The following is a 55,914-nucleotide window of genomic DNA, read 5'->3' as shown; positions in this document are numbered from 1 at the left end:
CGCTCGCGGCTATCGGGTTCAGCGCCGCCGGCGTGTTGCTGACAGCGCTGACGCTGAACTCACAGGTCAACGAATCACTCCTGCCGGTGTTGCTCGTCCCGCTCGTCGTCCCGGTTATCCTCGCGGGTATCGAACTCACCGGCCTCGCCGGCGGGCCGTTCTGGCTGTCGGAGTGGTTCCGTATCCTCCTCGTGTACGACGGGACCGTCATCGTCACTGGGTGGGTGAGCTTCGAGTTCGTTATCGAGGCCTGACCGAGCGCTGCCACGCGACGGCTCACACTGTTGGCTGTACGGGCGTGGAAACGCTCGGCACACTGAGATGCCGATTGCTGCCGTGACGGTACAGCCGACAGTATCAGTCACGCGGGCCAGCGTTGCGGCCACCGGCAGCGCCCGACGCCGGGTCGAACATGAACACCAGCCCCATCCCGAGCAACATTACGGCGACGCCGAGCCATATCTGGTTGGCCAGCGGGTAGCGACTGATTTCGATGGAGAGCCCACCCGCGGTTCGGGTCCCGACGACGTACGTGTCACCGGTGATGCCGCGTTCGATGAGCGGGTCGTTCGTCTGCATATCGCGGCCGCGGTACGACTGTTCGCTGACAGTGCCATCGGCGACCAGCGTGTCGTCACGGTACAGTTGGACGTCGAACCGATGGTCGACGACTCGCGGCGAGTACACCTCCGTCGGTGGGTCCGACGCCGATCCGAAGTTGTCACCGTTGGTGTAGACGAGCGCGTCGATGTTCTCCGAGCGGGGATCAGAGAGGGTCCCGCGGGCGACGACTACCGAGCCCTCTTCGAACTGTACCGTCCCGCTGTCGGCACCGACCCACACGCGGGACCCGTTGAGCTGTGCGATGGTCGTGTCCTCGAAGCGCTGGATCGCGGTTACCTCCCCTTTCACGAGGACCGTCGACGCCGACGTATCGACAGACCCGGCCTCTGCCGGCGTCATTGCCGCCTCGGCCATCGTCGGTGTGTTCTCCGGCGAATAGTCCGTCACTTCGACCGTGTACGGCGACCCCTCGACGTCGCGAACGATTCGCTCGCCGGGGTCGTCCAGTTCGGTCGCGCCGACGAGACCGACCGAGGCCGTCGTCGAGAAGACGTAGACAAACGAGACAGAGACGATGAGCAGCGCCGCGCCGACGTGGATGAGCACGATACCGGTCTCGTTCAGCTTCGCGTGCCGCCCGGTCAGCCGGCGGACTCGTTTCACGTAACGGATGATCCACGCGCCCGCGAAGTAGACGGCGGGGGGAAGCACCGTAACCACGCTGAGGCTCCCGATAGCGCGGTAGTACGCCGGGTCGAACGGCTCGGTCGAGGCCAGTTGCCACTCCGGCCGTGCCAGCACGACGCCGGCGACGAGGGACGCGACCAGAACTGCGGCGGCCGTCCCGACTGTCGTTCGGGTGCTGAAGCGCTCTTGCTGTGCGTACATCCCTCCCGCCAGGAGCATTCCGACGACGACCGGGAAGCTCCAGAGGTTGTAGTACCGCGCGTCGACGCTGACCTCGACGCCCGACGCGAGGCTGCGAACCACGGGGAAGGTGAGCCCCCAGAGTGAGACGAAGGCCAGCAGGATGAACCCCAGCACAGCGGCGTGATAGATCGTCGCCCGATCGAGCAGTCCCGCCTCTTCGGCGTCACTTTGCTCGGTCCGGAACCAGTGGACGAACGCAGGCCCAACCGCGAGCGTCGTTGTCGTTCCAAGCAGGAACAGGACGCCGCTCCCGATGCCACCGCCGGCGAACGAGTGAACACTCCGAAAGACGCCGCTCCGGACGACGGTCGTCGCGTAGATGGCGAGCGGAAGCAACACCGCCGTAGCGGCGGGCGCAAGCACTGCGTACCGGCCGGAGCGCCGGTACTGGTTGAGCGTATGCAACACGGCGGTCAGTCCGAGCCACGGGATGAGGACTGACGTTTCGACTGGGTCCCACGACCAGAAGCCGCCCCAGCCCAGTACCCGATACGCCCAGATCCCGCCAAGCGTAATCGCGGCGGTCAGCAGGAACCACGACCCCCGGAGCCAGCGCGTCATGCTGCCCAGCCAGTTGTCGAACACGCTCTCGGTTCCCCGGAGTTTGGCGACGAAGTGGGTTACCCCGACAGTGAAGGGGACCACCATGAGCGCGTACGCCGAGAACGTTATCGGCGGGTGGATGGCCATGAACGGGTCGACAAGCAGCGGGTTCAGCCCGCTCCCGTCCTGTGGAATCCCGTTCGCTGCGACAGACGGGTACGCTGTAGACAGGGGCGTAAACGGGCTGTCGTTGACGAGCATCCAGGCGAACACGGTGACAACACCCATCCCGAGGGACTGCGAGAGGCGCGCGCCGCGCGTGCTGTACCGGTCCAACAGCAGTGTCGTCGTGACGACAACAGCCGTGAGCATTGCCCACAGCAGTATCGACCCCGCGTTGGACGCGTACACGCCCGTAACCTTGTACAGCGTCGGGAGGTAGTTCGCGGTGTTGTCCCAGACGTACGCGTTGGTGTAATCCTCACTGAGGAACTGCGAAGTCAGATACAGTAGTGCGATGACAAACGACCCCGTCGCAACGCCTGCGGCACCCTGACTGACGCGGCGGAACGACTGGTCGCCGGTCGCGTACTCGTACCCGAGCAACACCGTTGCGAGCACGCTCCCGAACAGGCCGATCGCCAGCAGCCAGGTTCCGACCGCGAGACCGAACACGACCGTCGTCATGTCGCCTCCTCGGACCCCTTCTCAAGCGTCGCGAGCAGTTCGTCCCGCCCGATGTATCCCTCGACGCTCTCGACGGTTTCGCCCTCCGGCGTCATGATGCGGTGCTGTGGCGGATACGTCGCCTGATGCTGGCGGGCGAGCGTCGCCCCATCGCCCGGGTCATCGACGTTTACCGCGAGTAGGACGTATTCGTCCATCGCGGCACGGACGGTTTCGTTCCGATAGTGGTTCTTGTCGTACCGCTCGCAGTACGTACACCACGTGGCCCAGTAGTAGACCAGAACCGGTTTATCCTGTGACTGGGCCGCATCGAACGCAGTGCCGGGATCTGTCTCCCACTCTATGCCTCCTTGATACGTGTGCGCGTCGTCCCGGATCACCGGTGCGGCGTTCATCGAATAGTGGCCCACCCCGAGGACCACCAGAAAGAACGCGATGGTGATCGTTTTACGAGCGTTCATTTGGTGACTGTAATAAAAGAAGTGATGCCAGAAAGGCTATCGGTTCCTGTTACCGCTTGCGCTGTGCGTACGCCACAGCGAGGAGCGCGATGAGTAACGCGGCGGCCATCATGAACGCGGCGGCACTGGTCGGGGACCCCCCATCACTACCACCGCCGCTAACCCCCGCCTGCTGGGGTTCGGCAGTCTGCTGTGATGCGGCCGTTTCTGCGGGGGTTCCGACCGATTCAGTGTCGTCACCGCTGTCCGGTGCGGACGCGTCACCCGCGTCTGCGGGGAGCATCGGTTCGCCGCCGCTCCGGGATGGGATACGCGGCATCTGCTGGTCCGGATACTCACCGGTGAGACTGGTCATGAACGCGGTGACGTTCTCTGCTTGCTGGTCGGAGATGTTCTGGCCGACCTGACAGGACGCCATTACCTTCGTCGCGTTCTCCAGCGTCCGGACCTGCCCGTTGTGGAAGTACGGCGCTGTGTGCTCGACGTTCCGGAGCGTCGGCACTTTGAACATGTGTTCGTCACTGCTGTCGCCGGTCACGTCAGCGCGTCCGGCGTCGGCATACAGGTTGTACTGGTCGATGTACTGGTCACACTGCGGGTTCGTGCCCTGGTAGACGCCCAGTTGCTGGTAGTATCCGTTCCCGTCCTCCTGCTGCCACTGTGGACCGTTGAACGCGGGACCGGAGTGACAGCCCTGACAGCCCAGTTCCTTGAACGTCTCCATGCCGTTGAGCTGTCGTTCGGTCAGGGCGTCCTCGTCACCTCTGACGTACCGGTCGTACGAGCTGTTCGGGGTGATGAGCGTCCGCTCGTAGGCGGCGATAGCGTCGACGGTGTTGTTGAGCGTGACCGGGTCCTCACCGCCGTAGACCTCCTCGTACATCTCGACGTAGCCCTCGTTGTTGCGGATCTTCTCCATCGCTGCCTCGGAGGTCGGCATTCCCATCTCGACGCCCGCGGTGATGGGACCTTTCGCCTGCTCTTCGAGCGAGTCGGCGCGGCCGTCCCAGAACTGCGTGCTCATGAACACGGCGTTCCACACCGTCGGCGAATTCCGCGGTCCCGTCTGGCCGTGGACACCACGACCGACAGTTCGGCTCCCGTCACCACCTTCCATCACGTTGTGGCAGGTGTTACAGGAGATAGAGCCGGTGTCCGAGAGGCGAGGGTCGAAGAACAGTTTCTTTCCGAGTTCGATCTTCGCCTCCGTGTCACCGGGCTCCCGAACGTCCTCGTAAGACGGCAGCGGCTGACTGGTCGGTGGTTCGACGGGCAGATCGGACGTCTCGTTGCTACTCTGATTACTCGTCTGTGCGGTCTGTTGCGCTGTCTCGTCAAGCGTGTCGCTCACTGCTGCAGTTGACGGGCCCCCATCCACAGCACCAACGGTGCTTACAATCGGTCCGCCGACCAACAGCAACGACATGCCAACAACGAAGACGGCGCGAGCCAACGGCTGTCGCGACATATTCGCACATGTTCCTGACCCCTATTAAAATGGAGCGGTAAATATGCAGGGAAGGTCGCGCTAGAGCGGTCGACCGCAGTCTCTTGATTACCGGCCTGCAATCCGTTGAGAATCCGCACAACAGTTTTTTGTATGGCCTCAAGAACTGAGCGTATGAACGTATTGTCACGGCTCGAAACCCGCGGGATTCCGTCTCTCCGCGCGCTGTTTCGGTCGAGTATTATCAAGTACTTGACGCTCCTGGCCGGGGTAGCATCGCTGGGGAGCGTCTTCGGCATGGCGTCAGATTCGATGTACGGCGTAAGCAATCAGATCAATCTGATCGCGTACTGGCACATCGGGCTGGCGACGGCCGCGGCGGTCGCACTCACAGTGACATTCCTCGGCTGTGCTCTCTACCTGGCGACCGAGACACCGTTCTGGGAGTTCCTCGCCCACTCGTCGGGCGAAGTCGGGTTCCTGATGGTCACGCTGACGCTGGTGACTGGGAGCGTCTGGGGGAAAGTCATCTGGAACAGCTGGTGGGAGTGGACCGACATCCGCCTCGTGACGTTCCTCGTCATCTGGTTCATCTACGCGGGCTATCTGCTTATTTACTCCGCGGGCGGGGACTCGGCCTCGCTCAAACGCATCACGTCGGTGTACGGTATCGTCGGGTTCGTGACTGTGCCGCTGTCGTATCTGTCCACACGGCTCTGGACGCCCACGTTCCATCGACCGACGACCGGGAACCCGGACACGGACGCGACGATTACGGTCCCGGCGCTGCTCCTGTCTATCGCGGCACTCCTGCTTATTTATCTTTATTTCGTCGGGTCCCGGGTGCAGCTGCGGGAACTCAAGCGTCGCGTCAACTACGCTCGCCGCGACCGAACGCTCGATGACCACGCGATGGGACCGGGCCAGGGAGGTGAGTGAACATGGAACCCCTCCTTCTGGTCGGCTACAGCGCGGTCTTTCTGGCGCTCATCATGTACGTCGGTTACCTCCGTAACCAGGTGACGGCACTCGAAGAACAGGTCTCAGAACTTGTCGATCAGTAACGCCATTTCTGCCCTAATCGGCTAAACAGGCTATTTTACAACTGGACGTTCAGGTCGAGCCGACTCCAGCCAGTCGCGCCGTCCGGGAGCGGGTCTGAGCGCACGCGCGTCTGTTCGGTCCCGGTCCCGTCGATTGCTTTCGCTACGATAGTGTAGTTGGAGCGGTCGGGCTGCCACTCGTACTTCCATTGGCGCCAGGTGTCCGGGTCCGGTAGTCGGTCCGATAGCGTCGCCGTGTCCCACGTTTCGCCGCCATCAAGCGAGACAAGCACCGCCCGTATCCCATCTGTCCCGGCGTAAGCGTGCCCGCCGAGCTGGACCCGCCCGTCGGAGAGTCGGTTGCTCGTTTTGATTTTGACGACCGTATTGACCGTTCCCATGCCGTTCCAGCCCCGTTCTTCCCAGTAGCCGCTCTCCGACTGGTCGACGATCTCGATTTCCTCGATCCACTTCACGTTGAGCTTGCCCCACCGGTTGGGAATCAGCGCCCGGACCGGAAACCCGTGCTGACGGGGGAGCTGTCGCTCGTTCATCCCGTAGGCCAGCATCGCATCCGAAAGCATCGACACCGGCATCGAGTAGTAGTAGTCGTCGGTCGCGCGGAAGACGGCGTGGCTCCCATTGACGCCAGCTTCAGACAGGACATCCATCAGCGAACAGCCCGTCCAGAGGGCGGTCCCGATCTGGTCGCCGTCGACCGGATCCCCCAGACAGCGCAGCGTTTTGAACCGGTACATCGTCTCCCGCTGTCGCAGCTCCTCGTAAGTGAACTCCCGTTCCGTCTCGACGTTGCCGGTGACAGAGAGCGCCCAGCTATCAGCCTCGACAGCCGGCGGCCGGGGATTGATATCGACGGTGAAAAACGAGTCCGTCGTGTCGATTAGTCCGGTCATACCCTCGATATCGAACGAGCGGTCCGCCGCTGTGCCGAGGCGCTGGTCGACCGGATCGGACCCCTCCTCGCTCGCGGACGACGATGTGGACAGGTCGTCTGTCTGGGACCCGCTGCCCTGTACGAATCCGACGGCGTGGGCGACGACGTTGTAGGCGCCGAGCCCGGCGAGGGTCTTGACGAACGCACGTCTGTCCGCGGGAGTCGCTAGCTGCTCGGCGTCGTCGGTCGAGCGCGCGATTGCCAGTCCGGTACCGATAGTCCCGGCGGCGGCAGGCAACACCGCGGCCAGCGGCGACCAGACGGTCGCGGCGACGAACATCCAGACAGCAAGCAGCGATAGCACCATTCCGCCGACGTTCGGTGCCGCCTCAACGAGTTGCTCACCCGCCCGGAAGCCGGCGTAGCTGACCGCACCGGTGACGCCGGCCAGCGCGATGCCGAACACGAGGAGGGCAAGCGAAAACGACAGGTCGCCAAAGTTCCAGATGATCGAGGCGACGAGTGAACTCGGGAGGATATCCAGCGCGGTTCGGCTGGCCGCGATGAGAACGAACTCCCGAGTTGTCCCGTACACTGCGAAGGAGGTCCCCACAACCGAGACCCCGCTGGCGAAGACAGTGATTGCACGGCGAGACCGGCCCTGAAAAATCCCTGACGTCTCACTCATGAATCGAACCGTGATTATACCGGCCGTGCCCCGACCGCTTGTTCACTGTTTGTCCCATCGTCGCTCGATACGTTTCCGTGCGCAGTCACGTTCTCGTGGCCCGTGACGTTCGCGTGGGTCCCGTTCATCGACTCGTATTTCGTGGAGTCATAGTCAGTTGAGTTGTTGTGGTCCGATGGATGTTCTCCTTCGTGTGCGCGAATAGACAGGGACTCCGCCTCGACCACGCTTCCGTTGTAGTACCCCTTCGCGACGACTGTCCGGCCGACAGACATCGTCTCCGGCATCGGACCGTCATAGACCACGGGAACCGACGCGTTCGCGTCCGTGACGTTGAACGACAGGCGCTCGTTCGTCTGTTCGATGTCGATCGCGATTCCTTCGAGGTTTACCCTGTCTCCGGCGTATTCGTCTGTATCCGCTATTTTCGTTGGCGTCGTAAACTCGGCAGCACCACCCATGGTGGTGACAGCCATCGCCCCGAACAGTACCGGGATTAACACACCGCCGACGAGGAGTCGTGTCTTCGTTTGCATAGATATTCGTACGATAGTGTGGCATCACAGCCGGACTGGTCGGTCACAGCCCAGTTCGTGTATTCGTGTGGGCACGTGATGGCTACAGGAGTTTGTAACTACCGAACGCGTACGCACCCTTGTTCGGAAATGGGAACACGGGTCATTTCAGTAATCCAGCCCGTTATCAGCTTCTGGGAACACGCATCGTTGTTATTTCCCCGAACATATTCATCTCCACGTGACCGAGATGGTCGCGTGACGCGCCGTGCAGAACGTAACTCGACACCCATGACTGAGACAGAGGACCTTGACAGACGTCGGTTTATCGCGAGTATCGGCACAGTAGTCGCAGGCGCATCTCTCGCGGGGTGTACTGCGCCTGGTACGACCGCAAGTGGGGGTGAGCAGTCACCAAGCGCCGAAACTGAGGCCGACGCCGGCGAAGAAACGGCTGCCGCCACCGAGACAGCGACGGAAGCGGAGACAACCGCCGCCTCGTCCGGCAGCGCAGACGTTCCCTCGTCGGTGTCGTCATACCTCAGCGACACGAGTAACTTCGACGGCAGCGTGACCGACGCGACCGATCAAGACACCGTCACGGTGGATGTCGGCGCATCGGGGAACAACGGGAACTTCGCGTACGCCCCGGCCGCAGTCGAGGTATCAACCGGGACGACAGTACAGTGGGAGTGGACCGGGGAGGGCGCCGCACACAACGTCGTGGCGGAAGACGAGACGTTCAATTCCGGATCGTCGGTGAGCGGAACGGGCGTCAAGTTCGAATACACCTTCGAGGAAACCGGGGCGTACAACTACTACTGCACGCCTCACAAGGCACTCGGAATGAAAGGCAGCGTAATCGTACGGTAGTATCACATCGGTCGTCAGACTGAAGCAGAAACCGCTCTCGAACGCCTTCTCGCGCACAGAGCCTAAATACAGAGCACTATGGCTCCTGTCCTGAGAGCATAGTAGCCAGCAGCGGAGCGTCCTGCGACCGCTGAGAGCGGCTATACTGAACAGATAGTTAATTCAATATAGCAATATCAGATTTATTGTCGGGACGAACCACTGTCCTTCGGAAGGAACGCAGTCCCTCGAATCCAGCCGAAATATACTGAGAAAAGACGAGTCGCCTCAAGTCGGCACACCGAAGCGCCGTGTTACGCTTCGTAGCCGGCGTAGTCCATCAGCTGTTTGAAGATGTCAGTGTCCATCGCCTCCTTGTAGACGACACCAGTGATCATCCCACCGGGGTAAGAGGTCCCGTTCATCGCGTGGCTGACCTTGTGACAGTGTGCAAGGTAGATGCCGGGGTCGGCGTCGGCTTCGAACTCAATCGTGTGTCGTCCGGCGGGCGGGATACTGGTGATGTCCTGGTCGTGGCGGGCGGCTTCCGGAATCTTCCCGCCGTCCTTGTGGGTAACCTGGAAGCGGTGGTTGTGGATGTGCATCGGGTGGTCCATGTACCCGTTGTTGCACAGGTGGAGCCGCACCGTATCGCCCTGCTCGACGATGATCGGCGAGCCGTCTTCGGGGTGTAGCGTCCGCGGCGCGGACTTCCCGTTGACAGTGAACGTGTCGGGTCGGCGGTTGCGGACATCGTAACTGGCGTCCATGCCTGCCATCTGGCGGTTGAGCCGTGAGTCCCACTCCTTCAGCGTCATGAAGTACTCCTTGTCGGCCGGCTCGTACCCCTTCGGGTCGACGCGGAAGATGCCGTACATCCCCATGTCGATGTGGCGATGGGTCTGGTAGTGACAGTGATAGAGATGCGTGCCCGTCACGTTCGCGGGGATAGTGTAGGTGTGCTTCTCGCCGGGGTCGATGCGGATGCCCGTCGTCGTCGGGACGCCGTCGTCCTCCCACTGCTTCTGGACGGCGTGGAAGTGGACCGTGTGCGGGCGCATGCCGTCCGTGTTGTCGAAGGTGACCTCCATGTCCTCGCCTTCAGTCGTCCGGAGAATCGGCCCTGGGACGCTCGGCTCGCCGTCGTCGGCCTTGAACGCCCACACCTGCGGCAGCTCGACGGGGCCGCCCATCGACTCGCCGGGATGGGCCTCGTGTTTGGCCGGGACAGAGGAGAGCGTCACTTCGCCACCCTGTTCGTCGACATTGACGATCTCCGGCGGCGACGTGGTCGGGAGGTCGCTGTCGGATTGTGCTGGGGTAGCACTGGCGTCGACTGACTCTTCGGTTGGAACCTCACCCGGAGCGGTACAGCCCGCAAGCGCGACCGTGCCGCCGAGGCCGGATGCTTTCACGAAGTCGCGACGAGAGATGCCCGATCCGGGTGCGCCGATCTGGTCTTCCATAAGCAATTGAGCGTAATATCCCACAGTATAAACCCTCGCAGGGAGTTCCCAGACCGACAGAAGCGTTCTCAGTCGCTGGGAACGGACGAACGGTTACAGATAAGTGCCCCATATATTGCGTGCTGTGTGGCGCAAACGTCGGCTGTATCGGGCGGTAAGCGCTCCCAAGTCGGTTACATTAAACGTCTTGGGCGGGCAGTGTCGGGCAAGGATGGTCCGGGACCCCTTCGCTGACGAGGAGACGCCGGAGTTACAGGCGGTCCTCGACGCACTCGACGACGAGGACTGTCGTGCCATTGTCAGCGTACTGGAGGAACCGTTGACGGCAAGTGAGATATCCGACCGGAGCGGCGTACCGCTATCGACAACCTATCGAAAGCTCGAACTACTGACGGAGTCCTCATTGCTGTACGAGGGCGTCGAGGTCAGATCGGACGGCCAACACGCGAGCCGCTACGCTATCGACTTCGAGGAGGTCGTCATCAGTCTCGACGAGGAACTGTCGCTCACCGTCGATATCTCACACCGCGCTCGGACGCCGGACCAACGGCTCGAAAACCTCTGGTCCGAGGTGCGAAAGGAGACATAACCATGGTACACATCCCAAGTTCACAGGTCGGCATCGTCGTCTCGAAGACACTGATCCTCATTCTTGGCGGACTGATAACGTACTACTCGTATCAGGCGTACAGCCGAACGAAAAGCCCCCAGCACAAGTGGCTCACATACGGGTTCGGGGTCGTGACCCTCGGTGCAGTTACCGGCGGCGTCATCGACATCATTGTCGGCCGGTATCTCGGGCAGCAACTGCTGCCCGTGAGCGTCTTCACGTCGAGTTCACTGACGGCCATCGGTCTGGGCATCATCCTGTACTCGCTGTACGTTCGCTAGGACGGCTTCGAGCGGCCTCGGGATAGTGTCTGCAACTTGTTTGCGCTCGGTATCGAGTGGGTCGACGACAGTTCCGTATCGTACCGAAGGACTGGTATTCTCACCGGGTGGAAACGCGACTGACGGTATATTTACGAGCACGTGTCAAATAGAGGCATGCTTGGAGCGAACGCCGTGTTGTTAATCGGGATGAAGACGGTCACGCTGTTTTGCGGTGTGATACTGACGACGCTGACCTACCGCGCGTATTGCCGTACTAAGGCCCCGGCGATGCGAGCGCTCTGTCTCGGTATCGGGTTCGTCACGCTGGGCGCAATACTCGGGGGCAGCCTGCATCAACTCATCGGCATGCCGGTCGCACAGAGCGTCACCGTCGAAGAGCTGTTCACCGCTACCGGGTTCTTCGTGCTGACTTACTCGCTGTACACGGACCAGCCGGCGACGACCGGGTGAGTTACGAGTCCTCAGCGGGCGTGGGCTCGCGTCCGGTCAGCAGTGTCGGCAGCGATTGCGGGCTGTGTTCGACGAGCACAGCGAAGAGGTTGCCCGCGAACAGGGCGGTCCCGAAGAACGCGAGCGCCCCGGCGATCAGCGCCGTGCCGTCCGGCGTCTCAAGCCACTGCGTGCTCACGAGGAGACCGTACGCGAGCGTCAGCGCCACGCCGTCCACGGCGGCGATGCGGTGGTCGTACAGGTCATCAACCATCGGCACGTCCTCGAAACCGAGCCGGTCGCTGTACCGGTGGACCCAGACGATGAACGGGACGACATGGTACAGTGTCCCGAAGACGACAAAGCCGACGCCGCCGACGAGCAACACGGTCGGCGGCTGACCGAGCAGCCCGGTGTACGCGAGCGGGTCGTTCCACCACGCGACCATCGTCAGGCCTGCCCAGAGAAACAGCGACAGCGCCGCGACGCTGTAGCGAGTCAGCATCGGCGACCACTCGACACGCGCACCGACAAGCTGTCGCGCCAGAAGCACCGCCACCACGCCGAGACCAGCAGCGACCAGAACTGCACCGATCCGGGCCAGCGCAAGCGAGTCGACCAAGCGACCGCCGGCGAGCGCGAGAACACCGAACGGATAGACGGCCGTCTCTGCCCGCTGGACCGCTGTGTCGATGCTGCCGGTGTCAGCCTGCGTGAACATCGGGGCGAGCTGGGCCAGCGCGCCCGCGACAGTCGTCAGGACCGCACCGAACACGGCGAGTGTTCCGTGGGCAAGCAAGAGCCCCTGTCGGCCGACTCCCAGAAACGGGAGGACACCGACAGCGCGGTCCATTGCCAGCACGAGTCCAGCGGCCGTCACGAGGGCGAAAAACACCAGTGCCCAGCCGAAATGGATTGCTGTCACGTCGGGCTCCGCAGCGAGCAACGTCCGACCGATGTTGTAACAGAGAGTCCAGACACCGACCAGCGCGAACGCGCCTGCGGCTGGCAACAGGGCAGGAGTCGCTGTCAGAAAGCCAGCTGCCAGGCCCGCAAATCCGACCGCAGCGAGTGGTAGCTGCATCGCAGCGAGGCGGCGCGAATGGAGTTCGACCCCACACCAGACCGGGACGAACTGTGTCAGCGCGCCCATGATGGTGAGACAGACCCACCCCGCAAGCAGGAGGTGGACCTGTGCGAGGTGGCCAGCCCGCCCCTCGACCACGCCGACGGTGACACCGACGACCAGAAACGCCAGTGCGACGACGAAATGACGCAGCGGGACTGTCATCGGCGGTGCGGCGTCTGCGTCCACGTCGGCAGGTATTCCGCTCATTATCGTCTAGTACGAGCCTGCCCCTGCTGGCAATGTGGCCGAATATGTTCGGGGAAAGGGTCGGCCTGCTCACAAGCCAATCCAAACATATGGCGTCGAACCACCAGCCCACAGAGCAAGTCGCGGCCCTGATTTCGGAAACCGATGCGCCCGATGACGCGCCGACGGAACGCCTCGACGTACAGTCGCTTGGGCCGCCAAAGCCGCTCAAGCAGACACTTGAGTTGCTTGCGGATCTGGATGATGACACCGTTCTCGTCCAGTTCAACGACCGCGCCCCACAGCATCTCTATCCGAAGCTCGAAGACAGAGGATACGACTTCGAAAGTGTTGAGACTGAGGACGCGACAGTGACGGTCATCTGGCGCAGATGAGTCGGAACACGGAGTCACCTGTCGACGTCGACGAAGCGATCGCTCGTATCAACAGCCGTGGTGCGAAGGTTCGGCGGGAGCAACTCGAACAGACGCTGTCGCAACTCCAGGATAACGGGGAACTGACAGCTGACCAACGGCTGGCGGTCGAAAAGCTGAGCGAACGGCTCGTCGAGCGACTGCTCGCTGTCCCCCGGGCGAGTCTGCAAGACTCGGCGCAGGGTGCCGACGACGAGCGGATCGAAACGGCGATCTCCCTGTTTGAGTGAACCTACTCTGAAGACGCCGCGAGGACGAGCAGCGCCTCGCTGTCCGCCGTGGCAGCGGGAGAGATGTCTTGATCACCGTCAAACCGAACGACGTCGCCGGACGAGAGCGACAGCGTCTCTTCGCCAAGCGTCAGGTCTACAGCACCTGAACGAAGGAAAAACACGATGTCCCGGCCGGGATGCTCATGAGGCGGAATCGACTCTCCCGCATCGAGCGTCAGCTGAACGGTCTTTGGCTCTCCCTTGAATAGCCTCGCCCGGCCATCCCCATCGCTGTCGAGCGTCGCTCGCTCCGTTCCGGCGGGTGAGGTCTCGCTCATTGTTTCGGAAGGTCCGCGACGTACTTTTCTGGACCGTCCCGCTCGCACTGGTAGTTCGCCGCGTCGAACGCCTCGACCTCGGCTTGCATCTCGTAGAACAGCGGCTTCGGCTCGTGGTCGTTGATGATCCGAAGCGTCTCCCCGGAGGACAGCGCCTCGAAGGAGTCATGTATCTTCGAGTGTCGTTCCGGTGGCGGTGTCTCGCGCAGGTCGAGTGTGGTTGCTGGCATCACCTCGACGTTTGCCGGGAGTCAGGGAGGGGGTTCCCCCGAACGTGTTCGGGGACAGGTCCTGATGTCTTCCGTCCGTTTGTTCCAGTATGAGCCTTCTCTCCGGCCTCCGTGGCGGTTCAGATGTTGGGTTCGATAGCTACGGGACCTTCGTTCCCGAACACAACCCGGACCCCGGCCCGTTCGTGTCTGCGGCGTCAGTACTGACCGGCCCCGACCACGCCGCTTTTCACCGACTCACCATGGCCCTGTTCGACGAGCGTGGCGTGTACGACATGACCTTCGGGTACAACCTCGCACGGCTAAACCTCGACCATCGACACCCGGACGCGGGCTTCCGCTACGGCCGTGAAACCGACGACAGCAGTGTGCTCAGAGCGGAGTTCACGCCGACGACCGAGTTCTGCCCCCAGAGCGACACGCTGACTGTCGGCGCGTTCCGCGCCTGGAACGGGCTGTCGGACCGCCACGAGTACGACCTCGTCCGCGTCCGCGTGAGCCCGGACCACCACCAGAGTACGAGTATCAACGACAAACTCCAGCAACTGGAAACACGGTACCGACAAACCGGCGAACTCCGGACTGCGGATGACGACGAAGCGTCCGAGGAGAGTGTGCCGTTTTAATTGCCGACCGTCCTCAGCGTGGCGTTCGCCGTGAACTTGTGGAGCCACAACCACTGGCATAAGCGCTCGGCTCAGACACATCGGCACAGGACTGCGGTGAGAAGCTGCCTGTCTCGACGGCTGAAAACATGGAAACCATTATATGGTCTGCTAGGCGACATATCTTAAACCGAGTTGACTGGGTGGGATATCGGTGGCTTGGTGGGACCGTGGAGGTGTCTTTCCACGGCAGCGAGCAACAACGTCTCAAAAAACGATGATAACGGCTTCCTTCCAGCGTGGCGTCGCGGCCGGCCGGAGGCGGACCTGCGATGAGTAGCGGCATCGTCCGGGATGCGGACGGGACCTACAACAAGCGGCTTCTGGGACTAACTCTTCTCGTTTTATTCGCCGTCATCGGTGCCGGTGTCGGAACCCTTGGCCTCACGGACGCCAGCGACTCGACACCCGACCAGCCCGCCGCCGAGACGACGCCTACCCCGACAGAGTCACCCCCAACGGAGACACCGGACAGAACCGAGTCCACGCCGACCGAAAGCGGCGGCAGTGGCTCACCGCCGCCGAGTGCGCTCCTGACTGAAACCCCGACACCGACTACCGACGAGGCGGACGGGACCACCACCAACGATACGAAGGCTGCATAGCCCAGTATCCACCGGGATGTCTTGCTTGATGGCGTCTCTACTTCGACGGCCGCGGCCGTGGAAGCTTTTTACGAAAACAGAAGAGTGAGATTGAACCCGGTCACGACGAGCCCGAGCACTGTCAGGAGCACCGGCGGGCCGTAGTAGAGCAGGGGGTCTTCTTCCAGCACGCCGCCCCAGATGCTCAGGCCGAGACAGCAGTAGATTACGAGGAGTTTGAGCCCGAGAAAGCCACCGCCGCCGAACGACTGAATCGCCAACCGAATCGCGGGATTTGCCTCGGTGAATGTCGGGACGAAATAGACGATGGCGATGGTAGTAACCACGTCGCCGACGCCGTAGGTCGCAAGCGCCATTGCCCACACGCTGGAAAACGACCGGACAGAGAAGGAACTCCCCTCCAGCGTCAGCCAGCCATCATCGGCGCTACCCATACTGCATCGAGATATGGCGAGCGCTCATATATACTCAGAGGGCCAGTTATCTGATTTGAAAAGGAAGTAACTCTCGTTTGATACGTCTGGTGTGCTGTGCATAACACTCCTGTGTAGCTGTCTGGCGGGCGAAATCCCCTCTCCTGAGAAAGACATACCCAGTGGCTAGTAACCGCCTGTATTCAGTTTTGAGACACCGGGAGCGAGTGCCGAATCGGTACACAGGCGCTCACCTCGGCAGTCGCCGTTCCCGTGCTGCCGGTGCTGGCGTATGTCCGCGTACGACCGGCGCGAGTGCATGGAAAGGGACTTATCTTGTGGGCGGCCACGACGAGGTAATGAGCCTGTCCGACGCGGACCACGAACTCGTGGTCGAGGAGATCGGTCGGGAGCCGACCCGGGCGGAGGCCGCTCTCTTCGAGAACCTCTGGAGCGAACACTGTGCGTATCGCTCCTCACGGCCCCTGTTGTCGGCGTTCGACTCTGAGGGCGATCAGGTTGTCATCGGCCCCGGCGACGACGCGGCCGTCGTTTCCCTGCCGACCCACGGCGACGGTGAGGAGATGTACATCACGATGGGCGTCGAGTCCCATAACCACCCATCCTACGTCGACCCGTTCGACGGGGCGGCGACGGGTGTCGGCGGCATCGTCCGCGACACGCTCTCGATGGGCGCGTATCCCATCGCGCTCGCGGACTCACTGTACTTCGGTGACTTCGACCGGGAGCACTCCCGCTATCTCTTTGAGGGCGTCGTCGAAGGCATCTCCCACTACGGGAACTGCATCGGCGTCCCGACGGTCGCCGGGAGCGTCGCCTTCCACGACGACTACGAGGGGAACCCGCTGGTGAACGTCTCCTGTATCGGCCTGCTAGAGCCCGAGCGGACAATCACCGCCGAGGCGCAGGAACCGGGCAACAAGCTCGTCCTCGTCGGCAACGCGACGGGCCGGGACGGCCTCGGCGGGGCGTCCTTCGCCAGCGAGGACCTCGCCGAGGACGCCGAAACAGAGGACCGCCCGGCGGTCCAGGTCGGCGACCCGTACTCGGAGAAACTGCTCATCGAGTGCAACGAGGCGCTACTGGACGAGGCCCTCGTCGAATCGGCCCGCGACCTCGGGGCGGCCGGCCTCGGCGGGGCGTCCTCGGAACTGGTCGCCAAGGGCGGCCTCGGCGCGCGCATCGAACTCGACCGCGTCCACGAGCGCGAGCCCAACATGAACGCCATGGAGTACCTGCTCGCGGAGAGTCAGGAGCGGATGGTCTACGAGGTCGCGCCGGAGAACGTCGACCGTGTGGCCGAGCTTGCCGAGCGGTTCGACCTCGGTTGCTCGGTCATCGGCGAACTCACCGAACCGGGCACGAACTACGTCTGTACATTCGAGGGCGAGACGGTCGTTGACGTGGACGCGGCGTTCCTCGGCGACGGCGCGCCGATGAACGACCTGCCAAGCGACGCGCCACCGAAACAGGAACGGGACCTGCCGACGGTGTCACTGGACGAGGCGTTCGAGCGTATTGTCGCCAGCCCCAATTGCGCCTCGAAACGGTGGGTGTACCGCCAGTACGACCACGAGGTGCAGGTCCGAACGAGCGTCTTGCCCGGCGACGACGCCGCCCTGCTCGCTATCCGCGAAGCCGGGACCGGACTGGCCTTTTCCGCCGGCGCGGACCCCAACTGGACCGACGCCGCGCCGTACGAGGGCGCACGCGCCGTCGCGCTGGAAAACGCCACTAACGTCGCCGCGAAGGGTGCGACGCCCCACGCGGCCGTGGACTGCCTCAACGGCGGCAACCCCGAGAAACCGGACGTGTACGGCGGCTTCAAAGGCATCGTCGACGGGCTGGCGGATATGTGCAGCGACCTCGACGTGCCGGTCGTCGGCGGCAACGTCTCGCTGTACAACGACTCTCAGGAGGGACCGATTCCGCCGACACCGACGCTTGCGCTGGTTGGTGTCAAGGAGGGGTACGACGCCCCGCCGCTGTCGCTGTCCGGCGAGGGAACGCTCGTCGTCGTCGGCGACACCGCGCTGGAAGGTGAAACCGACCCGCGGCTCGGCGGCTCCGAGTACACCGCGCAGTTCGGGGGCACCGACCGCTTCCCCGCCCTCCCGGCGGACTCGACGGCCGTCATCGAGACTGTTGCCGAGGTTGCCGACGCCGATCACGTACTGGCGAGTCACGACGTGAGCCACGGCGGGCTGGCAGTGGCACTTGCGGAAATGGTCCACGAGGACGCCGGCGCGTCAGTCGAGATTGAGGCCGGCGAGCGCGGCACCCGAAAGCGGCTCCTGTTCAACGAGCGGCCCGGCCGCGTCGTGTTCGAGACGACCGACCCAGCGGCTGTCCGTGAGGCCTTCGACGGCGTCGCACCGGTGACGGAACTGGGCGAAGCAAACGGCTCGAACCACCTCGATATCACCATCAACGGCGAGCAAGTGCAGTACGACGCCGGAGATATCGCTGATCTGCGGTCGGTCATCGACGACGAACTGGCCTGATTACCAGCGGATATCGAACCGCGCGCCGCCCGTCTCGCTTTCGGCCACTGTAACTGACCAGCCGTGCGCTTCGGCGATGCTCTGAACGATTGATAGGCCGAACCCTGTTCCGTCCGAGTTCGTTGAGTAACCGTGTTCGAACACTAGCTCACGGTCTGCCGGTGGAATACCGGGGCCGTCGTCCGCGACGGAGAACCCGTTCTGCTCATGGGACGTGGGCGTGGACACGGTGACGGTGCATTCCGCGCCAGCGTGCTCGATTGCGTTCCGGTAGAGATTCTCGAATAGCTGCTGAAGGCGCTCGGAGTCCGCCTCGACGGTCGCTTCGGTTTCGACGGTAAGCGTTGCGTCCTCCGTTTCGACCTGTTGCCATGCGTCGGCCGCGACAGATTCGATGGAGACGCTCGCGGTCTCTCCGACGACTCGCCCCTGCCGCGCGAGCGTCAGCGTATCATCGAGGATCTGTGCCATCCGGTCGTGTGCTGCAGCGACCTCTCGTAGCCCCTCCCGCACAGCCCCATCCTCGATTTCGTCGAGCAGGAGGTGGGTGCGGCCGGAGGCGACGTTCAACGGGTTCCGAAGGTCGTGGCTGACGATACTGACAAACTCGTCGAGCCGCTCGTTCTGGTGTTTCAGTTGTTGTTCCCGGCGCTTTCGGTCTGTGATGTCGGTGTATATCCCGAACCCCTCTAGCTGACTGCTGTCACGGGTGACAATCGTACTCCGGAACAGATAGGTTCGGACCTCGCCTGATGCGGTCATCCGTCTGACCTCTTGCTCCGACTGGCCGGTCTGTTCCCACCAGTCCGTCCTGATATCTTCGGCGTCGGCTCCGGGCGGTGCAAGGAGTGTCCGAAGCTCCGTTCCGACTGCATCCGTCTGGTCGTAGCCAAACGAGTCAGCGAATGCTTCGTTGGTCGATTTGACGTACGGTTCTCGCTGCTCGAACCCGACGACGACAGCCGGGTTCGGGATGTTCCCCAGGAGTGCGTCAAAGCGCTCCTGTGCCGCAAGCTGTACGCGGAGTTCACTCGCGACAAGTGCGATGTATCCCTCGTTGTTGTGCTGGATTATATCACAGATGTCCTGTGCATCTGTGTTGTCTATCTCCGTTTCGTCACTGATATCGAGGTCAGCTATCGCATCGTCGACGATAGCTGACGCCTTCTCGATGCCGACGGTTTCTGCGAACTTCGAAACGAGTCCTGTTCGATTCATCTATTACTCCGGCAGTGCGAAAAGCACCGTTGTCGTGTTGTGAAAGCCGCTGAGTTGGCCAGCCTGCATACACAGCTCTCCGTACGTCTCAAACCCAGCGACCGGGGCCGACAGGGCCGATGTAATCCCATCGACAGCCGCTGAGAACGCGTCGTCAAAGAGAACCTGGCGACACGCGCAGTCGTAGACGAACGCGCCAGCGATAGTCCCGTCACACAGCGAGACAGCGTCGGCAGCAGCCTGCTCGACGGACGCAATCTGGGCCGCTCTGTTGCCATGCATTATCCGGAGGACAGTCCCCTCCGGAATATCGACGGCGAACTGCAGTGCGCCAGTCTCTTCAATCGCAGTCCGGGGCCAGCGAATTTTGTAGCTCTCGCCCTGGTCGATGCCGAACAAGTATGCGACCATGAGCTTCCTGAGCGCCGCTGAACCGACCGCGACGTCGTCGATGGCTATCCCCGAGGTCTCCGCAGCGTGGTCTCGGATGGCGTCTTTCCACACTTCAAAGGCCGGCTCACCGTTGAGTTCGTGAACCATGTTTCCGGAGGCATCGGTTACCTCCCAGGGTTCCGAGATGGGGGTGTGACCGTGGTTGACGGTAATGATCGGACGCTTCTCGCCGGAGACGAGTACGAGGACGACTGCGTCCTCGACAACCGATTCATCGCAAAACACTGGTGTCGACTCCATTCGGAGCCCGTCAGATGCTGCCCCACCTGCGAATTCGACATAGGGGCCAAGCCGTCGCTGGACCGACAACGACAACTGCTCGCCGACGCCTGCGAGACCGTCGTGGAGGACGATTGCTGACTGGTATGGTTCCTCGATATTTTGTGGAAGCGACCGGACAGCGTCTCTGACAGTCCCGCGGGTATTGTCGCTGAGGCCAGCAGCAAGGGCCGTATCGAACCGGAACGAATCACTGGTGACGAGCGTGACGGCCACGCCGGTATCCATCGCCCGCTCCTCGGTGAACGCTCCCCCAGCCGTACAGCCGACGACGGCCGTCTCGTCGTCGACGAGCGCATTGACGCCTGCCAGAACGGCTTCGGGGTCAAGCTCAGAGCTAGCAAAGACCTGACAAAAATCAACTCGCTCGGCGTTTAGCCGGTTACGAGCAGCACTGGTCGCCTCCCGGCCAGCGTGCTTACCAGCAGTCGCCACTGATGTGCCCGTAGCGACCGCCGTACTCGCGTCTGACTGAGGCGGCATCGTACTACAGTTGTTGACGTGAAAACCTATATACTCCTCCCCAGGAATATCAGATCTGATATTTATACTGGCCGACGCGGTCAGTCCGCCCTGTTCAGGCCAGCGCCAGCGCGATGCCGAACGTAAGCACCAGTCCGACCAGCAGTACACCGATACCCGTGCCGACCTGGGACATCGTGAACGGGCTCTGTGGGGCCGTCGACCGAAGCGGCGGTTCCCGCGCGGGCAGTTCGACGTGTTCGGGGTCGTAATCCGGCCGGTCCTCCTCGTGGTGGTCGTCTGCCATGGGCGGTGATTCTGGAGCGTCGTACGTGTAGCTGTCGGATTGCGACCGAGCAAGTCGGCCCCACGCTTGCACCAGTCGAAACGGTCAAACGGCGCTGTTGCGAAGCCACGACCAAGAAATGACGCTCACGAAGCGAATCATTCCCTGCATCGACGTGGACGTAGACGAAAACGGGGACGCGGCGGTGTACACGGGAGTCAACTTCGAGGACCTGGAGTACACCGGCGACCCGGTAGAGATGGCCAAGGCCTACAACGAGTCAGGAGCCGACGAGTTCGTGTTTCTGGACATCACTGCCTCCGCCGAGGGCCGCGAGACGATGCTCGATACGGTCTCGGCCGTGGCCGACGAAGTGTTCATCCCGCTGACCGTCGGCGGGGGTATCCGCACCCGCGCCGACATCAAAGAGACGCTGCGGGCCGGCGCGGACAAAGTGTCGATAAATTCCGGGGCCATCGCCGAACCGGACCTCATCAACGAGGGCGCGGCAGCCTTCGGGAGCCAGTGTATCGTTATCTCCGTCGACGCCCGCCGGCGCTTTGACGATGAGGGCGAGTACTACACCGAGGTCGACGGCGAGTCCTGCTGGTTTGAATGCACCGTCAAAGGGGGCCGCGAGGGAACCGGGCTGGATGTTGTCGAGTGGGCCACCGAAGCGGAGGAGCGCGGTGCCGGCGAACTGTTCGTCAACTCCATCGACGCTGACGGAACCAAGGACGGCTACGACATCCCGCTGATGAAAGCTGTCTGTGACACCGTTTCGACGCCGGTTATCGCCTCCTCGGGCTGTGGTAGCCCCGCTGACATGGAAGAAGTGTTCGTCGATGCTGGTGCCGACGCCGGCCTCGCAGCCTCCATCTTCCACTTCGGTGAGTACTCCATCGCCGAAACGAAAGAGTATCTCGACAGCAAGGGAATTCCGGTCCGGCTGTGACGTCGTCTCCAGCTTAATGTCGAAATAGTAAATACCCGTACCTATCTCTTTCTTTGCATGATGCAGTTTTTCCGGCGCTGCGGAAAGCCCCGGTTTCCGCCGCGTCGCGGCGTTCGATATCAGCTTTCGGTAGCGGGCACATATTCTTCAGCCACTGGTACCTGTCCGCGAGGGAGATTGGACTCGCGGAGTCAACTGCCCGAGCGACCGTGGGGGAACGGCTCCGGAGAGCCAGGGCGCTGTAGTCTGGCATCGGGCAGGTTTTATCGGCCCAACACGGAGCATCGACAATGAAATGGCGGTGTGAATGGTGTGGGAAACCCCACGAGGAGGACGACCCGCCGTGTGACAACTGCGGGCACGGTTCCTTCGAGGAGGCCGTGACGCAGGTCAACGAGGAGGTCGTCGAGGGCGGACCCAGATGGGTCTGTCTGGACTGCGGCCGCCAGCACCAGAAGAACTCCCCGCCGTGCAAACGCTGTGGCGGGAGTAACTTCGAGCGACGGACGGGGCCGCCGGAAGACGACCCGCTAGATGAGATACAGACCGGCTGGCTGGACGTGCTCGAAACAAAGTACGTGCTCGGCTACGCCGCCGTAGCGGCGTTGCTCGGCCTCATCGTACTCGCTGCTGTGGGCGGCATCACGCTGCCGGGCTTCGCAGCCGAAACCCCCACCGGTCCACCGGAGATCGCATCCCCTGCTGGAAGCGGTGACAGCGTCAACTCGCTCTCGATTGCCGATGTTGAGGCCACCTATCTCGACGTGTACAACGTCCGCCGGTCTGGCGTCGGTGGCGGCACGGTCTCGCGGAACGGGACCATGGACGACGCCGCGGCCTACTACAACAAGGGCCGTGTCGACGCGCGGTACGATAACGCCGAGCAGCCGACGCGCGAGGGGGTCTCTCGGTTTGCCCTCCCCTGTGAGCGTCCAGTCGTTGTCAGCTACGAGGTGGCTTACGACCGGACGCCGCAGTCACCCAGCCAGTATCAAAACGAGACAGCGCTGGCAACCGCACTCGTCGACAGCTACATTGAGCGCGGCAACAGGATTCAGAGAGCGGATGACGGGCTGATCGGTATCGACATCCACGTTGGGCCGGACGAACGCGTGTTCGTCACGTACGTGCTCTGTTAGAATTACGCGGCGGCTTCGAACGCGTCGGTGAAGCTGTCTGCCTTCTCGATGACAGCGTCGGTTCCGTCTTCGAGGGCGGAAAGCGCGTCGACGCCCTCCTCGGTCTTGATGGTCAGAACCGGATCGGTCTGGCCACCGGACTGTTCCGGGTTCACGTCGTAGGTCGCCGCCGTGACGCCCTCTGTCTCCAGCAGCGCCCCCTTGATGACGTTCATGAACGTGTGGTCCTCACCGGCGATTTCGATAGAGAGTTCCGTGTCGGATTTGTCGATAACGCGAAGGTCCATACCCATTCTTTGGTCACCTGCGACCCATCAACGCTTCGCTTCCCGTCCGCTGTGTCGGTGACGCCGTGACACCCAGGAACTACACGAGTGCGTACACCATCAGGAAGCCAAAGTAGATGAGTACGAGCGCGCCCAGTGCCTGAAGTCGGAACGTCGAAAGCGACTCTTCCTCCTCGTCGTGGGCCGCTCGGAAGGCTTCAATCTCCTCGTCGTCGAGTTCGTTGGGGTGGGCCAGACCGCGGTGGAGCGCGAGCCAAGACTCGCGGGCGAACGGCCGGCCGCAGTACGAACATGTATGGGCCGTGGCGTCGGCCGGGACATCGTAGGCTGTGTCGTCGGTACGTGTCGCTGCCGTATCAGCTACTGGTTGGGTTGCTGTGTCAGTCATAGATGTGGGAGTGCCACCTCCGGCTGTGAGACGACCCAGAGGCTCGTCATCGTGTAGAACACCATGACCGCGATGAAGGGATACTGCGACCGAATCGCTTGCAGTCGCGCGGGAAAGAGGTCGTACGCGGCGGCGTGGGCCACCCAGATAGCGACCAGATGACCGATAATGACCGACGCGAGCGCAAGCGCGCCGAACCACGCCGGCAGATCGACGGTCGGCACGACCGCCGGGTTCGCAAACGGTGACGTGAGTGCGATGGCCAGCGAGGGCGCGAGCACGAGGAAGTATCCGAGGTAGTGCGCAAAGTGGTAGCCGACGGCGATAGCGACGAGCGGCGGCGCGAACCGCTGTGCGAGAACCGCCGGGGCCAGGTACGTGTCCGATATGTCGCGTGCGAACCGGACCGCGAGTCGATACACGCCGAGGAAGAAGGCGAATCCGATGGCGAGCGCGACCGGATACAGGAGATGCGGCGGGACACCGGATTCGACGATTGGCGTCGTCAGGTCGCGCCAGGCCGGCGTCGTGACCAGCCCGTCGTAGGTCGTGACCCATAGCAGGGCGACCACGAAGGCGACCTCGTCAGGACCGTCGACAAGCCGCGGCGTCGAGAGGTCCATGCCGGGGAGCCGGAGTCGGAGTCCGTCCTCGTCGCGGCCGAAAGGCGCAAAGCGACCGTAGTAGCGAAACACCCGCTCCACCGGGTCAGCGTGAGCGAACCAGTCGTCGGGGCCGAATATGAACGCGCCCACGAGCGTCGCCACGCCGTAGCCAGCGACAACCGACGCGAGCAGTCGCGGCTGGTCGGCGAGCGGGCTGACGACCTCGACCCAGACCAGCACGAGCAGGCCACCGACGGCGGGCCACGACCCGACGCGGGCCGGATACCTGCGGTTGAGTGTCGGGAGGATTCCCGCGAGGGTCTTGAACGGATTGAGCGTCGCCCAGCTGTTGCCAACGAGGTACGTCGTCATCGCCAGCCCGGCCCACCAGCCGACCCAGACGAGCAGTATTGCGAGGTTCGTCCGGGCGTTCGTCGGTCCGAGGAAGCCGACGACGAGCACTGCGGCGAGTCCGGCGAGCCCGACGACTTGCCCAGCGAGCCGCAGGATGCCTTCGAAACCGCCCGACAACGGTCGCCCCCAGCCGTGGATGCGCTCGATGAACGCGCGGTCGGTGACGAACGACGCCAGCAGAAACGACGCGCCGACGGCCGCGCCACCGGTACTCAGGAACAGCCACGTCGGTATCGTCAGTGACTCTCGACCGCCGCCAGCGAGACTACCGCCGTGTGCGCTCGCCGTCCCCGTCGCGGCCAGCCAGCCCAGCCCACACACCACCAGCGCGACCGTACGACGCCTCCCAGATGTCATCGTCGATAGTTGGGGCTTCGCCCCCGTGTAGCTTCCGGGATGCCGGCGAGTCACCCGTCGGATCGGGCTCAGAGTGGCACAGTCCGCAGGGAATTGGATGGGCTTTTAGTATTCCGTTCGCAAGGGCCCTAGTATGAGTGTCTCCGATGAACACGCGGACGACGGGCACGGGGAACACCACCTCCCGGCGACGGAGGACTGGCCCCACGGGTTCGGCGAGGCCAGCTGGTGGCCCTTTGTGACGGCGATCGGTGGTTCGGGCATCTACGTCAGCGCGGCTCTGCTCGTACTCTCGATGGGCGAAAACGCACTTGTCAGCCAGACTGTCGGGGCCGGAGCGATGGCGGGGAGCGTCGGCCTCTTCCTCGTCGGCATCTACGGCTGGCTGTACCACGCCTTCGTCTCTGACTTCTGGGAGCGCGGGACTGACTACCACTCGGACAAGACGCTGAAGTTCGCGATGCTCCTGTTCCTCGGGAGCGAAATCGCCACCTTCGGCGCTGGCTTCGTGTACTACTTCATCGTGCGCGGCGGCGAGGTCTGGACACAAGCGGCAGTGCCTGAAGTGTTTGGCTCGCTGGTGATTATCAACACGCTGATTCTGATTGCCAGCTCCGCGACGCTTCACTTCAGTCACGTCGCGCTCCGGAACGGGGACCGCAGCCGGTTCCTGAAGCTGCTGGGCGCGACGTTGCTGCTGGGCATCGTCTTCATCGGCGGACAGGTGTACGAGTACTACGAGTTCATCGTCCACGAGGGCTTTACAATCGGTGGTGGCGTCTACGGGTCCGCGTTCTACGGTCTGACCGGGCTCCACGGGCTCCACGTCACGATGGGCGCTGTGCTCCTCGGTATTGTGTTCATCCGCGGGTACTACGGGCAGTACTCGGCTGAACGGCACACGTCCGTCTCGACGGCGTCGATGTACTGGCACTTCGTCGACATCGTCTGGGTCTTCCTCGTCGTCGTGCTCTACATGGGCGCGAATCTGGTGTAGGTCGCCGACGAACTTTAGACAGCCGCCGCTCGTTTCACACGCATGGACCAGCTTGATGTCAGCGGGAGCTTCGACGTCCACGAGTACCGACACGGGCTCAAGCTGCTGAAAGATGACCGCGGCACAATGACGCTGTCGAACCGAGAGGGGTTCGCCTGTCCGGCCTGTGGCAACGAGTTCGAGACGCTCTTTATCAGTGAAAAACGGACGAACACCTTCGGAAACCCCGGCTCGCCCTTCTGTCTGGTCCGGACTGACGACCAGCTACTGGTTCTGACACATTGAGCCGGACCGGCATCGGTAACAAGGCTTATTCCACCGCATCCGATTCGGTGAGGTATGCATCGGATTGTCCCTGCGATCGGTCTCGCTGTCCTCGTTGTTCTGTCCGGCTGTGTGACGGCGACGGTTGATTCGACTGTGGCCGCTGACGGCACCGTTTCGGAGTACGACCTGACTCTCGAAATGTCCCCGTCGGCGTACGACGGCCTCCAGAGCCAGGCCCAGCAAGAGGGGTACGATTCGGTCGAAGGGTACCTCCTCGCCGACGTGAACACCAGCCGAATGGCGAACTACACGTACGAGCAAGAACTTGAGGGTGAAAACGTCACCCTCTCGATGACGTTCACGGACTGGAACCCCGGCCCGGAAAGCGATGTGTCGGTCAACGCCAGCGGAGGCAACGTCACGTACGAAGACCGGACGTTCGTCACTGCAAACGAGGATACTGACGTGGCCTTCGGCGACGGCGTCGCGGTCGAGTACCGCCTGACGATGCCCGCTGATATCTCGTCATCGAATGCCGACATCGTTCAAAACGAAACCGCAGTCTGGGAGTACGCGGCTGACGAACCGGTCCAGGAACCGATCCGCGCGACCAGCCCCGCGCCGTCGTCAGCCTTCGGTCCCGGCATGGGGATTCCCGTTGCCGTCGTGGCACTGCTTGGAGCCGCGCTGCTGGCCAGTCGGGACTGAGTAGCTGCGAACGTCACTGTACGGACCGGCCTTTGTGTCTAGAGCGCCTACCGACAGCGTCCGAGTGGTCGATACGCTTCCAGACGGTGGAACGGGCGATGCCGCCAATATATATGATGTCTTATAATGTGGGTTTATTGTTGTTTCGTCCGGACACAGGACGATGCGCGCAGCCAGACTCCACGAATACACGCACGACATGTCAAGCGGGCTCTCGATAGACGACGTAGACGCGCCACAGGTCGCATCCGGAGATGATGTCATCGTCGACGTCGAAGGGGCCGGCTGGTGCCAGACTGACAATCACATCATCGAGGGAATGTGGGAGCAGTACGTCCCCCAGGACCTCCCGATGACGCTGGGACACGAGAACGCCGGCACAGTCGTCGAGACGGGCGACGATGTCGACATCGTCTCGGAAGGCGACCAAGTCATCTGCCATCCGGTCCAGACCTGTGGGACCTGCCGACCGTGCCGGCAAGGGGAGACGATGTACTGCGAGAACGACGCGTTCAACGGTCTGACGACCGACGGCGGCTTCGCAGACCAGCTGCTGACCAGCGACCGGTCGGTCATCCCACTCCCAGATGGCGTCGACCCGGCCGACATCGCACCCCACGCCGACGCCGGCATCACGGCCTATCACGCGGCGAAGAAGGCCGTCGACGGACTCAATCCGGGCGACACCGCAGTCGTCATCGGCATCGGCGGCCTCGGTCACATCGGCCTCCAGTGTCTCGATGCCATGTGCGCCGCGGACCTCGTCGCCGTCGACATCAAGCAGTCCGCCCGCGACCTCGCCGCCGACCTCGGCGCACACTACACTATCAACCCCGAAAGCGAGGATGTCGCCAGCGAGGTCGAAACCATCAGTGATGGCGTCGGTGCCGCACAGGTGCTCGATTTCGTCGGGGCCGACGAGACGACGGCGCTCGCGCCCGACATCTGTGCCGCCGGCGGCGACCACCACATCATCGGTTATGGCGGCCACATCCACGAACCCGCCCAGGCACTCGTTAACGGCGAATTCGCCTACCAGGGTAACATCGTCGGTCAGTACACCGAACTCCAGGAACTGGTCGCGCTCGTCGACCGCGGCGCGGTCGACCTACACACCACCCAGTACGACCTCGGCGAGGTGAACACCGTTGCACAAATGCTGGAAGACCGGGAGATCGACGGCCGGGCAGTTATCACACCCTGAGCCGCCTGTAGTGTGGCGTCGTGTCGCTGGACCGGCCAGCAATCCAGCGGCTCACCGACCGTCGGCGCGAGTCTGTTCCGTTTCGGCAGCTATGTGCTGATAGCGTCTGAGAAACGCGCCTCGGCTCACGGTCCCGGCACCGGCGGCTTCGAGCTGGTCTTCTAATCCAGTCCGGTCGAAGTGACAGTTCTCCCGGTAACAGGGCTTACACAGGTACTCGAAGGACTTGTCGTCGCGGTTCCAGCGATTGCCGTACTTGTCGTACTCTCTGGCGTCCGACCGGGCAACTGTGTCACCGCATGCGATACAACAGACGTCTTCGTCGGTGTCACGATGCCAGGCGTTTCTGAAGTCCATCAGAACCACACTCCAGCTGACTGCCTGCAACCGTGTCCGTCGTGTCGCTCTCGCGGGCACACCGCAGTACCCGCCGGTAGTCCGTACTGTGTGACCATCGTTTACAGCTACAAGTTCCGTCCAACAGTCCGTTGCCGTGTCGCATCACTGCTGAGGGTCGTTTTTATACGGGGCTGCGGCACACTGTCAGAGCAGCGACGCGGTCCCTGTCGCTCTTATCAGACCGTCGCCGGTAGGAAACACAGTTGCTCGTCAGAAAACCGTTCGAAAGAGGAGACCGGTGGAGGGAGTACTGAACCACGGTCGGAGCAACGCCCCTCCCTGACTCAAATCCCTCGTCAGCTTTCGCTCGTCGCGTTCGTTCCTCGCAGAAAGCCGGTGGAGGGATTTGAACCCTCGACCTAATCCTTACGAAGGATTCGCTCTGCCAGTCTGAGCTACACCGGCGCGTCGCTCGCGTACATCAGTTGTTGGACGCATAACCGCAATAAGGATTGCGAATCGGGGCCACCGAGAGGGACGTTCTCACTCCGCTCGGGACCCGACGACCGTGACCGGGTCGTCCGCCTCAAGCAAGACCTGCTGGGAGACGCTCCCGAACACAGCCTTGCCGGTCGGCGACCGCTTTCTGGACCCCATGACGATCTGGTCGACATCGAACTCTTCGGCCAGATCGATGATGCCGTCAGCCGGCGGCTGCTGGCCCTCTGCCAGTTGGACATCGACATCGTGGTCCTTGAGGTAGTCGCGCACGAGCCTGACGGTCGAGATCCGCTCGACGTTGCGTATCTCCTCGGGTGCTTCCGCCTCTTCCTTGGTCAGTGCGTGTGTGATTACAGCCTCGATCTCAGTCGCGGCAGACGGTAGCTCCGCGACGAAGGCGGCCTGGCCGCGAGCGCGGTCTTCGTCGGCATCGACGGGGACAAGTATCGTGTACATGTTTTACCCTCCTAGATACAAGCGTCCGACTTCCTCGTCGTTAAGCAGTTCGGTCCCCGTGCCGGTGAACTTGATTTCGCCGCTTGCGAGCACGAAACCGCGGTCGGCGACAGAGAGTCCCTTTTCGGCGTTCTGTTCGACGAGCAGGATGGTGGTTCCGAGGTCGTTGAGTTGCTCGATGCGCTCGAACACGTCGTCGATAAACCGCGGTTCGAGCCCGATAGACGGCTCGTCGAGCATCATCACGTCCGGCTCGACCATCAGCGCGCGGGCCAGTTCCAGCAGGCGACGCTGGCCGCCCGAGAGGGTCCCGGCCGACTGGATCCGGAGGTCGGCGAGCACCGGGAACTCCTCGTACAGTTCCTCGGCGCGGGCGGCAGCGCGGTCGTCGTCGTTGAACACGTACCCACCCATCAGCATGTTCTCGTGGACACTCATCCCGGGGAAGACGCTAGCGTCCTGCAACACGTAGCTCATCCCGTTAGCGAGGTTCTGCTGGGGCGACCGACCGGTTATCTCCTCGCCGCGGAACGACACCGTCCCGGACTGGACGTCCGCAAATCCGTAGATGCTTTTCATCAGCGTAGACTTCCCGGAGCCGTTCGGGCCGATGAGACAGGCGACCTGTCCGTCCTCAACGGCGATGCTCACGTCGTGCAGGACGGTAGTATTGCCATAGCCGGCCGTGACGTTCTCCATCTGGAGGATCGGATCGGCGGTGGAGTCGGCGCTCGCGTCTGGTGTGGATGCCATACTCACTCCCTCCCCAGATAGGCGTCGAGGACGCGCTGGTCGTTCTGTATCTCCTCGGGCGTCCCGTTGGCGATGCGCTCTCCGTGGGCCAGGACGTAGATCCGGTCGGCGATGTCCATGACGAAGTCCATATTGTGTTCGATGAGGAAGATGGTCGACTCCTGTTCCTCGTTTGCGTTGCGGATGTACTCAATGAGGTTCCCGAGCATCGAGGGGTTGATGCCGCCGGCCGGTTCGTCCATCAGCAGGATTTCAGGTTCCGACATCAGTTCCATCGCGAACTCGAGCAGCTTCTGCTGGCCGAAACTCATCCGCCCGGCGCGGGTCTCTGCCAGCCCACCGAGGTCGACGTAGTCCAGCAGTTCGTCCGTTCGAGCCAGCAGCGAACTGTCGGGGCGACGCATGAGACTGGACACGTCAGCCCCGCCCTCCTGAGCCGCCAACAGCAAGTTTTTCCGGACGGTCATGTCCCCGAAGATGCGAGTCTCCTGGAACATCCGGCCGAGACCGGCCCGCGCAATCTTGTGTTCGGGCCAGTCGGTCACGTCCTCGCCCTGAAGATAGACCCGGCCTTCGTCGGGCGTCAGCGTCCCAGTGATGCAGTTGAACAGTGTGGACTTGCCGGCTCCGTTTGGCCCGATGAGCCCGACGATTTCGCCCCGGTGTATCTCGATGTCCACGTCGTCGACGGCAGTCAGCCCGCCGAAACGCTTCGTGACACCGTCGGTCCGCAGCACCGCACGGTCGCCGCTTGCGTCGGTCGCCGGGCTGCTCGTCGCTTTACTCATCAGCGCTCACCTCCGCGCCGTCGTCAGTGTCTGTGGCGGCCATGCCGCCGTGTTTGTAGTAGTCCATCTGGCTGGCGTATTCGCTGAGCGTGCCGACGACACCGTTGGGGAAGCCGATGACGGTGACGATGACGGCCCCGCCGAGCAAGACGAGCTGCCAGCCGACGGCGTACGTCTCCACGAGTTCGATGATTGTGTGAAGGCCGAACGCGCCGAGGACGGGGCCGGCGACGGTACCGGACCCGCCCAGCAGCGCCATCGCGATGAGTTCCACGTTCCACGCGCCGTTGTAGGCCGTCTGGGGGTCGATGAACGTGTTAAACAGGCTGTACGCGGCGCCGGCAAAGCCCGTGAACAGGCCGGCCAACATCCACGCCGCCGTCTTGTAGTAGGTGGTGTTGAACCCCATGGCCGTGGCCTTCTCCTCGTCGTCGCGGATGGCGTTGAGGACGAAGCCAAAGCGCGTCCCCGAAATGTAGTACACCAGTCCGATCTCGACGACGAGCAATCCGAGAAACAGGTAGTAGAACGTCTCGGCAGTCGGTGTCTCCAGTAGTATCTTTCCGCTTGACCCGCCGGTAATGTCGAGAATCCGTGACACCTGCTGGGCAACCAGCAGGACACCTAACGTTGCGATGGCGAAGTAGTGCCCGCGGAGGCGGAGCACGATGATGCCGATGAGCCCCGCGAAGCTGACGGCCAGCAAGCCGGCCAGCAGGAACGCGGTCGGGAACGCGAGTGCAAAGTCCTTCGTCAGGATGGCTGTCGCGTACGCACCAATGCCGAAGAAGGCCATGTTCCCGAAACTCGGATAGCCGGTCTGTCCACCGACGATATCCCAGGATAGCGCCAGGATGGCGAACAGATACATCTCGGTGAGGACAGTCATGTAGTAGCCGCCCTCGAGGCCGAGAACGGGGAACGAGGCCCCGACCAGCGCACCGACCAACAGCAGCGCCCAGCCGTAGTGGTCACACACATTGATGAACCAGTCGACCTGCTTCGGCGGCAGTATCGACCGGAGTGCGCCGTCTGACTCCTCTTCTGTCGTGCTCATTGTTCAGCCCCCTCGCCGAACAGGCCCTTCGGTTTGACGACGAGCAACACGATGAGCAGCGAAAAACTCACCGCGAGCGTCCACTGTGAGGAGATGAATCCCGAAACCAGTTCCTCGACGGACCCAAGCAGGAGACCGCCGATGAGCGCTCCGGGAATGCTCCCGACGCCGCCGAACACCACGATAATGAAACTCTTGAGCGTGTAGATGAGCCCCATCTGTGGCTGGATGTTCAGGATGACGGCGATGAACGCGCCAATCCCGCCGGCGATGGCCGATGAGACGCCGAATGTGACTGCGCGGGTGTGCTCGACGTCGATGCCGACCAACGCCGCAGCCTCCGGGTTCTGTGAGACAGCCCGGATAGCGCGACCCGTCCGGGTCTTCTGGAGAAAGACGTACATGGCGACAGTGAGGGCGAGCGCGCCGGCAAAGGCGATGAGTTTCATCTTCGGCACGACAATGCCGCCGAGTGCCATCGATTGTTCGGCGAATCGGACCTGGATAGACCGGGGGTTGGCCGTCCACGCCCGGATTGCCAGTTGCTGGATAGCGATGCTCGCGCCGAACGTCACCAGCAGGGTCAGAAACACGTCCGTCCCGATGACGCGCGAGACGAGGGTCCGCTGCAGCAAGTACCCGACGACGAACAGCAGCCCGATTGCCACCGGTATCGACGCCAGGAACAGAAGCACCGAACTCTCCGCAGTGCCAGTCCCGAGTTTCAGTACCCAGTAGGACGTGTATCCGCCGAGCATGACCATCTCGCCGTGGGCAAGGTTGATGATGTCGACCACGCCCCAGATGAGCGCGAAGCCGACAGCAACGGCTGCAAACAGCGCGCCGACGAGCAGCCCGTTGACGACGAACTGGGTTGCTGCCATCGGTCTCAGCGCTCACTCCAGTCCGGCATCGGGTAGATGGGCTCGGACTGTCGCACGTTCTCCGGATAGACGGTCTGGAGCCCCGGGTCCGGTTGCCACTGTCGGACGAGCATATTCTTGTCGATGACGCCGGAGTCGTCGAACTCGACCGTTCCGTACACCGTCGAGAATGACGCCTGCCGGATGTGGTCTCGCACTGCCGTCGGACCGAGTTCGTCAACGCTCTCGAAGGCGTCCTTGAACGTGATGATAACGGCCTCCCCGGCCGCACTGTGGTAGTCCGGCGCGCTGTCGTAGTTGTCGTTGATGGCCGAGACGAAGTCCTGTGTGCCGCCGAACACCGGGTCCTCGAAGTCAGCGTTGATGTCCCAGGACGTCGGGCCGTAGATGTAATCACCGTTGGCGCCGACCTCGTCTTTGAACGACTCGTTGAGGCTGCCAACGGTTCCCATCGCCATATCGGGGTTGACGTTCTGGCTCTCCATCTGGTTGGCCAGGATGATGTTGTGCTTCTGGTGCGCACAGAGAAGCACAACGTCGGCATCCTCGTCCCGAACTTTCCCGAGGCTCGTCGAGAGGTCCGACGTGTCCGACGGGAAGGTCTCATCGACGACAAGGTCGAGGCCCGCATCTTCGATTTTCGAGCGGGCCCCCTCCGCCGTCGACTGGCTGAAGGTATCGTCTTCCGCGAGGATGGCAACCGATTCAGGCGGCGAGTCCTGTGCCAGTGCCATGTCGAAGCCGCTGAGTGCGTACTTGTTCGCCGTCGGCAGGAGGCCGAAAATCCACTCGTTGCCCTGCGCGAAGATCTCCGGGCTCGCACCGCCGCCCTCGACCATCGGTTTCTGGTTCTGTGCGGCCACGGCGCTCGCGGGCAGGGTCACCGTACTGGAGTACGGTCCGAGCAGATAGTCGATGCCTTCGCGGTCGATGAGTTCCTGATAGATGGACTTAGACTGGGAGGCGTCGGTGCCGTCGTCCCGGAGAACCATCTCCAGCTCGTAGGTATTGCCGTCGCCGGCCTCGATGCCGCCGGACTCGTTGATACGCTGGATCGTCAGTTCGTAGGCGTCCTTGTACAACTGCCCGAGGTCTGCGTTGTCCCCGGTGAGACTCATCGAGCCGCCGAGCTTGATGATGTTCATCCCGCTCCCGCTTTCACCGGTGGAGCCGCCGTCGCTGCCGCCACTACCATCACTTCCATCGCCCCCGTCACTACTGCCGTCGCCACCGTCACCCGAACAGCCAGCGAGGCCGGTCAGTCCGAGGACACCTGTGCTTCCTGCCACTTTCAGAAACGCGCGTCGGTCGTGTTTTCCAGTCATAGGTCGGTTTGCGCCCGTGTATCAATGATACACGGCCTGTATGGTCGGTTGTGACATACTCTATTAAATGTTAAGGATAGTACGACGATATTGTGTCCCATCCTACAGGAACTTCTCAAGAAACGACCTACGCTGAAAAGCAGGCTACCAGAGCACGCGGGGCCAGAGGACCACGAAGGAGACGAGGACGAGTCCCGTCAAGACGAGCGTCATCAGGACGTTCAACACGACACCGGCCCGAATCATGTCCCGTTGTTCTAGATGGCCACTGCCGAAGACGATGGCATTCGGCGGCGTCGCGACGGGAAGCGCGAACGCGAAGCTCGCTGCGATGGCTCCAGTAACCGTCAGCGTGATAGCTGCCTGTACCGGTTCGACACCGAGTGTACCGGCGAGGACGCTCCCGAGGCCGATGAGGACTGGGGCGAGTATCGTCGTCGTCGCCGTGTTTGAGGACAGTTCGGTCACCAGCACGGTAAAAACGATGACGGCGAGCACAACGAGGGCGAGCGGCGCGCCGATTAGCGTGTCGAAGACAGTGCGTGCGAGCCACGTCGTCGCCTCGGTTTCGGCAAGCGCGTCCGCCAGCGAGATGCCGCCGCCAAACAGGATGATGGTGCCCCAGTCGATGTCGACCAAGTTCTCCCAGTCGTCAGCCCCCGAGAGGACGAGTGCCGGGATGGCGAGCAGTCCGATCACCACGAAGTACAGGACGCCGCGATGCCCAGTCAGACCGAACACCGTCTCGCCCGCACCGCCGAACAGCGTCACGAACACGGGGTCGGGAAGAATGCCTTCGAACAGGAACCCGAGCCCGCCAAGAATCCATAGGCCCGCCGTAGCCGCAAAGATGTACGCAGCGCGCCGACCGCTCGCTGACAGCGGTCCCTCCTCATCGAGGTACGCTTTCGCCTGTGCCTTCGCCCCGCTCACGTCCTCGACCTCCGGGGGATACAGCCAGAACGTCAGAACATACCACGTCAGCGGCAGGGTCAACACGACGATGGGAAGCCCGATGACCAGCCACTGCGCGAACGATATCTCGACGCCAAGGAGCCTGTCGAGAAACGCCACGGCAACGACGTTCGGCGGCGTGCCGATGAGCGTTCCGACCCCGCCGACGCTTGCCGCGTAGGCCGTGCCGAGTAAGGTCGCGACTCGCATGTTCGATGCCTCGCCATCGGGGACATCTCGACCGACGACCTCGGCAAGCACACCCAGTGCGACAGGCGTCATCATCGCTGTCGTCGCCGTGTTCGACACCCACATCGAGAGAAACGCCGTCGCGACCATAATCGCCAGAATGAGCAGCCGCGGCGAGCGCCCCATCCAGCTTATCAGGTACAGAGCGATGCGGCGGTCGATGTTGTGGGTCTGGAGCGCCTTCGCGAGCATGAATCCCGCCACAAACAGGTAGATGAGCGGGTCGGCAAAGCCCGAAAGCGCGGCCTCCATCTCGGTGTAGATACCGAACACCGTCAGCAACACCGGTATCAACAGCGCCGTTACCGGGAGCGGCAAGGCGTCCGTCACCCAGAGAAGCGCCGCAAAGGCCATCGTCGCCAGCGCGTACTGGGCGGCGATGTCGAGCCCGGGCGGCGTCGGGGCGGCGGCTATCGCGGCCGTCGAGGCGAGCGCGACGACAATCGCCGCTGCCGTTCGCCGCGGTCGCGTCCGGCCCGACCAGGTCATGGCCGGCCCCGCTGGTCAGCCGCCGCGTCTCGGCGTCCATGGAATGTCCATTGGGTCATGATTAGAAGTTCGAAACCAGCGCGCGCACCTGTTCGGTGGTCAGTTCCGACCGGTACAGTTCGAACAACACTTCGAGCCGCTGCTCCGAGAGACTCCGGTTGTTGTTCTCCAGCATCGAGATGTGAGCCTGCATGATGTCGTCGATTTCCACCTCGACCTCTCGCTGGCCGAACCCCGCCGCGACACGGAGGAGCCGCCACGCTGTCGGCGAGATGTCGTGGATGTCGATGTCGTCACCCTCGCTCACCTCCATCTGCTACTATTCCCCACCATCAGACGAATGAACATAACTGTTCGTTTCAGCGCGTCAATCGAACGTCGAGAACGACGTTGTGTTCCTTCGGGGCATACGACCGGACAGTGTGGCGTGTTTCGACCGTCACGTCGTAGGCTCCCTCCGCGGCCGCCCGGATCGCCCGCTCGCCGGGACCGAACAGGTCATCTTCGTGTTGGATGTCGTAGAAGTGAACAACGCAGTCGTCGCCCGCCAGTCTGACAGCTGTATCGAGGAAGTCGTCGGCGCTGTGGGGTAGGTTCATCACGACCCGGTCGGCCCAGTCCTCATACTCGCTGGCGACCTCGCGTACGTCACCACAGATGCCGGTCACACGGTCGGCGACGCCGTTCTGTTCCGCATTCACGCGCAGATACTCGATTGCCGTCTCGTTGATGTCTGTTCCGACGCAGGTCGCGCCCCGCTTGGCGAACGGAATCACGAACGGGCCGACGCCCGCGAACATGTCGAAGGCCTGCTCGCCCTCGCTGACCTGTTCGGCGACGCGGTGGCGCTCCGTCGCTAACCGCGGCGAGAAGTACACCTCGGCGAGGTCGAGGTCGAACGTACAGCCGTACTCCCGGTGGGTGACTGCTGTCCCTTCGCCAGCGAGGACCTCCCAGTCCCGGACCCGCTGTTCGCCTTTGATCTTCGACGCGCGGTTCAACACCGCTCGCACGGGCAGGTCCGAGTCCATAATCGCGTCGGCAATCGCCCGTGCCCGCTCGTCGTCGTCTTCGTCGACAATCGCCACATCGCCGATTCGCTCGTAGCTCGGCTCGAAGTCGAGACCGTCCGCTGGCATCGTCTGACTCTCGCGGACTGGCGGGTCGGACTCCACAACGGTGAGGTCCGACGGCACCGCCGTGGGGTCGGTGACAGGAACGTGTAGCTGCCCGTCGATGACCGTGATGTCGTAGCCGTCGTCGACGAGGTTTGCCTCGGCGAGGCGCTGGCGCGTCTCTTCGCCGGCCTCGCGGGGAACGCGAACGCAGGGAACGCCCATACTGCCCCTCCCAGACCGCGGGCGGTAAGCCTGACGCTTCGCGCCCTTTATCCCCGACGGCGACCCACTCCAGATATGCTCACATTCGTCGGGCTGGGCCTCTACGACGAGCGCTCGGTCACGGTCGCCGGCCGCGACGCTATCCAGGACGCCGACCGCGTGTTCGCCGAGTTCTACACGAGCCGGCTGGTCGGCACCGACCTCGAAACCTTGGAAGCTTCGCTAGGGACGACTATCGAGGTCCGGGATCGGGCCGGAATCGAACAGAACCCGGAACCGATTCTCGCGGCCGCCGAGAGCGAAGACGTCGTCTTCTGTACCGCCGGCGATACGATGGTGTCGACGACACACACTGATCTCCGACTCCGCGCCGAAGACCGCGGTATCCAGACCCGAATCGTCCATGGAACGACCGCCCAGACTGCTGCTGGCTCGCTGACCGGCCTGCAGAACTACCGCTTTGGGAAGGCCACGACGCTCCCGTTCGAGGACGCCCACGGCGGTGACGGCGTTCCGGACAGCGTTGTGGCGACAATCGAGGACAATCGAGCCCGGGACCTACATACGCTCGTCTATCTCGACATCAAGGTCGACGACCCCCACTGGGACGAGAGCGACGACACGTACATGACTGCAAGCCACGCCGCCGAACTACTGTCGAAGCCGTTCCCGGACACGCTTGGCGTCGTCGTCGCCAGAGCCGGTAGCCCGGACCCACTAGTGGTCGCTGATACGCTCGATGACCTCGCAGAGCAGACGTTTGGCGAGCCGCTCCATCTACTCGTGATTCCCGGGTCGCTTCACCCGCTCGAAGCGGACGTGTTAGAGTCGACTGCAGGAGCCGACCTAGAATAGCGCCGTCCCAGTTCAGTCGTCGCCGGGCGTTGGGCTACCGGGCTCAGTCTGGTCTTTTTCGAACGCTGTTCCGAGGTCGTACTCCGTGCCAGTCACCAGAAACAGGAGGTCCTCGACGATGACGGTGAGTTCCGGCAGCTCCCGCATCAGCACCCACGTAAGCCCAACAAGGACGATGACGGAGCCGAACTGTGCCAGCATCCGGTCGACGATGTAGTAAGACACCAGCTGTGCGTCGCTGAGACCGAACAGCGCCATGACCGTCTCCGGGAAAAACTGCGCCTTCTGGAGACCAAAGGCCAGTGCGATGCCGAGATTCCGAAGCAGATTCAGTACGTAAATGATGCCGACAGCCACGGCCAGCACGCGGAGCTTCCGCCGCCACGGTGCCTTGACTGCCAGTATGCCGCCAGCGAAGATGGAGATGCTGCCGATACCTGTACAGGCCAGAATGATAGTGTACGTTATCGGTCGCTCGTTCCCGTCGAACCAGAACGTGTTCTCGTAGGGGTACTGCTTCGACGTGATCTCGATACCGTTGTGCGAGAGTCCGTCGACCACCATCGGGTCGTATCCGATGACGGTCATGAGGAAGGCGACCTGGTCGGTGACGACCTCGATGATAGCCTGCCGCAGCGGCCCGATGGTGAGGAACGGCACATAGATGACGCCCATGATGCCGATAGCGCGGGTCAACACCAGTAGCGACTCCCGGCCGTTCCAGAGCAGATAGGCGGTGTACAGCGACAGCGGGACGGCGACAACGCTTCCCAGCCCCTCGACGACGCTCTTCTGTATCAGGATGAAATGCGGCGCCAAGACTAGCCAGTACGCCGCGAACACGACCCAGCCGACCGTCCCGACGGGGCGGGCCAGCCGCTCGTCGTACTGGGCGACGGCCACACTTCCCAGAAACGCCACGAGAACGAGCCACATCAGCGGCTCCGAAACCGTGACCGGGTCGAACGACAGTCCAGCGATGTCGACGCCCGCTTGCAGGACTGTCTCACTCATTGCTCGTACGTTAGCCAAACCGGCCTATATGTTTTGTCGTTGCGCTACTGTGCGGTGTCGTCGTCAGACCGACTAGCGGTAGCGCTGCCGCTACCGGCGTAGCGCGCGAAAGAAAGAACGGTGTTCAGAGACCAGAACTGCTCTGGTTAGTTGTCGCGTCGGACGGCGAGGAGCGCAGCGGCGACCAGCGCGATGAGCGCGATGGCTGCCGTGAAGCCGGGACCTTCCTCTGCGGTGGTGGTCTCGGGCTCAGGCTCCTCGGTGGTCGACATTTCGGTTTCCGTTTCGGTTTCAGTTTCCGTTTCGGTTTCCGTTTCGGTTTCCGTCTCGGTTGCTGTCGGCTCTTCCTCGGCGGTGACGGTCACGTTCGCGCTGTCCGTCACAGGACCGTTAGCGGTGTACGGATCGTCAGCGCCAGGGAAGTCGTACGCTTCGTTGCCGTTGGTGTCGAGGTGCGGCATCGCAACCGCGGTGAAGTCCTCGTCCATCGGCTCGTCGAGCGTGATCGTGATGTCCTCGTGGCTGCCTGCCTCGAGGTACTCGGAGTTACCGACGACATCGCCGGATGCGTTACCGGCGTGGATTGCGATGAAGCCACCGGCGGACAGCTGTGCGCTGTCGACGACGACTTCGCTCCCGTCGGATTCCTGATCACTGATGCTCACAGTGCCGACTGCACCTTCAACGATTGTGCCGTCGATCTCGTCACCGACGTCACTCCCGTCGACACGGGACTGTGCCGTGAAGTTCGTTCCGGCGCTCCGGTCGCTGAGGTCAGCCGTCGCGGTGAACGTACCGTTCGACGTGACGGCTGTCTCCGGCTGGAGCAGGAACGGACTGCTACTCGATTGGCTGCGGAGACGGACAGTCAGTTCGGTGCTGGGTGCGACGTTCGTCGTCCCGGAGAACTGCTGACCAGCCTCGGCCTGAACGGTAACGTCATCGCCATCGTTCAGTGTCGCATCGGCGTCAACGAACTGAACGCTGTCGTTGACGACTTCGCTGTCGTCGTCGTCGTCGACAAGGTCACTGTTCTTGTCGTGGACAGTGAAGTTCGCCGCGTACTCGTCTTCGTCCTCAAGGGAGAGGGCATCCTCGAGAGCTGCGCCGTCGATAGCGACGAAGTGCGTGTCGTTAGCTTCGTCGTAGATGACATCGTAGTCAGAGCCCTGCGTAAGCGCGCCGATGTCAGTACCGCTGCCATCGGTGTTTGCGCCGGGATCAGCATCCTCGAGTTCGTGCTGGAACACCGCGTCAGTGCGCGAGTCGGAGTCATCGAACTCAGGGCCGGAATCGCCACCGTAGGAACTCGTGTCGATGTCACCGTCTTTGGTGAACACACCTTCGAGACCGGATGCCTCGACTTGGACGATGATGTCGTCGTTGACATCGTCGATCGCCGCTTCGTCGGTCTGCGTGATGTTACCAGCCTCGATCAGATCGTAGACCGGTGCGGTTTCATCAGCGTCGAGATCGCTGATGTCATCGTTGTACGTGCCACTGGGAGCACGCCAAACCTGAACGTTCTCGGTGGACCGCTCTCCGAGTGAGAGGGTTCCGATATCGTCTTCGTCGGTAATGTTAGTGAACTCCCCGCCTTTTGCGCCATCGGGTAGTTTGTTCGAATCGGTAATGCGGTTGTCATCAAGAACGAACCCGTTGACGACGTACATATCGTAGTCCGTCGCCTCAAGGATGTCTGAGCCAGTGTCCTTCTCGGTAGTGTCAGTGAAGGAGCCGTACTGTTCAACTCCCTCGACGGTGGTGTCGTCGTCACCAGCGACTAGGACACCGCTGTCGGAAGTGCCCGCGCGGTAGCTGTTGAACTTGACGTGGGCTACGCCGTCTTCATCGTCGTCAGTCACCTTCGCAACGGCTGCGTAGTTATCGTCTTCCACGTCACCGACCTGCACGGTCGCTTCGTCGGTGTTGTCGAGCTGGATGGTGATGTTTGCCACGTCACCGCGTTCCTCGTTGACGACGCCGTCTCCGAAGGACGCTTCGTCGTCACCGGTGTCGACAACCTCGATGGTGTCCGAGTCCGAGGCGTCAGTGTCGGTCACGTTGGTTTCAATCGTGTAGTTACCTTCGTCGATGTCCGTGAAGTCCAGCGTGTATTCGCCTTCCGCGCCGATGATCTGGATCTTCTCGGTGTCTGCGAAGAATTCCTCTTCGGCCGCCTCGCGGTCATCGTCGTTGATGCCAACAAGTTGGTTCGAATCATCTGATGTACTGATAACCTTGTAGTCGGGGTTATCAGGTTGATCCGTCGCCCGAGTGAAGATGTCTGCGAGTTCGTCTCGGTCTAGGTTCTCGGATGAGATGTTGACCGCGTACCCGTTCCGGACATCTGAATCGATCTCGAAGTCGGCCTCAGCCGAGTCGCCCTCCGTGCCGACAGAATCATCGTCGAAGTCGGCGGAGAGGTCCTGCTGAACGACCTCGAACGTCTCTCCCTCTGTAAGGCCATTGTTAGGATCGACTGAGCCTTCCTTGTTGTTCTCAGTGCTCAGGTCGACGACCTCACCGGAGTTACCGTTCTGGATGACGAAATCGCCTTCACTGAGGCGACCGTCGAGGTCGAACGAGACAACGCCGCTGTCGTCAGGGCTGACCGTCCGGCGAAGTGCGCCGACTCGATCATCGTCACCGCTCTTGTCGACGGTCCGAACTTCATAATCAGCACTGGGGTTGTTTGCGCTAAACTGTACTTCTTGGCCGCTGTAGAACGTCCCAGCGTCCAATTCAGATGGAGCAGCAGCAGCACTGCCCGCGAAGCCGGTTGTCATGGCGAACACCGAGAACACCATGATCGCGGCCAGGAACAGGCTGCGTAGTTTTTCGTTTGTATCTGTCATGTTTGTGTTTGCTATCGGGCGACCCCAGCAGCTTTCCGCGTGGTCGGAACGTAACCACCGAGGCCACGCATAGACCGAACCGGCGTACTCACTTCTGGCGTCATGGGTAGGGGTATCGGTACATTGCCCGAAGTGCGGTAAATGCTTTGTGGAATAAAGCTGGTAAGTATACTACAAGTAATGGTAATTCAATAATGCTTTTGCACATACATTTGCCTTTGACATGGTATTCAATCTACCTGTCAGATAATCGAATGGCAGAACTCCGGTTGAGCTACCCGCCTGATTCAACTGCAGTTCACCTCACTGCTTGCTGGGAAAGAGAGCTCAGATGTTGCTGTGACCTGCGAGAGCTAAGAGATCACGAACGTGAATCAGGACCGGCTATCAGTGATTGCTACGCAGGTAATACTGGAATTAGAACAGACTGTCAGAGGGCAGCGCACTTATATTGTCAGCGCAAGGCACGCCCCAGACCAGCGTATCTCGCTTGGACTCTCTTTCGAATAGTGGGCCGGTGTTTGACTCTCTCCAGTCACGACTGACGGTCGGCAAGTAGCAGTGGGAAAGCGAACAACAGAACCTCTGGTCAGGAAACCAAGCCGCGAGTCGGTGACAGTGTACAGACTGTCGGCACTGCACCCGTGCGCGCGAAAGAAAATAGTGTTCAGGGACCGGAGTTGTTCCGGTTAGTTGTCGCGTCGGACGGCGAGGAGCGCAGCGGCGACCAGCGCGATGAGGGCGATGGCTGCCGTGAAGCCGGGACCGGTCTCTTCCGTGGTCTCGGTTTCAGTGTCTATCGGCGTGTCCTCAGGCGTGTCCGTCGGCGTGTCCTCAGGCGTGTCCGTCGGCGTGTCCTCAGGCGTGTCCGTCGGCGTGTCCTCAGGCGTGTCCTCGGCAATGACGGTCACGTTCGCGTCGTCCGTCACAGCACCGTCTGCGCCGGTGTACGGACCGTCAGCGTCCGGGAAGTCGTACTCCTCGTTGCCGTTGGTGTCGAGGTGCGGCATCGCGATAGCCGTGAAGTTCTCGTCCATCGGCTCGTCGAGCGTGATCGTGATGTCCTCGTGGCTGCCTGCCTCGAGGTACTCGGAGCTACCGATGACGCTCCCCTCGACTTCTCCCTCAAGCAGGGAGCTGTCGTGGATGACGATGAAGCCACCGGCGGACAACTGCGTGCTGTCGACCGTGACTTCGCTCCCATCGGACTCCTGATCACTGATACTCACAGTGGCCGTTTCGCCTTCGACAATCGTGCCGTCGATGTCGTCGCCGACGTCACTGCCGTCGACACGGCTCTGTGCCGTGAAGTTCGTCCCGGGGCTCCGCTCACTGAGGTCAGCTGTCGCGGTGAACGTACCGTTCGGCCCGACAGCTCCACTCGGTTGGAGCAGGAACGGACTGCTGCTCGATTGGCTGCGGAGGCGGACGGTTACTTCGGTGCTGGGTGCGACGTTCGTCGTGCCGCGGAACTCCTGACCAGCAGCAGCCTGAACGGTGATGTCATCGTCGTTGTTCAGCGTCGCATCGGCGTCAAGGAACTGAACGCTTTCGTTGACGACTTCGCTGTCGTCGTCGTCGTCGACGAGGTCACTGGTTTGGTCGAAGACAGTGAAGTTTGCCGCGTACTCGTCTTCGTCTTCAAGACCAAGACCATCTGTGTCAGCGAGATCCGCTCCGTCGATGGCGACGAAGTGCGTGTCGTTGGCCTCGTCGTAGATGACCGTGTAGTCATCACTGGCAACAGCGTCGCTGATGTCCGTAATATCGGTATCGGTGTTTGCGCCAGGGTCAGAATCTTCGAAGCCGGTTTGGAACACGTGCTCGTCGGATTCACCTGCGTTCTCTGGCCCGGAGGCATCACCGTACTCACTTGCACTTATGCTAAGGTCACCGCTACCGTCGGTAAACGCACCTTCGAGACCGGATGCCTCGACCTGGATGATGACGTCGTCGTTGACATCGTCAATTGCCACTTCGCCGGTCTGTGTGATGTTACCGGACTCGATCAGGTCGTAGACTGGTGCGGTTTCGTCAGCATCAAGATCGCTGATATCATCACCGTACGTGCCACTTGGGGCACGCCACACCTGGATGTTCTCAGTAGAGCGCTCGCCGAGTGAGAGCGTTCCGACATCGTCCTCATTTTCAACCTCTTGGTACGGAGTCTCCGAACTGTTGTCAGCGACGCCAACGTGACCATTGACAACCTTCATATCGTAGTCCGTCGCTTCGAGAATGTCTTGGCCGACGCCATCGCCGCCGAAGCTGCCATAGTTGTGCTGTTCGACCTCATCGATGGTCGTTTCGTCGTCACCAGGAACGAGGACATCGCTAGCATCGCCGTCACCAGCTCGGTAGCTGTTGAACTTGACGTGTGCGACGCCGTCGTCGTTGTCGTCAGTCACTTCGGCGATGGCGAAGTAGTTATCATCATCCTTGTCACCGACCTGCACGGTCGCTTCGTCGGTGTTGTCGAGCTGGATGGTGATGTTTGCCACGTCACCACGTTCCTCAGAGACGACGCCCTGCTCGAAGGACGCTTCATCGTCACCGGTGTCGACAACCTCGATGTTGTCCGAGTCCGAAGCGTCGGTGTCGGTCACGTTGGTTTCAATCGTGTAGTTACCTTCGTCGATGTCCGAGAAGTTCAGCGTGTAATCGCCTTCTGCATCGCCGACAATCTGGATCTTCTCGGTGTCTGCGAAGAACTCATCTTCACTGTTGACATCAACGAGATCACCATCGCCAGATTCGGTGATCACCGTTGCATCATCAGGTACGTCGATATTTTCGTTGTTTTTGAAGATATCGGCGAGTTCGTCTCGGTCAAGTCCCTCCGCAGAGACGTTGACCGCGTAGTTGTTCCGGACATCGGACTCGATCTCGAAGTCGACATCAGCCGAGTCGCCCTCTGTTCCGACGGAATCATCGTCGAAGTCGGCGGTGAGGTCCTGCTGGATGACCTCGAACGTCTCAGAGGCTGTAAGGCCATTATTACCGACTGGTGATTCAGACCCGTCACTCAGGTCGACAACATCACCGGTGTTACTGTTCTGGATGACGAAATCGCCTTCGGTGAGGCGCTCGTCAAGATCGAACACGAGATCTCCGTCATCGTTCGGTGAGAGCGTCCGGCGAAGCGCACCGACCCGATCATCGTCTCCGCTCTTGTCGACGGTCCGAACTTGATAGGTTGCGTCAGGGTTGTTTACGCTAAACTGTACTTCTTGGCCGCTGTAGAACGTCCCAGCGTCCAAATTAGCTGCAGCAGCACTTCCTGCAAAGCCGGTTGTCATGGCGAACACCGAGAACACCATGATCGCGGCCAGGAACAGGCTGCGTAGTTTGTCGTTTGTATCTGTCATAGTTTGTGTTTGCTATCGGGCGACCCCAGCAGTTTTCCACCTGGTCGGAACGCAGTCACCGCGACCACGCATAGACCGAACCGGCGTACTCACTTCTGGCGTCATGGGTAGGGGTACAGTCTAAACGATAGGTGTCTGTTGTAAATGTTTTGTGGTAAGAATATTCCATCGACATGAGCAGTAAGGGCTAACCGGTGACGCCAGTGGCGATTAGATGTGGTATAAGATGCTTGTAGGTATAGAACAGGATCGTCATTCGGGTGTCTGACGCCCCAGATTTGCATATCGGAGATGGCTCCGCTGGCCTGAAGCGCCTAAAGCTTCACAGATGCTAACTGCTGGCTCAGGAACGACTCCGCAGGACGCTCGTCTCCTGACAGCGACCGCGTGAGAATAGTTTCGCGCAGACGGCCACTGCCGGCCAGTAGCGTCAGCTGGTTACAATTTCGATTTCGCGGCCGTCGGGGTCTTTGGTGAACGCGTAACGGTCGTCACAGCTCTCTGGGTCACGGTAGTCCTCAGCGTGACGGCCCATCAGCGTCTCCCACGCACTGTGGAGGTCGTCGGTTCGGACTGCAAGATGGCCCCAGGCGTCGCCGAGTTCGTAGGACCGACCGTCGTAGTTGTAGGTGAGTTCAACCGACATTGCCTCCTCGGGGGCGTCCTCGGGCTTGAGGAAATACAGCGCGAAGTCGTCGAACTCCTCGCGGCGGAACAGGTCGTAGTCGAGCTTCCGGGTGTACCAGCCGATAGCCTGTTCGGCATCCTCGACGCGGATCATGGTGTGGTCGAGCGACCACTTCGCCCCGTGGTCTCGCTCGACGATTTCGATCTCGTGGCCGTCGGGGTCTGTGACAAAGGCATAGGAGCCGCCACAGGAGTCCGGGTCGCGGTAGTCCTCGACGCCGGCGTCCATCAGCTCCTCGTAGGCGTCGTATACGTCGTCACAGCGGACAGCGATGTGTCCCCACGCGTCGCCCATCGTGTACGAGCGCCCGTCGTGGTTGTACGTGAGTTCGAGCAGGGCACCTTCGTCGTGGGCGTCTTCCGGACCGAGGAAGACATTGGTGAAGGTGTCGGCCTCCCAGCGGCCCTTCTCCTCGTAATCGAAATACGTCTGGTACCAGTCCAGCGACGCGTCCAGATCTTCGACGCGCATCATCGTATGATCGAGTGACCACATACACGGCACATGGTGCGAGCAAGCGAAAAGGCTACCGCCACAGGTGCTTCCGTCCGGCTTCGATACCGCAGGTCACCGCGTCGCTGTATCGCTCCGAATGGCCGGCAGGTAGTACCACCAGACCACAGCAAGTAGTACGATGGAGCCGACCGGGACAGCCGCGTAGTTGAGTCGCCTGTTAAATCCCAGGAACACGGGAAGTTGAGTCAGGCCCGCACCTGCGAGAGCGAGGGCGGTAATCCGGACGTCCTCACGCCAGACGACACCCGTAACAGCGCTGATTAGGGCAAGCGCATACAGCAGGACGCCCGATCCCCATGACTCGATAAACTGAGGGAGCGCGTCGGTAAACCGAACGAAGTAGCTGTAGACCGAGAGTAGCTCTGGCGGATTCGTGTTGAACAGGCCAAAGGAGAAGACGAGCGTCAGCTCTGCCCCGATCAGCACCACTGTCCAAGGGATGAGACCAGCAACAACGACAGCGAGAAGACGACGTCGGGGACTGTGGTCCATACGTGGTGGCAGGACCCTAGACCCATGAACGCATCTACTTCTAATTCGCTTGAACCTCACGCACGCGAGCGCGTCCGAAGAAAAGTACTACTATCGATTGGCGACGATTTACTGCTATCGATTGGCGACGATTCGAAGGACATCCTCGTCCGCGAGTTCGTGGTCACGGCCGACCTGCTGTTCGTCGTGCTTGGCGCTCGGGCCGGTTACGCGGGCGAAGCGGAACCGTTCGTCGAAGCTCCCACCGAGCTTCTCGCAGGCGTCGTCGACGCTGTCGCCCTCGCGGAGTATCAGTGGTTCCTCGCGGTCGACACCGCGGCCCGGTTTGTCCATATAAATCCGGATCAAGCCGAGTTCCTCCCAGATGCGTTCAGTGAGGCTGTCGAGCCCTTTCTCCTCCTCAGCGCTGATGAAGATGGCTTCGTCGGGGTCGATGTCCCGCTCTCTGAGTTCGTCTTCTACCTTCGGGAGGTAGTCGGGTTCGATGAGGTCAGCCTTGTTGACGGCGACGAGGGACGGGAGGTAGACGCGATTGTCCATCACGCCGTCGATGAGCTGATCGATGTCGATCTGCTCGCCGATGGTCACGTCGGCGTTGACGTAGCCGTGCTCGCGCAGGACGGCCTTGACTGTCTCGTCGTCGAGTTCGACGCCGGTGGCCGTATTGACCGAAATCCCGTCCTTGCCCTTCTTTCGGACGTTGACCCACGGTGGGTCCTGGTCGAGGCGTATCTTGTTCTTGTACAACTCCTCACTAAGTCGGTCGTACTGGTCGATCTCGAAGACGGAGATGAGGAAGACGATGAGGTCAGCGGTCCGGACGACGGAGAGGACTTCCTTTCCGCCGCCGCGGCCGCCGGCCGCGCCTTCGATGAGGCCGGGAACGTCGAGTATCTGGATGTTCGCCCCCTTGTATTTGAGCATCCCCGGGTACACGTCGAGCGTCGTGAACTCGTAGGCACCGGTCTCGGACTCGGCGTTGGTCAGTGCGTTCAGCAGCGTCGACTTCCCGACGCTGGGGAACCCGACGAGTGCGACGGTCGCGTCACCGTGTTTCTCGACGCCGTAGCCACCGCCGCCGCCCGAAGAGGCCTGCTGTTCGAGCTTCTCTTTTTTCTCCGCGAGCTTGGACTTCAGCCGACCGATATGGGCCTCTGTAGACTTGTTGTAGGGAGTGCTGGCGATTTCCTCTTCGAGTTCCTGAATCTCCTCTTCGAGCCCCATTAAGTGTATGTCGGCCCCTCACACCGAATAAGGCTTTCCTCCCTCGTCGACGCCGCCCCAACGGCACACGTCAGGGAGTCGTCCTGCCGTTCAGAATCGTCAGCCGGCCCTCATGTAATTCGACACACCTATAGGGTATCCTCCGTCATGTGTCGATAATGGGAGCGGCGAGTCGGTTCCGCGACAGCACGCAGATACTGCTGCCAGTCGGTGCGCTCGACGGAATTCGCGAGGAGTTGGAACAGCAGTTCACTGTGAGCGTTCATCAGGACGGTGAACAGGTTCGGATAATCGGCTCCCCGGTCGAAATTAAAGACGCAAGCGATTATCTCGCACGGCACGGCGTGACGTTCGCCTGAGCCGACGGGGACCATATTTTTGTTGTGCTGGTCACTCTGTCGATAGAACAGTGTGCCTTCGAGCGTGTGGGGGCCTCACGCAGCGATCCGTGAAACGCAATCCTTTAAACCGCCGCGAGGATTCCACTATGTATGGCTGGAACTATCGAAGTCCTCGTTCCCGGTGGGGAGGCCAACCCTGGCCCGCCACTCGGCCCGGAACTCGGCCCGACACCGGTGGACGTGCAGGCAGTCGTACAGGACATCAACGACCAGACGGCAGCGTTCGACGGCACCGAAGTCCCCGTCACCGTCGAGTACGACGACGACGGCTCCTTCGAGATCGAAGTCGGTGTCCCGCCGACAGCCGAACTCATCAAGGACGAGGCCGGCTTCGAGACCGGCAGCGGCGAACCACAGGAAGACTTCGTCGCTGACCTCTCCGTCGACCAGGTCAAGCAGATCGCCGAACAGAAGCAGACCGACCTGCTCTCATACGACCTGAAGAACGCCGCGAAGGAGGTCGTCGGAACGTGTACCTCTCTCGGCGTCACCATCGAAGGCGAAAACCCACGCGAGTTCAAAGAGCGCATCGACGCGGGCGAGTACGACGACGTGTTCGCGGCTGAAGCAGAAGCGTAAGTCAGGCCGCTGTGCGACTGGCGTGTGTTTTCCCTTGCTTTCGACGCTGCTGAGCCACTGCACTGTCGGCGCGACCCCGATTGACGACCGGACCCTGAGAACCGGAAACACGCCCGTCAGCGGTCCTTGGGCTGGTTCGACGGGTTTAAGTGTCGCATTGGCGTCTACCCGCACGAGACAGGCATCCGCCTGTTTCACTGACCCGTAGAAGCCGATTGGCGTACTACGGAGGTGAACAATGGCAGATCAGGAAATAGAGAACGCAGTCTCGCGCGCACTCGAGGACGCACCTGAGCGGAATTTCCGCGAAACGGTCGACCTCGCTGTGAACCTGCGCGACTTAGATCTTAACGACCCGTCGAACCGCGTCGACGAGTCCGTCGTGCTTCCTGCTGGCACCGGTCAGGAGACCACTATTGTGGTCTTCGCCGAGGGCGAAACCGCCCTTCGTGCCGAGGAAGTCGCAGACGACGTACTCGACGAGGACGAACTCGAGGAACTGGGTGGCGACGACGATGCCGCCAAGGACCTCGCCGATGACACTGACTTCTTCATTGCAGAGAAGGACCTGATGCAGGACATCGGTCGCTACCTCGGGACCGTCCTCGGTCCGCGTGGGAAGATGCCGGAACCGCTCGACCCCGACGACGACGTCGTCGAGGTCATCGAACGTATGAAAAACACCGTGCAGCTCCGCAGCGGGGAACGGCGAACGTTCCACACGCGGGTCGGCGCGGAGGACATGTCCGCCGAGGATATCGCGGACAACATCGACGTCATCCTCCGCCGTCTGCACGCGGACCTCGAGAAGGGCCCGCTCAACATCGACACCGTCTACGTGAAGACGACGATGGGGCCTGCACAGGAGGTGGCCTGAGATGAGCGCCGAATCCGAACGCAAGACCGAAACCATCCCCGAGTGGAAACAAGAAGAGGTCGACGCCATCGTAGCGATGATCGAGTCCTACGAGAGCGTCGGCGTCGTCAACATTGCCGGGATTCCGTCCCGACAACTGCAGGACATGCGACGTGATCTGCACGGGACCGCCGAACTCCGCGTCTCCCGGAACACGCTGCTTGAGCGTGCACTGGACGAAGTCGACGACGGACTCGAAGACCTCAACAGCTACGTCACCGGGCAGGTCGGGCTCATCGGAACCGACGACAACCCGTTCTCGCTGTTTCAGGAACTCGAGGCTTCCAAGACGCCCGCACCCATCGGTGCCGGCGAGATTGCCCCGAACGATATCGTGATTCCGGAAGGCGACACGGGCGTTGACCCCGGGCCGTTCGTTGGCGAACTCCAGAGCGTGGGTGCCGACGCACGCATTCAGGAAGGATCCATTCAGGTCCTTTCTGACTCGACGGTGCTCGATACTGGCGAGGAAGTCTCTCAGGAACTCGCGAACGTCCTGAACGAACTCGGCATCGAACCGAAAGAGGTCGGTCTCGACCTTCGTGCCGTCTTCGCCGACGGCGTGCTGTTCGAACCCGAGGAACTGGAACTCGATGTCGACGAGTACCGGAGCGACATCCAGGCGGCTGCCGGCCGAGCGTTCAATCTCTCGGTCAACGCCGACTACCCGACCGCGACGACGGCCCCGACGATGCTCCAGTCCGCTCGTGGCAACGCCAAGAGCCTCGCGCTCCAGGCCGCCATCGAGGACCCCGAGGTCGTGCCTGACCTCGTGAGCAAGGCCGACGCACAGGTCCGTGCGCTCGCCTCGCAGATCGACGACGAGGAGGCGCTCCCTGAGGAGCTTCAGGGCGTCGAGGCCGCCGCTACTGAGGAACCGACTGACGACCAAGACGAGGACACCGCATCCGAGGACGACGGCGACGCCGACGACGCGGCCGAGGAGGCCGACGACGGCGACGATGACGACGACGAGGACGCCGGCGACGCGCTCGGAGCGATGTTCTAACAACTCACACTACAACAATGGAATACGTATACGCTGCACTCATCCTGAACGAATCGGGCGAAGAAATCAACGAAGACAACCTCACCGACGTGCTCGACGCCGCGGGCGTCGATGTCGAGGAGTCCCGCGTCAAGGCCCTCGTCGCTGCCCTCGAGGACGTTGACATCGAGGAGGCCGTCGACCAGGCCGCTGCGGCACCGGTGCCGGCAAGCGGTGGCTCGGCTGCACCCGCTGAGGGTGACGCTGACGAGGCCGACGAGGCCGACGAGGACGCCGAAGAAGAGGCTGCCGACGACGGCGGCGACGACGATGACGACGAGGACGACGAGGCAAGCGGCGAAGGCCTCGGCGAACTCTTCGGCTAATTCGGCGCAACACAGCTCAGTTTTTCTTTTGCTGCGGTCGACCGGTGAGAGCTATCGCTAGCTGCCGAACATCACACAAGTGGCTGTGTCGCCCTGCGTGTGTTGTGTTTCCCTGCGTGTGAAACGATGACTTCCGAACACCGACTGTAAAAACAGTGCCGCTCCGATCGCTTAACTGCCCAGCGTCACCGAATCGGAATCGACCGTTATCGGTGAGTCGTTCCCTGTCGCGCCGGTCTCATCGACGTTCTTGAGGTATATCTCACCTGTTGCGGTGTCTGCGACCCGTTCGCCGGTCGTCTCGTTGTACACCGTCACCTCGTAGGTGTAGTACCCGGGGTCGAGGTCCACGTCGTAGCCAGCCCACGCGGGGTACTCGTCGATGCCCCGCAGGTCGCCACTGCCGCCGGTGACCGTTTTGGTGCCCGTGAACTCGGTCGAGCCGTCGCTTTTGTTCTTGATTGTCAGCGTCACGTCGCGGTCGTCACCGACGGTACCCTCATTGTACACCTCAACGGTCATCCGCTGGGCACCGCCGCGGCGTTCAATGAGCGTCGAAGTGTCGTAGGTCTCTGCGCCGATATTTACTGACTGCGTGTCGTTGATGGCGAAGTTTGACTGTCCCACGAAGAACGACTGCTCTGGGGACGTGGAGTCCGATGTTTCGACGTAGTAGGTGTAGTTGCCACGACTGGTCGGTATATCAAGTGTAAATTGCCGCGTGTCTCCGGGAGCGAGTCCCGTTGACATCGTCTCCGAGTCGACGGTGGTGAACGACGGGCTGGGGTCGTCCGTGTTTTTCGCCCGAAGGACAACGGTGTCTGTTCCAGCCTGACCACCGACGTTGGTGATTTTAACGGTCGCTGTCGCGGTATCGTCGCTATCGACGACACGTTGCCCTCGGACCGAATCGACCTGCATGAACTGTTCGTCCAGCTCGCCAACGTAGATGTTTCCGCTCCCCTCCTGTTGTGTGCCGGTGATAGAGATTGTGTACGGATAGCTGTACCCGGATGCCCTCGAAGCGGTTGGAAGCGTGAATGTGACCTCTTCGGTCTCATTCGGCGCAAGTGTCACAGACTCCGTTTCTCTACTGCTGCCATCGAAACCTCTCTCCAAGGTGACTTCACCAGTTGAGTCTCCCACGTTCGTCACTTTGGCTGTCGCCGTAGCGTTAGTCGTCCTGTCGACACGAGCGGGTGCGTCGACGTCCTCAAGTTGGAACGCCGGTCCTCTGTTAACACTCTTTTCAATCGAATTTTGTTTAAACAGAACGATGGCATCGTTGTAGTCCGGATCGCCCGTATCTTTAGCGTCATCTGGATCAGCATTAGCGATTGAGAGCTCGTAAAAAAATGCCAGCTCGCCGTCAGCCAACTGGAGGGTGCCGTTTTCGTCGACTCGATTACCAAGCGCGTCGTCAACACCCCGCTGGTAATCTGCCGCCTGTTCAAACGCTGGAAGCGAGTCTCCGTCGCGACGAATTTCGAGGTTCCCACTGTTCTGTGTCGTGCTTACGGTGAGCCAATCGGTCCAGTCGGGTTTTGCACAGTATCTAGTCTCGTAGTCAGCCAGTATGATATTGGGATCCTGCCACGCACGAACATAGTGGTCTTCATAATAATGCCTCTCCCAATTCCACTCGCAGCCGTATGATCTGGCGAAGACGGAGATATCGGTCCCTGGCTCGAAAGAACCCGTGTAGCTGTACGGGTCCGTGTGGTTATCCGAAACTTGTCGTTGCTCGGCGTACGGGCCGTTGACATCGCCGTTCTCGTACTCCCGCCAGAGACCGACTGATTCACTGCTGGAGTCATTCTGGACGAACAGCGACATCGTTACTGGCCAATGCCTAATGCTCGTCTCGTCAGACCAAGGTTCGCTACCGAGGAATTCAAGATCGGACCCTTTCAGGACTACTGAGACATTGATAGCCTGCTTGATGGTTACTTTCGATCCGTTCACTTCGAAGGATGAAGCCGGTTGCACAATCAGCGTCAGATTACGTGACCGATTGGCCGTTGCAACCGTAACCGGATACTGGCCATATGTATCTGGTGCAGTGATGTCTCGGTTGAGTGTGGCTGACTCACCAGGATCCAACTGCGCTGTTTTGCTTGCTCTCTGCGAGCCATCTACGTCAATAGTTATATCCTGCTTGTCGGCTGTCCCGCCAGTGTTGGTTACGGTAAGCTTCAGTGCTGTCTGTTCACTAGTGTTCACAGGGTTGTCCACATCTGCAGTGGTAATTTCGAACAAGGGCGGTGGCGACGTACCGACGGCGAACGACCCTGACTGTGTATCATCCGGCGTATCAACGACATAGGTGTAGTGCTGTGGCGAATCGACTGTTATCGAGCTACTGGTGACTGAAGCGGTCCCCGACTCAGTTCCCCGACGAGTACCGTCAAGGTCGAGAGTCGTCGTTTCTGATGCCACGACGTTGCCCGATGTTGCGTTCTTTATACGGATTTCGACGGTTGCGGACTTCCGAATGTCCCCTGTATTTTCGATTGTCGCCTCAACAGTCGCCGTGTCACCACTCTCGACTCCCGCGGGGGGCGTAACCGACGTAATCTCGAACACGCCCGCGTCGCCGACGACGAAGTAGTGCCCATCGTCGCTGTACTGCGAGTACGAGTCGTCATCCGTCCTGACTTCGAGGTCGTAGGTGCCCTTCTCGTCAGTCGGCATCGACGGCCCGAAGTCGATAGTACGGCTCTCGCCCGGGTCAACTAGCACGGTCCGCGTCGCGTTTACAGAGCCGTTGACCCGGAACACGACGTCCTTGTCTGCGGTCATCTCCCCGGTGTTCGTGACCGTAACCGTCGACGAGGGGACCTGATTGAGCCGCGCCGTTGCCGGGACGGTGGTGCTGGTAATCTCAAGCGACGGAGATCCCGGAACAGTCGTGTATTCGATGACTTCGTACTCAGTGTCCTGGGTCGATTTCACAGTGAAATTGTGCGGCTTCGCGTCAGTGACATCTACCGACTGAGTCACCGTGGCCGATTCGTCGCCGACTAAGGTCACCGTCTCCGTTACCTCGCTGGGTGACCCCGACCGGTTATGCTTCAGCGTGATATCTTGCGTGTCTTTCAGTCCGCCGGTGTTGGTGACGCTGGCAGTGACAACTGCCTCACCGGGATTCGCCGTGTCTGGCTGGACCGAGACGTTGTCGACATCGAACTGCGGGTCGGACACGTCACCGAGTGCAAAACGGATACGGACTGTCTCGCCCGGCTCGGCCGAGGACGGCGACACATCGACGTACTTGTCGTCATATGTACTTGCTGCCCAGTCCGCCCACGCGCGGGCGTAACTACTGTTGTCGACAGTCAGCGTCGCGTTCGTGACCCGCGTCGGCAAGCACTCCTGGGTCGGCGAGGACACCGATCCACTACGAGCGTCCTCGTATGAGGCGTCGGTGTAGAGAGCCATCTGCAGGGCGGCCTCGTGTGACCGCCGGTTCGTCGCATTCGACCGTACCGAGAGTGAGTTTCCGTCGATACGCTGCCCGGAGATATTCGCGAACGACAGGGAGAGGGCTCCCTCATCGTAGTCAACTGCCGGCGGCGACGACATCGTCGCGCCCGATTCGGTCATCCGCCAGACGCCACCGCCCTGATAACCGACCTGCTGGCCGTTTTTTTGATATCGAATCGTCTGCAGTGACCGGTTTCCCGTCGAACAGGCCGACCGTCCGTTCAGCGTCAGATTGTACGTCGCGTTGTCGGCTACGGCCACGTCAGACCGCACACGATCCGGGATCTCGACCGACTCGTCGCCGTCCGACCGCTGGAAGCTCTGGTCGACGGACAGCATCACCTCTTCTGCGAGCTCGACATTCGCGTCGCCGTTGATATCTTCAATCGTCTGCTGGCCTACCTGAACGATCAGTATGGCACCAATGATGACTGCACTCGCCAACAACACCACACCCAGAACGTGTGATACACCCCGGTCTCCAGCCCCCCGGCTGCCCCACTCGAACATACTCAAACACATACCAACTATTGCACATAAGTGTACTGTTTCAATGTAAATTAATGATGGTTCTACCACAGACATCCGACCCTGAACAGCACATACTCAGTCTTAAATCAGCACAAAGTCCACTCTAAGCGGTCTTCTTCCAGTTATTTGCGACCGAAACGTGTGCAAAATAGTTTGATAAGCGGTCAGGATACTATGCGACTCTCTGTGGTATTTTTATTCATGATAGTCTGGCGCAATCTACGTTAAGAATCATACAAACAGTATTGGTGGATTGCTCAGTATCTACACCGAGAGGACCGACGAAACACGGACTGGAATTCGTTTA

At 61.5% G+C, this 55,914-nt stretch carries 57 protein-coding genes and 1 tRNA gene (1 of these 58 only partly in view); 24 read left to right on the top strand and 34 right to left on the bottom strand.

Features of this window, described 5'->3' with window-relative positions; translation table 11 throughout:
* Positions 1-254: the final stretch of a heme exporter protein CcmB gene (locus C437_RS06860; RefSeq protein WP_004516188.1), read on the top strand. It extends 424 nt beyond the left edge of the window; only the last 254 of its 678 coding nucleotides appear in the window; its start codon lies beyond the left edge, outside the window; it ends in the stop codon at positions 252-254.
* Between the two features lie 103 nt (positions 255-357).
* On the opposite strand, the gene ccsA (C437_RS06855) is transcribed toward C437_RS06860, so the two are convergent.
* The 3 genes from ccsA (C437_RS06855) to C437_RS06845 are packed head-to-tail and all read right to left on the bottom strand — an operon-like array spanning position 358 to position 4,653.
* Positions 358-2,724, bottom strand: a complete 2,367-nt coding sequence (ccsA, locus tag C437_RS06855; RefSeq protein WP_004516187.1) for a cytochrome c biogenesis protein CcsA — start codon at positions 2,722-2,724, stop codon at positions 358-360.
* Complete coding sequence (locus tag C437_RS06850) at positions 2,721-3,185, bottom strand: thioredoxin family protein (RefSeq protein ID WP_004516186.1); 465 nt, start codon at positions 3,183-3,185, stop codon at positions 2,721-2,723. Before C437_RS06850 ends, ccsA (C437_RS06855) begins: the two co-directional genes overlap by 4 nt.
* A gap of 49 nt (positions 3,186-3,234) precedes the next feature.
* Positions 3,235-4,653, bottom strand: coding sequence for a cytochrome-c peroxidase (locus C437_RS06845; protein WP_004516185.1), 1,419 nt, complete (start codon positions 4,651-4,653; stop codon positions 3,235-3,237).
* 153 nt (positions 4,654-4,806) lie between these two features.
* Between C437_RS06845 and ccsA (C437_RS06840) the strand changes: the two genes are divergently transcribed.
* Positions 4,807-5,571: a cytochrome c biogenesis protein CcsA gene (gene ccsA / locus C437_RS06840; protein WP_004516184.1), complete on the top strand. Its 765-nt coding sequence runs from the start codon at positions 4,807-4,809 to the stop codon at positions 5,569-5,571.
* A gap of 2 nt (positions 5,572-5,573) precedes the next feature.
* Positions 5,574-5,696 (top strand): hypothetical protein, encoded by a 123-nt coding sequence (locus tag C437_RS20805; RefSeq protein ID WP_004516183.1) that lies wholly within the window; start codon positions 5,574-5,576, stop codon positions 5,694-5,696.
* Positions 5,697-5,731: 35 nt separating this feature from the next.
* On the opposite strand, the gene C437_RS06835 is transcribed toward C437_RS20805, so the two are convergent.
* Both C437_RS06835 and C437_RS06830 read right to left on the bottom strand, forming a co-directional pair.
* Positions 5,732-7,258 (bottom strand): sulfite oxidase, encoded by a 1,527-nt coding sequence (locus tag C437_RS06835; protein ID WP_004516182.1) that lies wholly within the window; start codon positions 7,256-7,258, stop codon positions 5,732-5,734.
* A gap of 14 nt (positions 7,259-7,272) precedes the next feature.
* Complete coding sequence (locus C437_RS06830; protein ID WP_004516181.1) at positions 7,273-7,794, bottom strand: cytochrome c maturation protein CcmE domain-containing protein; 522 nt, start codon at positions 7,792-7,794, stop codon at positions 7,273-7,275.
* A 270-nt stretch (positions 7,795-8,064) separates the two neighbouring features.
* Here C437_RS06830 and C437_RS06825 point away from each other — a divergent pair, with 270 nt between their 5' ends.
* Positions 8,065-8,646 carry a halocyanin domain-containing protein gene (locus tag C437_RS06825; protein WP_004516180.1) on the top strand — a complete coding sequence of 194 codons (582 nt, stop codon included), beginning with the start codon at positions 8,065-8,067 and terminating at the stop codon, positions 8,644-8,646.
* 293 nt (positions 8,647-8,939) lie between these two features.
* Here C437_RS06825 and C437_RS06820 read toward each other — a convergent pair whose 3' ends face one another.
* Positions 8,940-10,091 carry a multicopper oxidase domain-containing protein gene (locus C437_RS06820; RefSeq protein WP_004516179.1) on the bottom strand — a complete coding sequence of 384 codons (1,152 nt, stop codon included), beginning with the start codon at positions 10,089-10,091 and terminating at the stop codon, positions 8,940-8,942.
* Between the two features lie 211 nt (positions 10,092-10,302).
* Between C437_RS06820 and C437_RS06815 the strand changes: the two genes are divergently transcribed.
* The 3 genes from C437_RS06815 (at position 10,303) to C437_RS06805 (ending at position 11,435) form a co-directional block, all read left to right on the top strand.
* Positions 10,303-10,680, top strand: coding sequence for a helix-turn-helix domain-containing protein (locus C437_RS06815; protein WP_004516178.1), 378 nt, complete (start codon positions 10,303-10,305; stop codon positions 10,678-10,680).
* Between the two features lie 2 nt (positions 10,681-10,682).
* A complete protein-coding gene (locus tag C437_RS06810) occupies positions 10,683-10,982 on the top strand; it encodes a DUF7521 family protein (RefSeq protein WP_004516177.1) in 300 nt (99 codons plus the stop codon).
* Between the two features lie 156 nt (positions 10,983-11,138).
* Positions 11,139-11,435, top strand: coding sequence for a DUF7521 family protein (locus C437_RS06805; RefSeq protein WP_004516176.1), 297 nt, complete (start codon positions 11,139-11,141; stop codon positions 11,433-11,435).
* Position 11,436: 1 nt separating this feature from the next.
* Here C437_RS06805 and C437_RS06800 read toward each other — a convergent pair whose 3' ends face one another.
* A complete protein-coding gene (locus C437_RS06800; RefSeq protein ID WP_004516175.1) occupies positions 11,437-12,750 on the bottom strand; it encodes a hypothetical protein in 1,314 nt (437 codons plus the stop codon).
* Positions 12,751-12,839: 89 nt separating this feature from the next.
* Between C437_RS06800 and C437_RS06795 the strand changes: the two genes are divergently transcribed.
* Positions 12,840-13,124, top strand: coding sequence for a DUF2249 domain-containing protein (locus tag C437_RS06795; protein ID WP_004516174.1), 285 nt, complete (start codon positions 12,840-12,842; stop codon positions 13,122-13,124).
* Complete coding sequence (locus C437_RS06790) at positions 13,121-13,393, top strand: glutamyl-tRNAGlu reductase (protein WP_004516173.1); 273 nt, start codon at positions 13,121-13,123, stop codon at positions 13,391-13,393. The genes C437_RS06795 and C437_RS06790 overlap by 4 nt, the downstream gene beginning before the upstream one ends.
* 2 nt (positions 13,394-13,395) lie before the next feature.
* Here the strand turns inward: C437_RS06790 and C437_RS06785 are convergent, their stop codons facing one another.
* Entirely contained in the window at positions 13,396-13,713 is a 318-nt protein-coding gene (locus tag C437_RS06785; RefSeq protein WP_004516172.1) for a cupin domain-containing protein, read from the bottom strand.
* Positions 13,710-13,943 carry a DUF2249 domain-containing protein gene (locus tag C437_RS06780; RefSeq protein ID WP_004516171.1) on the bottom strand — a complete coding sequence of 78 codons (234 nt, stop codon included), beginning with the start codon at positions 13,941-13,943 and terminating at the stop codon, positions 13,710-13,712. The genes C437_RS06785 and C437_RS06780 overlap by 4 nt, the downstream gene beginning before the upstream one ends.
* An 89-nt stretch (positions 13,944-14,032) precedes the next feature.
* Between C437_RS06780 and C437_RS06775 the strand changes: the two genes are divergently transcribed.
* Both C437_RS06775 and C437_RS06770 read left to right on the top strand, forming a co-directional pair.
* Positions 14,033-14,569 (top strand): hypothetical protein, encoded by a 537-nt coding sequence (locus tag C437_RS06775; RefSeq protein WP_004516170.1) that lies wholly within the window; start codon positions 14,033-14,035, stop codon positions 14,567-14,569.
* A 311-nt stretch (positions 14,570-14,880) separates the two neighbouring features.
* Positions 14,881-15,213 (top strand): hypothetical protein, encoded by a 333-nt coding sequence (locus C437_RS06770; RefSeq protein WP_004516169.1) that lies wholly within the window; start codon positions 14,881-14,883, stop codon positions 15,211-15,213.
* Positions 15,214-15,281: 68 nt separating this feature from the next.
* Here C437_RS06770 and C437_RS06765 read toward each other — a convergent pair whose 3' ends face one another.
* Complete coding sequence (locus C437_RS06765; RefSeq protein WP_049919660.1) at positions 15,282-15,647, bottom strand: hypothetical protein; 366 nt, start codon at positions 15,645-15,647, stop codon at positions 15,282-15,284.
* Between the two features lie 338 nt (positions 15,648-15,985).
* On the opposite strand from C437_RS06765, the gene purL reads away from it, so the two are divergent.
* A complete protein-coding gene (purL, locus tag C437_RS06760) occupies positions 15,986-18,151 on the top strand; it encodes a phosphoribosylformylglycinamidine synthase subunit PurL (RefSeq protein WP_004516167.1) in 2,166 nt (721 codons plus the stop codon).
* On the opposite strand, the gene C437_RS06755 is transcribed toward purL, so the two are convergent.
* The 3 genes from C437_RS06755 to C437_RS06745 form a co-directional block, all read right to left on the bottom strand.
* On the bottom strand, positions 18,152-19,369 hold the full coding sequence (locus tag C437_RS06755) for a sensor histidine kinase (protein WP_004516166.1): 1,218 nt from the start codon (positions 19,367-19,369) through the stop codon (positions 18,152-18,154).
* 3 nt (positions 19,370-19,372) lie between these two features.
* Complete coding sequence (locus C437_RS06750) at positions 19,373-20,584, bottom strand: FIST signal transduction protein (protein WP_004516165.1); 1,212 nt, start codon at positions 20,582-20,584, stop codon at positions 19,373-19,375.
* Between the two features lie 94 nt (positions 20,585-20,678).
* On the bottom strand, positions 20,679-20,870 hold the full coding sequence (locus C437_RS06745) for a DUF7550 family protein (RefSeq protein ID WP_004516164.1): 192 nt from the start codon (positions 20,868-20,870) through the stop codon (positions 20,679-20,681).
* 118 nt (positions 20,871-20,988) lie between these two features.
* On the opposite strand from C437_RS06745, the gene hisF reads away from it, so the two are divergent.
* Entirely contained in the window at positions 20,989-21,804 is an 816-nt protein-coding gene (hisF, locus tag C437_RS06740) for an imidazole glycerol phosphate synthase subunit HisF (protein WP_004516163.1), read from the top strand.
* Between the two features lie 290 nt (positions 21,805-22,094).
* Entirely contained in the window at positions 22,095-22,943 is an 849-nt protein-coding gene (locus C437_RS06735; protein ID WP_004516162.1) for a toprim domain-containing protein, read from the top strand.
* 2 nt (positions 22,944-22,945) lie between these two features.
* Here the strand turns inward: C437_RS06735 and C437_RS06730 are convergent, their stop codons facing one another.
* The 3 genes from C437_RS06730 to C437_RS06720 form a co-directional block, all read right to left on the bottom strand.
* Positions 22,946-23,230: a DNA-directed RNA polymerase subunit L gene (locus tag C437_RS06730; RefSeq protein ID WP_004516161.1), complete on the bottom strand. Its 285-nt coding sequence runs from the start codon at positions 23,228-23,230 to the stop codon at positions 22,946-22,948.
* 79 nt (positions 23,231-23,309) lie between these two features.
* Positions 23,310-23,618 carry a DUF7410 domain-containing protein gene (locus C437_RS06725; RefSeq protein WP_004516160.1) on the bottom strand — a complete coding sequence of 103 codons (309 nt, stop codon included), beginning with the start codon at positions 23,616-23,618 and terminating at the stop codon, positions 23,310-23,312.
* On the bottom strand, positions 23,615-24,961 hold the full coding sequence (locus C437_RS06720; protein ID WP_004516159.1) for a hypothetical protein: 1,347 nt from the start codon (positions 24,959-24,961) through the stop codon (positions 23,615-23,617). The genes C437_RS06725 and C437_RS06720 overlap by 4 nt, the downstream gene beginning before the upstream one ends.
* Positions 24,962-25,127: 166 nt before the next feature.
* Between C437_RS06720 and C437_RS06715 the strand changes: the two genes are divergently transcribed.
* The 4 genes from C437_RS06715 to C437_RS06700 all read left to right on the top strand — a co-directional run bounded on the left by C437_RS06715 (position 25,128) and on the right by C437_RS06700 (position 28,170).
* Complete coding sequence (locus C437_RS06715; protein WP_004516158.1) at positions 25,128-25,991, top strand: cytochrome c oxidase subunit 3; 864 nt, start codon at positions 25,128-25,130, stop codon at positions 25,989-25,991.
* A gap of 42 nt (positions 25,992-26,033) precedes the next feature.
* Positions 26,034-26,276: a DUF7385 family protein gene (locus tag C437_RS06710; RefSeq protein ID WP_004516157.1), complete on the top strand. Its 243-nt coding sequence runs from the start codon at positions 26,034-26,036 to the stop codon at positions 26,274-26,276.
* Positions 26,277-26,330: 54 nt separating this feature from the next.
* Positions 26,331-26,966, top strand: a complete 636-nt coding sequence (locus tag C437_RS06705; RefSeq protein WP_004516156.1) for a PGF-CTERM sorting domain-containing protein — start codon at positions 26,331-26,333, stop codon at positions 26,964-26,966.
* Positions 26,967-27,129: 163 nt separating this feature from the next.
* Positions 27,130-28,170 carry an NAD(P)-dependent alcohol dehydrogenase gene (locus C437_RS06700; protein ID WP_004516155.1) on the top strand — a complete coding sequence of 347 codons (1,041 nt, stop codon included), beginning with the start codon at positions 27,130-27,132 and terminating at the stop codon, positions 28,168-28,170.
* 51 nt (positions 28,171-28,221) lie between these two features.
* On the opposite strand, the gene C437_RS06695 is transcribed toward C437_RS06700, so the two are convergent.
* From C437_RS06695 to C437_RS06645, 11 genes are all read right to left on the bottom strand, one after another.
* Positions 28,222-28,527: a DUF7562 family protein gene (locus C437_RS06695; protein WP_004516154.1), complete on the bottom strand. Its 306-nt coding sequence runs from the start codon at positions 28,525-28,527 to the stop codon at positions 28,222-28,224.
* A 373-nt stretch (positions 28,528-28,900) separates the two neighbouring features.
* A tRNA-Thr gene (locus C437_RS06690) sits at positions 28,901-28,974 on the bottom strand.
* Positions 28,975-29,052: 78 nt separating this feature from the next.
* Complete coding sequence (locus C437_RS06685; RefSeq protein WP_004516153.1) at positions 29,053-29,466, bottom strand: universal stress protein; 414 nt, start codon at positions 29,464-29,466, stop codon at positions 29,053-29,055.
* Between the two features lie 3 nt (positions 29,467-29,469).
* Positions 29,470-30,219 (bottom strand): ABC transporter ATP-binding protein, encoded by a 750-nt coding sequence (locus tag C437_RS06680; protein ID WP_004516152.1) that lies wholly within the window; start codon positions 30,217-30,219, stop codon positions 29,470-29,472.
* 2 nt (positions 30,220-30,221) lie between these two features.
* On the bottom strand, positions 30,222-31,007 hold the full coding sequence (locus tag C437_RS06675) for an ABC transporter ATP-binding protein (RefSeq protein WP_004516151.1): 786 nt from the start codon (positions 31,005-31,007) through the stop codon (positions 30,222-30,224).
* The gene (locus C437_RS06670) at positions 31,000-32,064 is read right to left on the bottom strand and encodes a branched-chain amino acid ABC transporter permease (protein ID WP_004516150.1); all 1,065 of its coding nucleotides are present in this window, start codon (positions 32,062-32,064) and stop codon (positions 31,000-31,002) included. The genes C437_RS06675 and C437_RS06670 overlap by 8 nt, the downstream gene beginning before the upstream one ends.
* Positions 32,061-32,948 (bottom strand): branched-chain amino acid ABC transporter permease, encoded by an 888-nt coding sequence (locus tag C437_RS06665; RefSeq protein ID WP_004516149.1) that lies wholly within the window; start codon positions 32,946-32,948, stop codon positions 32,061-32,063. The genes C437_RS06670 and C437_RS06665 overlap by 4 nt, the downstream gene beginning before the upstream one ends.
* Positions 32,949-32,953: 5 nt before the next feature.
* Positions 32,954-34,273, bottom strand: coding sequence for an amino acid ABC transporter substrate-binding protein (locus tag C437_RS06660; RefSeq protein WP_004516148.1), 1,320 nt, complete (start codon positions 34,271-34,273; stop codon positions 32,954-32,956).
* Positions 34,274-34,417: 144 nt separating this feature from the next.
* Positions 34,418-35,965, bottom strand: a complete 1,548-nt coding sequence (locus tag C437_RS06655) for an SLC13 family permease (RefSeq protein ID WP_004516147.1) — start codon at positions 35,963-35,965, stop codon at positions 34,418-34,420.
* Positions 35,966-36,026: 61 nt separating this feature from the next.
* On the bottom strand, positions 36,027-36,278 hold the full coding sequence (locus C437_RS06650; protein WP_004516146.1) for a hypothetical protein: 252 nt from the start codon (positions 36,276-36,278) through the stop codon (positions 36,027-36,029).
* Between the two features lie 46 nt (positions 36,279-36,324).
* The gene (locus C437_RS06645; RefSeq protein WP_004516145.1) at positions 36,325-37,305 is read right to left on the bottom strand and encodes a class I SAM-dependent methyltransferase; all 981 of its coding nucleotides are present in this window, start codon (positions 37,303-37,305) and stop codon (positions 36,325-36,327) included.
* Between the two features lie 75 nt (positions 37,306-37,380).
* Here C437_RS06645 and dph5 point away from each other — a divergent pair, with 75 nt between their 5' ends.
* A complete protein-coding gene (gene dph5, locus C437_RS06640; RefSeq protein WP_004516144.1) occupies positions 37,381-38,160 on the top strand; it encodes a diphthine synthase in 780 nt (259 codons plus the stop codon).
* Positions 38,161-38,172: 12 nt separating this feature from the next.
* Here dph5 and artA read toward each other — a convergent pair whose 3' ends face one another.
* The 6 genes from artA to C437_RS06610 all read right to left on the bottom strand — a co-directional run bounded on the left by artA (position 38,173) and on the right by C437_RS06610 (position 48,320).
* Positions 38,173-39,174: an archaeosortase A gene (gene artA / locus C437_RS06635; RefSeq protein WP_004516143.1), complete on the bottom strand. Its 1,002-nt coding sequence runs from the start codon at positions 39,172-39,174 to the stop codon at positions 38,173-38,175.
* Between the two features lie 146 nt (positions 39,175-39,320).
* Entirely contained in the window at positions 39,321-42,032 is a 2,712-nt protein-coding gene (locus C437_RS06630) for a DUF7282 domain-containing protein (protein ID WP_004516142.1), read from the bottom strand.
* Between the two features lie 689 nt (positions 42,033-42,721).
* Positions 42,722-45,400 (bottom strand): DUF7282 domain-containing protein, encoded by a 2,679-nt coding sequence (locus tag C437_RS06625; protein WP_004516141.1) that lies wholly within the window; start codon positions 45,398-45,400, stop codon positions 42,722-42,724.
* Between the two features lie 430 nt (positions 45,401-45,830).
* Positions 45,831-46,583, bottom strand: a complete 753-nt coding sequence (locus tag C437_RS06620) for a VOC family protein (RefSeq protein ID WP_004516140.1) — start codon at positions 46,581-46,583, stop codon at positions 45,831-45,833.
* A gap of 72 nt (positions 46,584-46,655) precedes the next feature.
* Complete coding sequence (locus C437_RS06615; protein WP_049919658.1) at positions 46,656-47,096, bottom strand: TIGR04206 family protein; 441 nt, start codon at positions 47,094-47,096, stop codon at positions 46,656-46,658.
* A 114-nt stretch (positions 47,097-47,210) separates the two neighbouring features.
* Positions 47,211-48,320 carry an OBG GTPase family GTP-binding protein gene (locus C437_RS06610; RefSeq protein ID WP_004516138.1) on the bottom strand — a complete coding sequence of 370 codons (1,110 nt, stop codon included), beginning with the start codon at positions 48,318-48,320 and terminating at the stop codon, positions 47,211-47,213.
* Between the two features lie 158 nt (positions 48,321-48,478).
* On the opposite strand from C437_RS06610, the gene C437_RS06605 reads away from it, so the two are divergent.
* From C437_RS06605 to rpl12p, 5 genes are all read left to right on the top strand, one after another.
* A complete protein-coding gene (locus C437_RS06605) occupies positions 48,479-48,679 on the top strand; it encodes a VNG_1110C family protein (RefSeq protein WP_004516137.1) in 201 nt (66 codons plus the stop codon).
* Between the two features lie 132 nt (positions 48,680-48,811).
* Positions 48,812-49,300, top strand: coding sequence for a 50S ribosomal protein L11 (locus tag C437_RS06600; protein ID WP_004516136.1), 489 nt, complete (start codon positions 48,812-48,814; stop codon positions 49,298-49,300).
* Positions 49,301-49,538: 238 nt separating this feature from the next.
* Positions 49,539-50,177, top strand: coding sequence for a 50S ribosomal protein L1 (locus tag C437_RS06595; RefSeq protein ID WP_004516135.1), 639 nt, complete (start codon positions 49,539-49,541; stop codon positions 50,175-50,177).
* Between the two features lies 1 nt (position 50,178).
* Positions 50,179-51,225 carry a 50S ribosomal protein L10 gene (locus C437_RS06590; RefSeq protein WP_004516134.1) on the top strand — a complete coding sequence of 349 codons (1,047 nt, stop codon included), beginning with the start codon at positions 50,179-50,181 and terminating at the stop codon, positions 51,223-51,225.
* A 17-nt stretch (positions 51,226-51,242) separates the two neighbouring features.
* Complete coding sequence (gene rpl12p, locus C437_RS06585) at positions 51,243-51,590, top strand: 50S ribosomal protein P1 (protein WP_004516133.1); 348 nt, start codon at positions 51,243-51,245, stop codon at positions 51,588-51,590.
* 171 nt (positions 51,591-51,761) lie between these two features.
* On the opposite strand, the gene C437_RS06580 is transcribed toward rpl12p, so the two are convergent.
* Positions 51,762-55,586, bottom strand: coding sequence for a DUF7289 family protein (locus C437_RS06580; RefSeq protein ID WP_004516132.1), 3,825 nt, complete (start codon positions 55,584-55,586; stop codon positions 51,762-51,764).
* Between the last annotated feature and the right edge of the window lie 328 nt (positions 55,587-55,914).

It is taken from the genome of Haloarcula vallismortis ATCC 29715 (assembly GCF_000337775.1).
GTDB lineage: Archaea > Halobacteriota > Halobacteria > Halobacteriales > Haloarculaceae > Haloarcula > Haloarcula vallismortis.
Note: the sequence above shows the minus strand (reverse complement) of the source record. Positions and strands in the feature narration are given on the sequence as shown.

Coding starts and splice junctions, on each gene's coding strand:
- purL (WP_004516167.1), top strand. CDS start 15,986: ATGAGCCTGTCCGACGCGGACCACGAACTCGTGGTCGAGGAGATCGGT.
- C437_RS06655 (WP_004516147.1), bottom strand. CDS start 35,965: ATGACCTGGTCGGGCCGGACGCGACCGCGGCGAACGGCAGCGGCGATT.
- C437_RS06850 (WP_004516186.1), bottom strand. CDS start 3,185: ATGAACGCTCGTAAAACGATCACCATCGCGTTCTTTCTGGTGGTCCTC.
- C437_RS06790 (WP_004516173.1), top strand. CDS start 13,121: ATGAGTCGGAACACGGAGTCACCTGTCGACGTCGACGAAGCGATCGCT.
- C437_RS06710 (WP_004516157.1), top strand. CDS start 26,034: ATGGACCAGCTTGATGTCAGCGGGAGCTTCGACGTCCACGAGTACCGA.
- C437_RS06605 (WP_004516137.1), top strand. CDS start 48,479: ATGGGAGCGGCGAGTCGGTTCCGCGACAGCACGCAGATACTGCTGCCA.
- C437_RS06815 (WP_004516178.1), top strand. CDS start 10,303: ATGGTCCGGGACCCCTTCGCTGACGAGGAGACGCCGGAGTTACAGGCG.
- C437_RS06785 (WP_004516172.1), bottom strand. CDS start 13,713: ATGAGCGAGACCTCACCCGCCGGAACGGAGCGAGCGACGCTCGACAGC.
- C437_RS06600 (WP_004516136.1), top strand. CDS start 48,812: ATGGCTGGAACTATCGAAGTCCTCGTTCCCGGTGGGGAGGCCAACCCT.
- C437_RS06845 (WP_004516185.1), bottom strand. CDS start 4,653: ATGTCGCGACAGCCGTTGGCTCGCGCCGTCTTCGTTGTTGGCATGTCG.
- C437_RS06770 (WP_004516169.1), top strand. CDS start 14,881: ATGAGTAGCGGCATCGTCCGGGATGCGGACGGGACCTACAACAAGCGG.
- ccsA (WP_004516187.1), bottom strand. CDS start 2,724: ATGACGACGGTCGTGTTCGGTCTCGCGGTCGGAACCTGGCTGCTGGCG.
- C437_RS06665 (WP_004516149.1), bottom strand. CDS start 32,948: ATGGCAGCAACCCAGTTCGTCGTCAACGGGCTGCTCGTCGGCGCGCTG.
- C437_RS06695 (WP_004516154.1), bottom strand. CDS start 28,527: ATGGACTTCAGAAACGCCTGGCATCGTGACACCGACGAAGACGTCTGT.
- C437_RS06670 (WP_004516150.1), bottom strand. CDS start 32,064: ATGAGCACGACAGAAGAGGAGTCAGACGGCGCACTCCGGTCGATACTG.
- rpl12p (WP_004516133.1), top strand. CDS start 51,243: ATGGAATACGTATACGCTGCACTCATCCTGAACGAATCGGGCGAAGAA.
- ccsA (WP_004516184.1), top strand. CDS start 4,807: ATGAACGTATTGTCACGGCTCGAAACCCGCGGGATTCCGTCTCTCCGC.
- C437_RS06750 (WP_004516165.1), bottom strand. CDS start 20,584: ATGCCGCCTCAGTCAGACGCGAGTACGGCGGTCGCTACGGGCACATCA.
- C437_RS06730 (WP_004516161.1), bottom strand. CDS start 23,230: ATGGACCTTCGCGTTATCGACAAATCCGACACGGAACTCTCTATCGAA.
- C437_RS06595 (WP_004516135.1), top strand. CDS start 49,539: ATGGCAGATCAGGAAATAGAGAACGCAGTCTCGCGCGCACTCGAGGAC.
- C437_RS06675 (WP_004516151.1), bottom strand. CDS start 31,007: ATGAGTAAAGCGACGAGCAGCCCGGCGACCGACGCAAGCGGCGACCGT.
- C437_RS20805 (WP_004516183.1), top strand. CDS start 5,574: ATGGAACCCCTCCTTCTGGTCGGCTACAGCGCGGTCTTTCTGGCGCTC.
- C437_RS06650 (WP_004516146.1), bottom strand. CDS start 36,278: ATGGAGGTGAGCGAGGGTGACGACATCGACATCCACGACATCTCGCCG.
- C437_RS06775 (WP_004516170.1), top strand. CDS start 14,033: ATGAGCCTTCTCTCCGGCCTCCGTGGCGGTTCAGATGTTGGGTTCGAT.
- C437_RS06745 (WP_004516164.1), bottom strand. CDS start 20,870: ATGGCAGACGACCACCACGAGGAGGACCGGCCGGATTACGACCCCGAA.
- C437_RS06835 (WP_004516182.1), bottom strand. CDS start 7,258: ATGAGTGAGACGTCAGGGATTTTTCAGGGCCGGTCTCGCCGTGCAATC.
- C437_RS06700 (WP_004516155.1), top strand. CDS start 27,130: ATGCGCGCAGCCAGACTCCACGAATACACGCACGACATGTCAAGCGGG.
- C437_RS06705 (WP_004516156.1), top strand. CDS start 26,331: ATGCATCGGATTGTCCCTGCGATCGGTCTCGCTGTCCTCGTTGTTCTG.
- C437_RS06830 (WP_004516181.1), bottom strand. CDS start 7,794: ATGCAAACGAAGACACGACTCCTCGTCGGCGGTGTGTTAATCCCGGTA.
- C437_RS06615 (WP_049919658.1), bottom strand. CDS start 47,096: ATGGACCACAGTCCCCGACGTCGTCTTCTCGCTGTCGTTGTTGCTGGT.
- C437_RS06625 (WP_004516141.1), bottom strand. CDS start 45,400: ATGACAGATACAAACGACAAACTACGCAGCCTGTTCCTGGCCGCGATC.
- C437_RS06685 (WP_004516153.1), bottom strand. CDS start 29,466: ATGTACACGATACTTGTCCCCGTCGATGCCGACGAAGACCGCGCTCGC.
- C437_RS06820 (WP_004516179.1), bottom strand. CDS start 10,091: ATGGAAGACCAGATCGGCGCACCCGGATCGGGCATCTCTCGTCGCGAC.
- C437_RS06805 (WP_004516176.1), top strand. CDS start 11,139: ATGCTTGGAGCGAACGCCGTGTTGTTAATCGGGATGAAGACGGTCACG.
- C437_RS06630 (WP_004516142.1), bottom strand. CDS start 42,032: ATGACAGATACAAACGAAAAACTACGCAGCCTGTTCCTGGCCGCGATC.
- C437_RS06610 (WP_004516138.1), bottom strand. CDS start 48,320: ATGGGGCTCGAAGAGGAGATTCAGGAACTCGAAGAGGAAATCGCCAGC.
- C437_RS06590 (WP_004516134.1), top strand. CDS start 50,179: ATGAGCGCCGAATCCGAACGCAAGACCGAAACCATCCCCGAGTGGAAA.
- C437_RS06810 (WP_004516177.1), top strand. CDS start 10,683: ATGGTACACATCCCAAGTTCACAGGTCGGCATCGTCGTCTCGAAGACA.
- C437_RS06580 (WP_004516132.1), bottom strand. CDS start 55,586: ATGTTCGAGTGGGGCAGCCGGGGGGCTGGAGACCGGGGTGTATCACAC.
- C437_RS06825 (WP_004516180.1), top strand. CDS start 8,065: ATGACTGAGACAGAGGACCTTGACAGACGTCGGTTTATCGCGAGTATC.
- C437_RS06780 (WP_004516171.1), bottom strand. CDS start 13,943: ATGCCAGCAACCACACTCGACCTGCGCGAGACACCGCCACCGGAACGA.
- C437_RS06620 (WP_004516140.1), bottom strand. CDS start 46,583: ATGTGGTCACTCGATCATACGATGATGCGCGTCGAAGATCTGGACGCG.
- C437_RS06645 (WP_004516145.1), bottom strand. CDS start 37,305: ATGGGCGTTCCCTGCGTTCGCGTTCCCCGCGAGGCCGGCGAAGAGACG.
- C437_RS06715 (WP_004516158.1), top strand. CDS start 25,128: ATGAGTGTCTCCGATGAACACGCGGACGACGGGCACGGGGAACACCAC.
- C437_RS06725 (WP_004516160.1), bottom strand. CDS start 23,618: ATGACTGACACAGCAACCCAACCAGTAGCTGATACGGCAGCGACACGT.
- C437_RS06765 (WP_049919660.1), bottom strand. CDS start 15,647: ATGGGTAGCGCCGATGATGGCTGGCTGACGCTGGAGGGGAGTTCCTTC.
- artA (WP_004516143.1), bottom strand. CDS start 39,174: ATGAGTGAGACAGTCCTGCAAGCGGGCGTCGACATCGCTGGACTGTCG.
- hisF (WP_004516163.1), top strand. CDS start 20,989: ATGACGCTCACGAAGCGAATCATTCCCTGCATCGACGTGGACGTAGAC.
- C437_RS06735 (WP_004516162.1), top strand. CDS start 22,095: ATGAAATGGCGGTGTGAATGGTGTGGGAAACCCCACGAGGAGGACGAC.
- C437_RS06680 (WP_004516152.1), bottom strand. CDS start 30,219: ATGGCATCCACACCAGACGCGAGCGCCGACTCCACCGCCGATCCGATC.
- C437_RS06800 (WP_004516175.1), bottom strand. CDS start 12,750: ATGAGCGGAATACCTGCCGACGTGGACGCAGACGCCGCACCGCCGATG.
- dph5 (WP_004516144.1), top strand. CDS start 37,381: ATGCTCACATTCGTCGGGCTGGGCCTCTACGACGAGCGCTCGGTCACG.
- C437_RS06755 (WP_004516166.1), bottom strand. CDS start 19,369: ATGAATCGAACAGGACTCGTTTCGAAGTTCGCAGAAACCGTCGGCATC.
- C437_RS06660 (WP_004516148.1), bottom strand. CDS start 34,273: ATGACTGGAAAACACGACCGACGCGCGTTTCTGAAAGTGGCAGGAAGC.
- C437_RS06795 (WP_004516174.1), top strand. CDS start 12,840: ATGGCGTCGAACCACCAGCCCACAGAGCAAGTCGCGGCCCTGATTTCG.